This window comes from Candidatus Acididesulfobacter guangdongensis (genome assembly GCA_004195045.1).
Lineage (GTDB): Bacteria > SZUA-79 > SZUA-79 > Acidulodesulfobacterales > Acidulodesulfobacteraceae > Acididesulfobacter > Acididesulfobacter guangdongensis.
On sequence record SGBC01000004.1, the window covers coordinates 115,344 to 173,014 of the forward strand.

At 31.9% G+C, this 57,671-nt stretch carries 52 protein-coding genes, 2 tRNA genes, 2 rRNA genes, 1 other RNA gene and 2 pseudogenes (2 of these 59 cut by a window edge); 46 read left to right on the top strand and 13 right to left on the bottom strand.

Features of this window, described 5'->3' with window-relative positions:
* From EVJ46_09080 to EVJ46_09175, 20 genes and pseudogenes are all read left to right on the top strand, one after another.
* Positions 1-1,169, top strand: a 23S ribosomal RNA gene (locus EVJ46_09080); it begins 1,850 nt to the left of the window's first position.
* 85 nt (positions 1,170-1,254) lie between these two features.
* Positions 1,255-1,371: ribosomal RNA gene (rrf, locus tag EVJ46_09085) — 5S ribosomal RNA — on the top strand.
* Between the two features lie 359 nt (positions 1,372-1,730).
* The gene (locus EVJ46_09090) at positions 1,731-3,422 is read left to right on the top strand and encodes a hypothetical protein (GenBank protein ID RZD15674.1); all 1,692 of its coding nucleotides are present in this window, start codon (positions 1,731-1,733) and stop codon (positions 3,420-3,422) included.
* Between the two features lie 46 nt (positions 3,423-3,468).
* Positions 3,469-3,545: transfer RNA gene (locus EVJ46_09095), tRNA-Met, on the top strand.
* A 160-nt stretch (positions 3,546-3,705) separates the two neighbouring features.
* A complete protein-coding gene (locus EVJ46_09100; GenBank protein RZD15675.1) occupies positions 3,706-3,996 on the top strand; it encodes a DUF4258 domain-containing protein in 291 nt (96 codons plus the stop codon).
* A complete protein-coding gene (locus EVJ46_09105) occupies positions 3,977-4,249 on the top strand; it encodes a hypothetical protein (protein ID RZD15676.1) in 273 nt (90 codons plus the stop codon). The genes EVJ46_09100 and EVJ46_09105 overlap by 20 nt, the downstream gene beginning before the upstream one ends.
* 724 nt (positions 4,250-4,973) lie before the next feature.
* On the top strand, positions 4,974-5,606 hold the full coding sequence (locus tag EVJ46_09110) for a carbonic anhydrase (GenBank protein RZD15677.1): 633 nt from the start codon (positions 4,974-4,976) through the stop codon (positions 5,604-5,606).
* A 397-nt stretch (positions 5,607-6,003) separates the two neighbouring features.
* Positions 6,004-7,500: an aldehyde dehydrogenase gene (locus tag EVJ46_09115; GenBank protein ID RZD15678.1), complete on the top strand. Its 1,497-nt coding sequence runs from the start codon at positions 6,004-6,006 to the stop codon at positions 7,498-7,500.
* A 10-nt stretch (positions 7,501-7,510) separates the two neighbouring features.
* Positions 7,511-7,885 (top strand): DUF779 domain-containing protein, encoded by a 375-nt coding sequence (locus tag EVJ46_09120; GenBank protein RZD15679.1) that lies wholly within the window; start codon positions 7,511-7,513, stop codon positions 7,883-7,885.
* A gap of 89 nt (positions 7,886-7,974) precedes the next feature.
* Positions 7,975-9,057 (top strand): 3-dehydroquinate synthase, encoded by a 1,083-nt coding sequence (locus tag EVJ46_09125; protein RZD15680.1) that lies wholly within the window; start codon positions 7,975-7,977, stop codon positions 9,055-9,057.
* A gap of 206 nt (positions 9,058-9,263) precedes the next feature.
* A complete protein-coding gene (locus EVJ46_09130; protein RZD15681.1) occupies positions 9,264-9,512 on the top strand; it encodes a hypothetical protein in 249 nt (82 codons plus the stop codon).
* 139 nt (positions 9,513-9,651) lie between these two features.
* Positions 9,652-10,791 (top strand): aminopeptidase P family protein, encoded by a 1,140-nt coding sequence (locus tag EVJ46_09135; protein ID RZD15682.1) that lies wholly within the window; start codon positions 9,652-9,654, stop codon positions 10,789-10,791.
* 170 nt (positions 10,792-10,961) lie between these two features.
* The gene (gene efp / locus EVJ46_09140; GenBank protein ID RZD15683.1) at positions 10,962-11,525 is read left to right on the top strand and encodes an elongation factor P; all 564 of its coding nucleotides are present in this window, start codon (positions 10,962-10,964) and stop codon (positions 11,523-11,525) included.
* A gap of 188 nt (positions 11,526-11,713) precedes the next feature.
* Complete coding sequence (accB, locus tag EVJ46_09145) at positions 11,714-12,241, top strand: acetyl-CoA carboxylase biotin carboxyl carrier protein (protein RZD15684.1); 528 nt, start codon at positions 11,714-11,716, stop codon at positions 12,239-12,241.
* Positions 12,242-12,331: 90 nt separating this feature from the next.
* Positions 12,332-13,690, top strand: coding sequence for an acetyl-CoA carboxylase biotin carboxylase subunit (gene accC / locus EVJ46_09150; GenBank protein RZD15685.1), 1,359 nt, complete (start codon positions 12,332-12,334; stop codon positions 13,688-13,690).
* A gap of 54 nt (positions 13,691-13,744) precedes the next feature.
* A complete protein-coding gene (gcvH, locus tag EVJ46_09155) occupies positions 13,745-14,131 on the top strand; it encodes a glycine cleavage system protein GcvH (GenBank protein RZD15686.1) in 387 nt (128 codons plus the stop codon).
* A gap of 139 nt (positions 14,132-14,270) precedes the next feature.
* Positions 14,271-15,269 carry a hypothetical protein gene (locus tag EVJ46_09160; GenBank protein RZD15687.1) on the top strand — a complete coding sequence of 333 codons (999 nt, stop codon included), beginning with the start codon at positions 14,271-14,273 and terminating at the stop codon, positions 15,267-15,269.
* Positions 15,270-15,535: 266 nt separating this feature from the next.
* Positions 15,536-15,611: transfer RNA gene (locus EVJ46_09165), tRNA-Gly, on the top strand.
* A 171-nt stretch (positions 15,612-15,782) separates the two neighbouring features.
* Entirely contained in the window at positions 15,783-16,085 is a 303-nt protein-coding gene (locus tag EVJ46_09170; GenBank protein ID RZD15688.1) for an MTH1187 family thiamine-binding protein, read from the top strand.
* Positions 16,086-17,395: 1,310 nt separating this feature from the next.
* A pseudogene (locus EVJ46_09175) lies at positions 17,396-17,657 on the top strand (hypothetical protein).
* Between the two features lie 162 nt (positions 17,658-17,819).
* On the opposite strand, the gene EVJ46_09180 reads toward EVJ46_09175, so the two are convergent.
* Positions 17,820-18,425: a winged helix-turn-helix domain-containing protein gene (locus tag EVJ46_09180; protein RZD15689.1), complete on the bottom strand. Its 606-nt coding sequence runs from the start codon at positions 18,423-18,425 to the stop codon at positions 17,820-17,822.
* A 90-nt stretch (positions 18,426-18,515) separates the two neighbouring features.
* Positions 18,516-18,836: an ArsR family transcriptional regulator gene (locus EVJ46_09185; protein ID RZD15690.1), complete on the bottom strand. Its 321-nt coding sequence runs from the start codon at positions 18,834-18,836 to the stop codon at positions 18,516-18,518.
* A 522-nt stretch (positions 18,837-19,358) separates the two neighbouring features.
* On the opposite strand from EVJ46_09185, the gene EVJ46_09190 reads away from it, so the two are divergent.
* Complete coding sequence (locus EVJ46_09190; protein ID RZD15822.1) at positions 19,359-19,571, top strand: SHOCT domain-containing protein; 213 nt, start codon at positions 19,359-19,361, stop codon at positions 19,569-19,571.
* Between the two features lie 14 nt (positions 19,572-19,585).
* Complete coding sequence (locus EVJ46_09195; protein RZD15691.1) at positions 19,586-19,840, top strand: hypothetical protein; 255 nt, start codon at positions 19,586-19,588, stop codon at positions 19,838-19,840.
* Positions 19,841-20,115: 275 nt separating this feature from the next.
* Here EVJ46_09195 and EVJ46_09200 read toward each other — a convergent pair whose 3' ends face one another.
* Positions 20,116-20,508, bottom strand: a complete 393-nt coding sequence (locus EVJ46_09200) for a MerR family transcriptional regulator (protein RZD15692.1) — start codon at positions 20,506-20,508, stop codon at positions 20,116-20,118.
* A gap of 475 nt (positions 20,509-20,983) precedes the next feature.
* Between EVJ46_09200 and merA the strand changes: the two genes are divergently transcribed.
* From merA to EVJ46_09245, 9 genes are all read left to right on the top strand, one after another.
* A complete protein-coding gene (merA, locus tag EVJ46_09205; GenBank protein RZD15693.1) occupies positions 20,984-22,684 on the top strand; it encodes a mercury(II) reductase in 1,701 nt (566 codons plus the stop codon).
* A 100-nt stretch (positions 22,685-22,784) separates the two neighbouring features.
* The gene (locus tag EVJ46_09210) at positions 22,785-23,264 is read left to right on the top strand and encodes a hypothetical protein (GenBank protein ID RZD15694.1); all 480 of its coding nucleotides are present in this window, start codon (positions 22,785-22,787) and stop codon (positions 23,262-23,264) included.
* A gap of 76 nt (positions 23,265-23,340) precedes the next feature.
* On the top strand, positions 23,341-25,848 hold the full coding sequence (gene glgP / locus EVJ46_09215) for an alpha-glucan family phosphorylase (protein RZD15695.1): 2,508 nt from the start codon (positions 23,341-23,343) through the stop codon (positions 25,846-25,848).
* 44 nt (positions 25,849-25,892) lie between these two features.
* Positions 25,893-26,636: a Crp/Fnr family transcriptional regulator gene (locus tag EVJ46_09220; GenBank protein ID RZD15696.1), complete on the top strand. Its 744-nt coding sequence runs from the start codon at positions 25,893-25,895 to the stop codon at positions 26,634-26,636.
* Between the two features lie 153 nt (positions 26,637-26,789).
* On the top strand, positions 26,790-27,338 hold the full coding sequence (locus tag EVJ46_09225; GenBank protein RZD15697.1) for a hypothetical protein: 549 nt from the start codon (positions 26,790-26,792) through the stop codon (positions 27,336-27,338).
* A gap of 133 nt (positions 27,339-27,471) precedes the next feature.
* The gene (locus EVJ46_09230) at positions 27,472-27,801 is read left to right on the top strand and encodes a hypothetical protein (protein RZD15698.1); all 330 of its coding nucleotides are present in this window, start codon (positions 27,472-27,474) and stop codon (positions 27,799-27,801) included.
* Positions 27,802-28,163: 362 nt separating this feature from the next.
* Positions 28,164-29,207 carry a hypothetical protein gene (locus tag EVJ46_09235; GenBank protein RZD15823.1) on the top strand — a complete coding sequence of 348 codons (1,044 nt, stop codon included), beginning with the start codon at positions 28,164-28,166 and terminating at the stop codon, positions 29,205-29,207.
* Positions 29,208-29,430: 223 nt separating this feature from the next.
* Positions 29,431-29,802, top strand: a complete 372-nt coding sequence (locus tag EVJ46_09240) for a peroxiredoxin family protein (protein RZD15699.1) — start codon at positions 29,431-29,433, stop codon at positions 29,800-29,802.
* Positions 29,803-29,845: 43 nt separating this feature from the next.
* The gene (locus tag EVJ46_09245; protein RZD15700.1) at positions 29,846-30,079 is read left to right on the top strand and encodes a sulfurtransferase TusA family protein; all 234 of its coding nucleotides are present in this window, start codon (positions 29,846-29,848) and stop codon (positions 30,077-30,079) included.
* Positions 30,080-30,332: 253 nt separating this feature from the next.
* Here the strand turns inward: EVJ46_09245 and EVJ46_09250 are convergent, their stop codons facing one another.
* Complete coding sequence (locus tag EVJ46_09250; GenBank protein ID RZD15701.1) at positions 30,333-31,196, bottom strand: sigma-70 family RNA polymerase sigma factor; 864 nt, start codon at positions 31,194-31,196, stop codon at positions 30,333-30,335.
* 561 nt (positions 31,197-31,757) lie between these two features.
* On the opposite strand from EVJ46_09250, the gene EVJ46_09255 reads away from it, so the two are divergent.
* The 4 genes and pseudogenes from EVJ46_09255 to EVJ46_09270 all read left to right on the top strand — a co-directional run bounded on the left by EVJ46_09255 (position 31,758) and on the right by EVJ46_09270 (position 35,236).
* Entirely contained in the window at positions 31,758-32,186 is a 429-nt protein-coding gene (locus EVJ46_09255) for a ribonuclease HI (protein RZD15702.1), read from the top strand.
* Between the two features lie 43 nt (positions 32,187-32,229).
* Positions 32,230-32,541 (top strand): hypothetical protein, encoded by a 312-nt coding sequence (locus tag EVJ46_09260; GenBank protein ID RZD15703.1) that lies wholly within the window; start codon positions 32,230-32,232, stop codon positions 32,539-32,541.
* Between the two features lie 234 nt (positions 32,542-32,775).
* Positions 32,776-34,779 (top strand): excinuclease ABC subunit UvrB, encoded by a 2,004-nt coding sequence (gene uvrB / locus EVJ46_09265; GenBank protein RZD15704.1) that lies wholly within the window; start codon positions 32,776-32,778, stop codon positions 34,777-34,779.
* A 139-nt stretch (positions 34,780-34,918) separates the two neighbouring features.
* Positions 34,919-35,236, top strand: a pseudogene (locus tag EVJ46_09270) (excinuclease ABC subunit UvrC).
* Between the two features lie 1,857 nt (positions 35,237-37,093).
* Here EVJ46_09270 and EVJ46_09275 read toward each other — a convergent pair.
* The 5 genes from EVJ46_09275 to EVJ46_09295 form a co-directional block, all read right to left on the bottom strand.
* Entirely contained in the window at positions 37,094-38,323 is a 1,230-nt protein-coding gene (locus tag EVJ46_09275; protein RZD15705.1) for an aminotransferase class I/II-fold pyridoxal phosphate-dependent enzyme, read from the bottom strand.
* A gap of 17 nt (positions 38,324-38,340) precedes the next feature.
* Positions 38,341-39,093 carry a DUF116 domain-containing protein gene (locus EVJ46_09280; protein ID RZD15706.1) on the bottom strand — a complete coding sequence of 251 codons (753 nt, stop codon included), beginning with the start codon at positions 39,091-39,093 and terminating at the stop codon, positions 38,341-38,343.
* Between the two features lie 47 nt (positions 39,094-39,140).
* Positions 39,141-40,487 carry a hypothetical protein gene (locus EVJ46_09285; protein ID RZD15707.1) on the bottom strand — a complete coding sequence of 449 codons (1,347 nt, stop codon included), beginning with the start codon at positions 40,485-40,487 and terminating at the stop codon, positions 39,141-39,143.
* A 1-nt stretch (position 40,488) separates the two neighbouring features.
* Complete coding sequence (gene def, locus EVJ46_09290; protein ID RZD15708.1) at positions 40,489-41,052, bottom strand: peptide deformylase; 564 nt, start codon at positions 41,050-41,052, stop codon at positions 40,489-40,491.
* Positions 41,053-41,386: 334 nt separating this feature from the next.
* Complete coding sequence (locus EVJ46_09295; protein ID RZD15709.1) at positions 41,387-41,935, bottom strand: hypothetical protein; 549 nt, start codon at positions 41,933-41,935, stop codon at positions 41,387-41,389.
* A gap of 362 nt (positions 41,936-42,297) precedes the next feature.
* On the opposite strand from EVJ46_09295, the gene EVJ46_09300 reads away from it, so the two are divergent.
* The 3 genes from EVJ46_09300 to EVJ46_09310 all read left to right on the top strand — a co-directional run bounded on the left by EVJ46_09300 (position 42,298) and on the right by EVJ46_09310 (position 43,962).
* Complete coding sequence (locus tag EVJ46_09300) at positions 42,298-42,729, top strand: hypothetical protein (GenBank protein ID RZD15710.1); 432 nt, start codon at positions 42,298-42,300, stop codon at positions 42,727-42,729.
* 42 nt (positions 42,730-42,771) lie between these two features.
* Positions 42,772-42,948: a hypothetical protein gene (locus EVJ46_09305; protein ID RZD15711.1), complete on the top strand. Its 177-nt coding sequence runs from the start codon at positions 42,772-42,774 to the stop codon at positions 42,946-42,948.
* Between the two features lie 327 nt (positions 42,949-43,275).
* Positions 43,276-43,962, top strand: coding sequence for a hypothetical protein (locus EVJ46_09310; protein RZD15712.1), 687 nt, complete (start codon positions 43,276-43,278; stop codon positions 43,960-43,962).
* 265 nt (positions 43,963-44,227) lie between these two features.
* Here the strand turns inward: EVJ46_09310 and EVJ46_09315 are convergent, their stop codons facing one another.
* The 4 genes from EVJ46_09315 to ffs all read right to left on the bottom strand — a co-directional run bounded on the left by EVJ46_09315 (position 44,228) and on the right by ffs (position 48,562).
* Complete coding sequence (locus EVJ46_09315; protein ID RZD15824.1) at positions 44,228-45,532, bottom strand: phenylacetate--CoA ligase; 1,305 nt, start codon at positions 45,530-45,532, stop codon at positions 44,228-44,230.
* Positions 45,533-45,844: 312 nt separating this feature from the next.
* Complete coding sequence (locus tag EVJ46_09320) at positions 45,845-46,438, bottom strand: indolepyruvate oxidoreductase subunit beta (GenBank protein RZD15713.1); 594 nt, start codon at positions 46,436-46,438, stop codon at positions 45,845-45,847.
* A gap of 30 nt (positions 46,439-46,468) precedes the next feature.
* The gene (locus EVJ46_09325) at positions 46,469-48,403 is read right to left on the bottom strand and encodes an indolepyruvate ferredoxin oxidoreductase subunit alpha (GenBank protein ID RZD15714.1); all 1,935 of its coding nucleotides are present in this window, start codon (positions 48,401-48,403) and stop codon (positions 46,469-46,471) included.
* Positions 48,404-48,468: 65 nt separating this feature from the next.
* Positions 48,469-48,562: signal recognition particle sRNA small type (gene ffs / locus EVJ46_09330), an RNA gene on the bottom strand.
* A 268-nt stretch (positions 48,563-48,830) separates the two neighbouring features.
* On the opposite strand from ffs, the gene EVJ46_09335 reads away from it, so the two are divergent.
* From EVJ46_09335 to htpX, 8 genes are all read left to right on the top strand, one after another.
* Positions 48,831-49,082, top strand: coding sequence for a ferritin (locus tag EVJ46_09335; GenBank protein ID RZD15715.1), 252 nt, complete (start codon positions 48,831-48,833; stop codon positions 49,080-49,082).
* Between the two features lie 263 nt (positions 49,083-49,345).
* Positions 49,346-49,903: a universal stress protein gene (locus EVJ46_09340; GenBank protein RZD15716.1), complete on the top strand. Its 558-nt coding sequence runs from the start codon at positions 49,346-49,348 to the stop codon at positions 49,901-49,903.
* A 106-nt stretch (positions 49,904-50,009) separates the two neighbouring features.
* Positions 50,010-52,271 carry a hypothetical protein gene (locus tag EVJ46_09345; GenBank protein RZD15717.1) on the top strand — a complete coding sequence of 754 codons (2,262 nt, stop codon included), beginning with the start codon at positions 50,010-50,012 and terminating at the stop codon, positions 52,269-52,271.
* A 204-nt stretch (positions 52,272-52,475) separates the two neighbouring features.
* Positions 52,476-53,639 (top strand): sulfide:quinone reductase, encoded by a 1,164-nt coding sequence (locus EVJ46_09350; protein RZD15718.1) that lies wholly within the window; start codon positions 52,476-52,478, stop codon positions 53,637-53,639.
* A 563-nt stretch (positions 53,640-54,202) separates the two neighbouring features.
* Positions 54,203-54,916: a methyl-accepting chemotaxis protein gene (locus EVJ46_09355; protein RZD15719.1), complete on the top strand. Its 714-nt coding sequence runs from the start codon at positions 54,203-54,205 to the stop codon at positions 54,914-54,916.
* A gap of 298 nt (positions 54,917-55,214) precedes the next feature.
* Positions 55,215-55,973 carry an MBL fold metallo-hydrolase gene (locus tag EVJ46_09360; protein ID RZD15720.1) on the top strand — a complete coding sequence of 253 codons (759 nt, stop codon included), beginning with the start codon at positions 55,215-55,217 and terminating at the stop codon, positions 55,971-55,973.
* A 160-nt stretch (positions 55,974-56,133) separates the two neighbouring features.
* Positions 56,134-56,730 carry an SMC-Scp complex subunit ScpB gene (gene scpB, locus EVJ46_09365; GenBank protein RZD15721.1) on the top strand — a complete coding sequence of 199 codons (597 nt, stop codon included), beginning with the start codon at positions 56,134-56,136 and terminating at the stop codon, positions 56,728-56,730.
* A 131-nt stretch (positions 56,731-56,861) separates the two neighbouring features.
* On the top strand, positions 56,862-57,671 hold the 5' portion of the coding sequence (gene htpX / locus EVJ46_09370; protein ID RZD15722.1) for a zinc metalloprotease HtpX. 51 nt of this gene lie beyond the right edge of the window; only the first 810 of its 861 coding nucleotides appear in the window; its start codon is at positions 56,862-56,864; its stop codon lies beyond the right edge, outside the window.

The following is a 57,671-nucleotide window of genomic DNA, read 5'->3' on the forward strand; positions in this document are numbered from 1 at the left end:
TATACAGGTTTCAATAAAATGGCGGTAGCGACTGTTTACTAAAAACACAGGTCTCTGCAAAGTCGCAAGACGAAGTATAGGGACTGATGCCTGCCCGGTGCTGGAAGGTTAAAGGGAGGGGTTAGCACGCGAGTGCGAAGCTTCGAACTGAAGCCCCAGTAAACGGCGGCCGTAACTATAACGGTCCTAAGGTAGCGAAATTCCTTGTCGGGTAAGTTCCGACCTGCACGAATGGCATAACGACTTCCGCACTGTCTCAACCAGAGGCTCAGCGAAATTGAATTACCGGTGAAGATGCCGGTTACCCGCAACTAGACGGAAAGACCCCATGCACCTTTACTATAGCTTGACATTGGAGTATGGAATGATATGTGTAGGATAGGTGGGAGACTATGAAACCGGAGCGCTAGCTTCGGCGGAGTCACCCTTGAAATACCACCCTTATCATTCTGTGTTTCTAACTGCAATCCGTAATCCGGATTCAGGACAATGTCTGGTGGGTAGTTTGACTGGGGCGGTCGCCTCCCAAAGAGTAACGGAGGCGCGCGAAGGTTCCCTCAAGCTGATTGGAAACCAGCTTTAGAGTGCAAAGGCATAAGGGAGCTTAACTGCGAGACTGACGGGTCGAGCAGATACGAAAGTAGGTCTTAGTGATCCGGTGGTTCCTCATGAGAGGGCCATCGCTCAACGGATAAAAGGTACGCTGGGGATAACAGGCTGATCTCCTCCAAGAGCTCATATCGACGAGGAGGTTTGGCACCTCGATGTCGGCTCATCACATCCTGGGGCTGTAGCAGGTCCCAAGGGTTTGGCTGTTCGCCAATTAAAGTGGTACGCGAGCTGGGTTTAGAACGTCGTGAGACAGTTCGGTCCCTATCTGTTGTGGGCGTAGGATATTTGAAGGGAGCTGTCCTTAGTACGAGAGGACCGGGATGGACGAACCTCTAGTGTTCCAGTTATCACGCCAGTGGTAATGGCTGGGTAGCTATGTTCGGAAGGGATAACCGCTGAAAGCATCTAAGTGGGAAGCCCCCCCTGAGATAAGATATCCCCTGTAGCAATACAGCTAAAGATCCCTCATAGACCATGAGGTTGATAGGTCGGATGTGTAAGCATAGTGATATGTTTAGCTTACCGATACTAATAGATCGTGCGGCTTAATCTTTTTTTTAATATTTAAAATGCATTTTTCCTTTTTCTTAAATTGCTTAATTAACGTTTAATGGTTAATATTTTACGGAACAATATAAAGTTTTCGGTAACTATAGCATAGAGGGTCCACCCGTTCCCATCCCGAACACGGAAGTTAAGCTCTATTGCGCCGATGGTATTATGCGGGTAGCTGCATGAGAGAGTAGGTCGTTACCGAATTTTTTTTTATTATATATTTAATTGATATTTAAATATTAATTTTAAAAAGTTGTTAAAGCCTCTTTTAAATGCATGCTGAGTTAATGCACTTAAAAGAGGCTTTTTTTTAATTTAAATGATTTGACAAAATTATAATTATATGCCAATATTTAAATTAATTATTGTATTATATTTATGAAAATAAATAAGATATAATAGATAAAATAATAATAAATAAAATAAAATGATGGAATGGCGAACGTAAATACGCCGGTAATAAAAAATAAAAAATATATAAATAGTAAAGTTATTTAATTGTAAAGCATTGGTAAAATCTTATCTTATATCTAATTGTTAATTATTGCAGGGGAAAGTATAAAATGAATATGAATAATATATTATTAAGTAAAAATAACGTATCCAAAAGATTAATTTTTAATTTTATTTTAATTTCAGTTTTCTTTTTTTTGGTTGTTTTTGTGTTATTTTTAAAAAAATCATATTCGGCTGAAAGGGTTGCAGTAATGCCGTATAAAATCGTATCTACACATTATCAGCAGTATTCCTATATTACAAAAAGTATTCCTATATTGTTAGGTTCGGATATAAGCTCTAAAAATATATTTGTTGTAAGGCATACTGATATTAAAAATTTTATAAAAGCCAATAGGATAACCTCATTTTCAAATGTAAATTTATCAAAAATCGCAAAAAAATTTAATTTGCAATATATAATTTACGGGAGAATACTTAAAATCGGAAATGTTTTTGATATAACGACAAATCTTTTTAACACTTCCGATGATACAGTAATATATAGAAAACCTATAACTGCTCTAGGAACTAATTTTATTATAAATGATATAAACGGAATTTCAAAATCAATCAAAAATAAAATAGTTTCATATAAAAAAATTAATAATTCAGCCGTTAGCACATCTCCTCAAATTGCTGAAAAGCGTATTAATAAAACAAGCGCGTTCATCAAAAGGTATAGTACTAATATAAAGGGCATTATAAAAACAGCCTCTAAAGCTTATGTAATACAGGCGTTTGCCGCAGGCAGAATATTAGGCAAAGGTATACAGGCGGTAATAGCGACGCGGCATAGAATTATACTATATAATCTTCGATTAAACGGTTCTCTCGACAAAGTTGCATATTACAATCTTTCAGGGCGTTCTAATGTAATTTATCTGAATTTTTTTAAAATATCGAATAATAGAAATGCAATTGTTGTAACTAAAACTAAATTAGGTATGGTTATATCTTATTTATTAGTCTATAACGGCAAAGGAAAATTGTTAACTAAACTTACTTCTGATTACTCTATTTTCTTAAGAGTGATGCAGTTAAATAATGGTAAAAAAATATTAATTGGACAAAATCCTGTTCAAGTTGTTTCGTCTGGAAGGTTTTTTGATGTTTCTGTTATCGGGCAGAACAATTATCCGATAGGACAGTTTGGCGGAAGTACTTACATATATAATTTTAATAATTCAAACAATTCATTGTCGAAATTTAAGAAATTACCTTTTTACTCTGGAATAACTATTTACGGCAGTACTTATGGAAATATAAAAAACAACGGTAAGAACTATTTGCTGGCGTTGTCCAACTCAGGCAATTTAATGTTAATCAATAAAAAAGGACATACAATTTATACCGGCTCTAATGTTTACGGCGGTTCGCCGCTCCAGGTCAGAGTACCTTCTTTTGGCGGTTCACGCAGTGCAACTTATACCGGCGGTCTAATTTATAATGTGCCGCCTACATTGGTAAAATATTATAGTAATGGCAAATTTCATGTTATTGTTTTGAAAAATTTTGGACAGATGGGATTTGTTTCGCATTTAAATTATTACACTAAAAGCGCAGTCTATAATTTGATATGGAACAAAATAGGTTTTTCTCCTATATGGGAAATTAAACCTGTATCAGGTTACAGCGCCGGTTTTTCTATTATTAAAAACAATAATAAAGTATACGTTGCAGATGCCATTGTAGCGAATCCGGGGTCTATATTTACTAAGGCGCAGAGCTATATTGTTCTTTATAAAATTTCTAATTGAATTTCAACATAATATTTAGTACAATATTCAGACTATCCAATTTAAAGGCGGTGTAGCTCAGTCGGTTAGAGCATACGGCTCATATCCGTAGTGTCCGGGGTTCAAATCCCTGCACCGCCACCATTCTCAAATAAGTTTTATTGGCATGGGTTGCTATAAGCCTGAAAGCTTTTACCGCTCACTTCTGCCTGCTTTTGCAAAGATTATATTAAACATATCGGCATTAATTTTACGCAACAGATTTTACATTGTAAATACTTACAATTAAAGTTAAAATTAAAATATGAAAATTATTTTCGATGAAAATAAAAACAAAAAATTACTCAAAGAAAGGGGTGTCAATTTTGAAACGGTTATTGATAAGATGGCAGAGGGTGAAATCAAATTAGATTTCAAGCATCCTAACAGCGATAAATATCCAAATCAAAGAATAATGGTTATAGTAATAAACGACTATACATATTGCGTACCATATGTGCAGACTCAAAATGAAATTTTTCTAAAAACCGTTTATCCTGACAGAAGATTTAAAAAAATAATAGGAGGCAAAAAAAATGAGAAAAACAATAAGTAATAATTATATAGACGAGGAAGAAAAAGAAATTATAGAATCCTTAAAAGATTTAGATTTAAAATCTATAAAAAATGACACTAAAAATATAAACAAGCTTAAAAATGCTGGAGAAAATTATATAAAAAAACAAGATAAGACTATAACTCTCAGGATATCTTCTGACGATTTAGAGAAAATAAAAATTATAGCTTCAAAAAACGGACTAAGATATCAAACTTTTATCAAAAGTATTATACACAAGTTTTTAGTATAGAATTAAACGGGGAAGGCGAATTAAAGAATTAAAGGTGACGGATTTATTTATTTAACGGTTTGTTTGTTGTTTGTCAAGAGATTTGACCTCCTTTTTTCACCAATTTTGACCTACCTATAAAATGATTAAATTACTATTCTGTTTTAAACTAATTAAATTATTTTAAATAAAAAATCTCTTATTCCCCAACACTTTTTTAAGTTAAAATAATTAGATTTAAATGTGCAGTTCATCCGCAGCACTTTTTTTTATTTGAATCCTATTCAGTTCATTAAGTAATTTGGCTCACATGTGCAAATAAATTCACCTTATTTTTTTCATTCTCAGGCATAAACACCGAACCAAAATTGCAAATATCATAACGCAGGTTTATTTTTTAATTCAGATTGTATATTAATCAGAAATATTCTGGTCATTTTTATATAGTTGTTTTATTTGTAAGTGAATTATTGAGCTTGTAAATATCTTTAAATTTCTGATTGAAGATATAATGATATGAAATAATTTTTAGAATTTTAATTTTTTGCTTGATTTTAAAATGATGTTTTATTATAATTAAAAAAGATTTAAAAATTATGTAACTGATTCGTATTATAATTTTTTTATTACAAGTCTGAAGCAGTAAATCCAGTTTTATGATTTATGATTAAAAACTTAACAGCAGTATTATAATATCTCAATTAAACTGTAATTTTTAGCATAATAATAAATTGGAGGATTTTTTATGGATGATATTTTTGAAGGCGTCTTTAAATTTAAAAATGAGGACTATGAAAAGTATAAAAATCTTTTTGCAGAATTAGAGAATGGACAAAATCCTCATACATTATTCATCGGATGCTCTGACTCAAGGGTTGTGCCAAGCCTTATTACCAAAACGCTTCCAGGCGAGCTTTTTATGGTTAGAAATATTGCCAATATGGTGCCTCCGTACAGAGAAACAGAAGAATATGTATCTACCACGTCAGCGATAGAGTTTGCTATTGAAGTCCTTAATGTTAAAAATATCGTAGTGTGCGGACATTCCAACTGCGGCGGCTGCGCTTCATTGTATAAATCTGAAGAAGAGCTTAAAAATGTTCCTCATGTCAGAAAGTGGCTGGAATTGGCAAATCCTGTAAAAGAATATGTTTTAAATAATATAAATACAGAAGAAGGGAAAAATATTCAAAAATCGCTAATGACCGAACAGTTTAATATCGTACATCAGGTGAATAATCTATTTACTTACCCGTTTATAAAAGAAAAGTATATAAATAAAGAAATAAACATATACGGCTGGTATTATATGATTGCTACAGGTGAAGTGTATAATTACGATAAAAAAAACGGTTCTTTTACTGTTATTGCAAAATAAAAGTATATAAAAATATATCTATATAATATAATATAATCGGTGTATTTAATTAATAAATAATAACCAGATTTTACAAATTACTGCGATATATATAATAAATATTGCGCAAATTAATTTATTATAAATATAGTTGCTATTCTAAGCTATTTTACATAGTTAAGTTTGACATTTATAAATATAGTAATATACTGAAATAAATTATTATTCTATGCTATCTCGTTATTTAGGACTATAATATATGCAAATTAATTTATTATCAATATAGTATTAGCATAAAATATGCAATGAATAAAACATGTTAACGAAAATTAAATAATGCCGATTTAAAACTAACTTTTTTTAAAGTAAAATTTTAGATATCTAAACTAAAATTGATTTAATTTTAAAGGAGGCTGCCATGCTGTACAACAAACCAAAATTCAAAGAACAATATGAAAATTATATCGGTGGCAAATGGGTACAGCCGATAGACGGAGAATATTTTGACGACATTTCACCTGTTGACGGCAGTATAATTGCCAGAGTTCCCAGGTCAAACAGTAAAGACATTGATATTGCCGTTTCCGCCGCATGGAAAGCTTCAGCATTGTGGGAAAAAACATCTACTGCAGAAAGAAGCAGTCTGCTTTTTAAGATTGCCGATGTAATAGAAAAAAATTTAGAAGAACTTGCAATTATAGAAGCGTGGGACAACGGCAAGGCTATAAGAGAAACGCTGGTAGCCGATATTCCGCTGGCGGTTGACCATTTCAGATATTTTGGGAGTGTTATTCGTGCAGAGTCTGGAACCGTTGCCGACCTTGATGCTAATACCGTTTCAATGGAAATATATGAGCCTTTGGGAGTTGTCGGACAGATTATTCCGTGGAATTTTCCTATCCTTATGGCAGTGTGGAAGCTGGCGCCAGCCTTAGCGGCAGGTAATTGTGCCGTATTGAAACCTGCTGAACAAACCCCCGTTTCCATTCTTTGCCTTATGGAAATGATAGCCGGTATTTTACCTGATGGAGTTGTTAATATTGTAAACGGATTCGGACCCGAAGCTGGAAAGCCGCTTGCAAAACATCCGGATATTAAAAAGATTGCATTTACGGGCGAGACTACTACCGGTCGTCTAATCATGCAGTATGCATCCGAAAATATTATTCCTGTAACATTAGAGCTTGGCGGCAAATCACCCAATGTCTTTTTTGACAGCGTAATGGCAAAAGATGATAATTTCCTCAGTAAAGCTATTGAAGGGTTGGTATTGTTTGCTTTTAATCAAGGCGAAGTATGTACGTGTCCGTCTCGTGCCTTAATTCAAGAAAACATCTATGATGAATTTATGAAACGGGCTTTAAAGCGCGTTGATGCTATAAAAATAGGAGATCCGCTTGATTCTGCCACTATGATGGGAGCGCAGGCATCAATCGACCAGTACGAAAAAATAAAAAATTACATTGATATTGGAAAACAGGAGGGTGCTGAGGTTTTAACAGGCGGAGATGTTTACGCGAATAAGCTATACCCTGATGGATACTATATTAAGCCTACAGTATTTAAAGGCAATAATAAAATGCGTATTTTTCAAGAAGAAATATTCGGTCCTGTTTTAAGCGTCACTACCTTTAAAGATGAAGCTGAGGCAATGGAAATAGCTAACGATACTCTATATGGGCTTGGCGCAGGTGTGTGGTCGCGCGACGTTCATCAGGTAAACACAGTTGCCAGAGGCATTAAGGCAGGGCGCGTATGGGTGAATTGCTATCACTTATATCCAGCGCACGCTTCATTCGGCGGGTATAAAAAATCGGGTATCGGACGTGAAACGCATATGATGATGCTTAATCAATATCGCCATACTAAAAATATATTAACATCTTACAGTAAAGATCCTTTAGGTTTTTTTTAAATAGAATATTATGCATATAGAACGTATATCTATAACTGAAGAAGCCAAAGCAATAGTAGATAAGTTAAGAGAAAAACATGGAGAATTAATGTTTCACCAAAGCGGCGGATGCTGTGACGGTTCTGCTCCAATGTGCTTTTCAGTAGATGATTTTATTGTTGGGAGCAGAGATTTAATGCTTGGTGAAGTCTATGGTTGCAAGTTTTACATGGCAGCAGATCAATTTGAGTATTACAAGAACTTACATTTAACCATTGATGTAGTTAAAGGCAGAGGGTCGAGTTTTTCATTAGAAATCCCTCTTGGAATACGCTTTATAATAAGATCGAGATTATTCACCGATGAAGAATTTGAAAATATAATGGTTCCGGAAATATTAGATTAAAATTTAAAATTTATTTAATATCTAAATAGAATAACAATACTTATACTAATTTAATTATTTTTTTTATATTTTTGTTTATTAATTCAAACATGAAAATAAAAGTAGATTTGTCTCATTCGTTGAAAGATGCGAGTTATGATATATTAATAGATTCAAATATTTCCATAGGAGAAATTTTAAAATCTGCCGGAATTAGAAAAAGGGTGAGCATTGTAACGTGTAAGACTGTAAATGATTTATACGGTAATTCTATCGGCAATGCATTAAAAAGTGCAGAAATTGAACCGTTTTTTATATTACTTCCGGATGGCGAAAGTGCAAAAAGTATAAAATATCTATCGTATGTTTATGATGAGCTGATTAAAAACAGGTTTGAAAGGTCGGATTATATAATTGCTTTCGGCGGAGGCGTAATAGGGGACATTGCGGGGTATGCGTCAGCTTCATATTTGAGGGGGGTTAATTTTATACAAATTCCTACGACGCTTCTATCGGATGTAGATTCTTCCGTAGGCGGAAAAACCGGCATCGACCATCCTGCAGGAAAAAATCTTATAGGGGCTTTTTATCAACCTAAAATTGTAATTATTGACGTAGATTTTCTTAATTCTCTGGATAATAGGGAACTTATAAACGGTTTTGCGGAAGTTATTAAATATGGGGCTGTTCTTGATAGAGATTTATTCTTGTATCTGGAGAATAATCTTGATAAAATAATGTCAAAAGACAAACAATCTTTGATGCATATAATTGAAAGTTCTTGTCTTATAAAGGCGGATATAGTCAATAAAGATGAAAGAGAAGGCGGAGTCAGGTCTGTGTTAAATTTTGGACACAGTCTGGGGCATGCAATTGAGACGCTTTATAATTATAAAACAATAAAACACGGAGAAGCTATTTCCATAGGGATGGTATTCGCATCTAAGTTATCAAAGGAACTTAATCTTTGCAGTTCAGAAACGGTAAACAGATTAGAAAGACTTATTGAAAATTCAGGGCTTCCTACGGAAATTCCGAAATTTAGTCCGGAAGAATATATTAATGCCATGAAGCTTGATAAAAAAGTTGAAGACGAATCAATAAAATTTGTTCTGATTAACAATATAGGAAATTTTAAGTTTGAAAAACTTGATTTTGCATTTATCCGCAAATTTTTAGAAAATATAATATAATTAAATTTTTTTTATTTATTTTTTCGTTTTAATATATTATTAATAATAGATAGCGGTGATATAATATAATATATGTTGCAATATAATACATTGAATGCAGCACCGTTTTAATAAACGCTGAATAATTTTCAATAAATAATATGTTCACTATAATAGTGAATTAATTATCTGACTAATTTAAAAAATAACAAACAACAAATAAAATTATGGAACAAAAAACTAAGACATTTGCAGAGATTTATGAATCACAAGGGCATTATAATCAGGCGCTTGATATTTATATAGATTTGTTAAAGTCAAATCCTCTTGATTCTGAACTGATAGATAAAATTAAAAATACTCAGAATTTAATATTAAGCGAAAGAAATAAAAGGAAAGAGTCTGCCGCTGCTAAAATTAATTTATTTAATAATTTGTTGGCTAAAATTGAGATTTACAAACAAAAAACGGTCTAATATACAGATTATAATAGATTTTTTCAGCATCCTGTTTTATATCTCATAAGTTATAAATTTTGCAAAATAAACGTCTATATATCTGTTTATAAGCGTATCCTCTTTCGCAATCGTGATGCAATAAATTTCAACTAACTAAATGAGGGTTAAAACGGTGCATGAGGAAAAAACAAAAGGTATCTGTAATTTAATAAATTCTCGAAAAGCAGAAGGGATTTTAATAAAACATTCTTCTAACGTCTTTTATATTGCAGGATATTCAGGTGAAGAGTGCTATCTTTTTGTTTCAAAAAACGGGATTGTTAATTTATATGTCGATGGGCGTTATTATGAAAGAGCAGCAATTGAAACTGAAAATAAAAATATAAATGTAAAATGTTTTAAGGAATTATACAAAGATGTAGCTTTAAATTTGCAGACGGAATTTAAGTTAAAATCAGGCGATATTATTCTTTTTGAATCTGCTTATTTTACTTATGAAGAATACTTTGGATTTAATTCTGAATTAAAATGGTTATCGTTTATACCTGCCCGCGATATTCTATTAAAATTGAGATGCTTGAAAACAGCAGAAGAAATTAAAAATATAAAACAGGCTATATATATTGCAGAAAAATCGATGGCGGCGGCAATTAAAAATATTGCTGAAGATTTTAGTTCAGAAAATAAAATTTCAGAATTGGATATTGCTAATCAATACCGGATAAACCTTTTAAATATGGGCAGTTCTGAAAATGTAGCTTTTGAAACTATTGTGCTAAAAGCAGAGCGCTCAGCCATGCCTCACGGAATACCGATGAGCAATAATATTATAAACGACGGGAAAAATAATATATTATTATGCGATTTCGGCGCTAAATATAGTCATTATAATAGCGATGAAACCGTTACACTGTTTTACGGAACACCTGATATCAAATTTACAGATATATACGACATTGTTTATAGCGCCCAGCAATTAGCTATATCGGCTATAAAACCCGGGCTTAGATTTTGCGACTTAGATAAAATAGCCAGAGATTATATTGACAAAAAAGGATATGGAAAATATTTCACGCATTCGCTTGGTCACGGGGTAGGTTTAGATATACATGAATACCCTTTTATATCTTTTAGAAATGAAGACATAATAGAAGAAGGAATGGTTTTTACTGTAGAGCCGGGTGTTTACATAGAAGGATTCGGCGGCGTGAGGATTGAAGATATGTGCTTAGTTACTAAAAACGGTGCTGAAATTTTAACGACAATAACAAAGGATGGGATTAAGAATATTATCTAATAATTAAAAAATTAGATAATTAATTGATGAATTTTTTATAGGTATTATATTTAATTTTTTTAATTTTGTATTGATTTTTAATTTACTTTAATTTAAAGTATATGTAATGTATTTGTAATCGGAAAATAATAGTACGATGTATTACTAATTAATATTAACGGAGGATTTTTGTGTATTCAACAACAGATTTTAAAAAAGGACTTCGCATAGAATTTGAAAAGGAGCCTTTTGAAATTATTGATTTTCAGCATGTAAAACCGGGAAAAGGAGGTGCGTTTGTCAGAACAAAATTAAAAAATTTAATTAACGGAAGGGTTATAGACAGGACATTAAGAGCAGGCGAAAAAGTAGAAACACCTAATATTGAAGAAAAAAATATGCAATATCTGTATGCGGAGGGTGACGAATATATATTTATGGATAACGAAACATATGACCAGATAAAATTCAGCAAAGAAACTGTGGGAGATAATGCAGGTTTTCTTCTTGAAAATATTACGGTAAATGTTTTATATTATAACAATAAGCCAATTAATATTGACGTTCCCAACTTCTTAGATTTAAAAATTGTAAGTACCGAACCGGGCATAAGAGGAGATACCGTTTCCGGTGCTACTAAGCCTGCCGTGTTGGAGACAAAACTCGTAATAAATGTCCCATTATTTATAAATGAAGGCGATGTGATAAAAGTTGACACAAGAAATAAATCGTATATAGAGAGGGTTTCTAAATAAATGCAGCAATAAGACAACAACAAAATAAACGCAGTATAGCAATGTTATAATTATATAAAAAGTATAATTAACGGTTAGATGATACTTTATAAGTATAATATTTTAAAATCAGGTGCATTAATTAATCAAAAATCAACAACTTATTTAATTTATTATTAAATTATTAATCCAATTAATATAAAAATATTATGAATATTAAAGACATAAAAGACCTTGTAAAATTCATAAAGTCAAATAAAGTCGGCGAATTTTATTATAAAAAAGGCGATGAAGAGATAAAGATTAAATTAGATGAAGAACTTGATTTTCAGGATTGCAAAACAATAAAAAATAATAATCGGCAGGAAAGAATTCTGGATAAATTTGCCGAACAGATTTCAGAAGCTGAAGCTTCTGCGCTATCAAACATATCTAAAGGAGAGTCATTAGTTCAAGACATTAAAAAAATTGCCGAATTTAAAGAAGATACCTCCAGATATAAAGAAATTGTATCTCCTTTTGTAGGTGCGTTCTATAGAGCTTCGGCTCCAGACAAACCGCCTTTTGTGGAAATTGACTCAATAGTGGAAAAAAACAGCCCTGTATGCATAATAGAAGCTATGAAGCTTATGAATGAAATAGAAGCTGATATAAAATGCCGTATTGTGTCAATTCTTGCCGAAAACGGGCAGGTTGTCGAATACGGACAGCCGCTGTTTATAGTTGAGCCGGTTTAAATCTGTTTGATTTAGTTCGGTTTGTTTTGCTGTTCTACTAATACCACTAATACCAATATAATATAATACTAAAATTTAATATATAAATATATGTTCAGAAAAATTTTAATTGCCAATAGAGGTGAGATTGCTGTCAGAGTTATAAGGGCATGCAAGGAAATGGGAATTAAAACGGTGGCAGTTTATTCCACCGCAGATAAAAACAGTCTTCATGTTAAGTATGCCGACGAAGCCATATGTATTGGTCCTCCGCAATCTGCCAAGAGTTATTTAAATATATCTTCTATAATATCGGCAGCGGAGGTTACCGACAGTGAAGCAATCCATCCCGGATACGGTTTTCTGTCCGAAAATGCTAATTTTGCGGAAATAAGCGAGAATTGCGGCATAAAATTTATTGGACCGACCGCAGACAATATGAATGCATTAGGAAATAAGCGGAATGCTAGAAAACTTGTTTCAAGTTTAGGTATTCCGGTGCTTCCGGGAAGCGGCGATATAGGAGCTAATAACGACGATGAGGATGAGGAAAATTTAAAAAAAGCTGCGGAAGAAATTGGATACCCTTTAGTTTTAAAAGCATCAATGGGCGGCGGAGGCAAAGGAATAAGAATGGTTTTGTCGCCTGCTCATTTGATTCAGGCTTATCATCAGGCAAGACAGGAAGCTCTTACTTTTTTTGGTGACAAAGATGTTTATCTTGAAAAATATTGCGAAAATCCGAGACATATAGAATTTCAAGTTCTAGCCGATAAGTATGGAAATGCAATATATCTTGGGGAAAGAGACTGTTCAATACAGAGAAGGCATCAAAAAATAATAGAAGAAAGCCCTTCTGTCGCTATTAAAGCATCTATGAGAAAAAAAATGGGCGAAGCTATAACTAAAGTCTTAAAAGAAATAAAATACGTTAATGCGGCAACATTTGAGTTTCTTTTAGCAGGAGATAATGATTTTTATTTTATGGAAGTCAACACAAGAGTCCAGGTTGAACATCCTGTTACTGAATTTGTAACAGGTATTGATATTATCAAAGAGCAGATTAAAATAGCAAATGGAGATAAACTTAAAATAAAACAGGAAGATATTAAAATTAAAGGTCATAGCATTGAAGTCAGGATTAATGCCGAAAATCCCCGTGATTTCAAACCGTCACCGGGGCTTATAACTATGTATAATAAGCCTGGCGGGGTAAATGTCAGGGTTGACGATTTTGCATACTGCGGATATAGAGTTGAGCCATTTTACGATTCACTTCTCGGAAAATTAATTGTTTATGATAATTCAAGAACCGCCGCAATAAATAAATTAAAGAGCGCATTGAGTGAATTCTGGATAGAAGGAATTGAGACAAATATTCCGTTTATCAAACGAATTATCAATGACGGGGATTATATTTCAGGTAAGGTTGATATAGGTTATATTGCGAGACTTTTGGAAGGAAAATAAATTTACTTTAATAATTTTTATATATTATATTATTGGTACTAAAAGGGGGTTTTCATGGATGTTCCAAAAAATTTAAAATATAACTCAGAACATCTCTGGGTTAAAGTTAACGGAGATAAAGCGCTCATAGGTGTTACTGATTTTGCTCAGGATCAGCTTGGAGATATAATTTATGTAGATATTCCGGAAGCAGGATATGAACTGGAGCAGAATGAATCATTCGGCACAATAGAGTCTGCCAAGTCCGTTTCGGAGCTGTATGCTCCCGTAAGCGGGCAGGTTACAAGAATCAATGAATCGCTTAAAGATGAACCGGAACTAATAAATGAAGAGCCGTATGATACCGGATGGATATTGGAAGTTAAACTGAACAACGAAAATGAAGTTGAAGAGCTTTTATCCCCCGAACAATATGAAGAGCTATTAAATTCCGGCAATTGATTAATCAAACGATTAATTAATAAATAAGTTTAGTTAGTTGTAACTTAGTTAATTAATTAGTTTATTAATAAAGTAACTAAGCAAGTTAATTGACTAATTTTTTAATTAATTTATCAAATTTTTAAATTTAATTATTTAAATGAGCTGCAATGATAACTATGGCTATAATCTGATATTTTCCGGCGGAGAGCGCGGGGCAGTCAATATGGCTAAAGACCTGCATATTTTAAATAGATACAGGCATTTGGATGATTTTACGGCTCGTCCTACATTGCGTTTGTATTTTTTTTCACCGTCGGCGTTATCATTAGGTTTTTTTCAAAATAAATTAGACGTTGAATTAATAAAGAGAGCTAAATTGCAAGGATACGACATTGTCAGGAGACCAACCGGCGGCAGAGCAGTACTGCATGTAAATGAGATAACATATAGTGTAGCAGCGTCATACAAAAGCGGAATTTTTGCCGGTAGATTGATGGAAACCTATAGAATTATCAGTGATTTCCTTTATAATTTTTTTTTAAAAATAGGTCTAAATCCGGATAGCTGTTCGCAAAATGTTGTAAATAGCGTTGGTAATGCGGGTAATGCCGAGAATAATAATAAAAATTTTAACTGTTTTTTAAAAGCTCATTCTTACGAAATAACGTTTTCGGGAAAGAAAATATGCGGAAATTCTCAAAGACGAAACGACGCGGCTTTCCTTCAGCATGGATCTATATATATTGATTATAATCCTGAAGAACACTGTGAATTATTTGAAAATAATTACGGCAATAATAACAATGAAGAAGCAAATATTGATAAATACGACGAAGGTAGAAATAAATTAAATATTTGCTTGGAAAACAAAAAAGAATATAATAAAATTAAAGTTAAAGATTATAAGGATTATGCCGAAAAAATTACGGGCATAAAACAGGAATTGCTTAAAAAAGACCCAGGTGATTCAAAAGGAATAAATAAACAAATTGATTATGATTATGATTATAGTACATTGTTAGATAAAAACAAATTATTAAGTGTTTTAAAAACATCTTTTGAAGAGACTTATAATCTTAAATCTATAGATTATAAGTTTAAAGATACGGAAATTTCAGAAATAGACCGATTAGCCGAAACAGTTTTTATTGCATGATTGCAATATAATAAATCGGCATTGTTTATTTACGCCGGCATTTTGTCTATAGTCGACAATATTTATATTAATAACTATTGTATCAGTCTTAATTAAAGCAATAAGTTAGGAAAAGTCGCGAAATCTTTACTTTCTTGAAAGAGAGATGAAAGCAGATGTTGTTTATTAATAGGCAGCTAACAGATTTGCCTTGCTGCATTGCATTGGTCGTTCCGGTTATGTAAAGTATTTCATCATATATTTATATCGTTCTAATTTTATTCTTTGCGGGTGTAACTCAGCTGGTAGAGTGCAGGCTTCCCAAGCCTGATGTCGCGGGTTCGAACCCCGTCGCCCGCTCCATTAAAATAAATGCTTTGCGGTAGTTTTTAAAAATGATTTAAAATTGACTGTGCCCTTAATTGTGTAAAAAATTATTTTTCGGTAAGCAGGAAGTTTAAGGTCAAATACCAAAATTCGCTATTATGATATCCCGTAATAGTCTGAATATATAAAATTTATATAATATTTTCTATGAGTTATATATTGTCTATCAGCATGTTTCCTGTGGATAAAGGAGAGTCTTTGAGCCTGTATGTGTCTAAGGTTTCTAAGATAATCGACAACTCAGGTCTTGAATACGTGATAACACCTATGGCCACCATGATAGAAAGCGAAAACATAGACGACCTTCTCAATATTATAAAGATGGGTTTAGAGACCATTAAAGATGATTCAAACCGAGTATATGCAAACATGGCTATAGATTACAGAAAATCAGGACTTGGAAGATTAAAACAAAAAGTAGAATCCTTAAAATTAAAGATTGAAAAGTAGCCTTAGAATTATGCTTTATTCTGCAACAGGGATTTACTGATGGAAACCGATGATACTATCCTTATTAGAACACCCGAAATAAACTGGACACCAGCAAGCAATATTTACAGCGAAAGCGTAATGTGTGACGATAAAGATATAGTATTTGTTAAACAATTGACTAACAGGCTTGATAATATATATGAGATGAAATAATTTGTGGCTATATTGTTTTAATATTTTTAAAAGTCCATGCTTGTATAGATTTTAAGGCAACTTATCAAACCGTATCTTGCGAACTCGTGCACATTGTCTCTAAAAAATAAATGTTTTTTCCCGACTTGATTATCTTTCCGTACAGCGCTATATTTTACTATACGGAGTTATTAATTTACAATGAGAGGCTAACATAATACAAACTTTAATTAAAAATAACGACATTGCCGGAAAATACGTGGCAATGAAAAGCTTTGAAGACGCGACAGTAATCGGTTCCGGCAATAGCCTTAAAGAAGCTTACGATGAGGCGCAACGAGAAGGCTATAAAGACCTGTCATTACATTTATTCCAGTTAAGGATATGGTGCAGATATACTAATGGCCGCCACCGAAATTCCTTTTACTAGATTTAATGAAAACGATATACCGCGGCCATGGTTACCGGTTACTATTCACAATCCGCATACAAAACTATCTATCAAAGTATATAGCTTAATTGATACGGGGCGCCGATGAATGCGCAATTCCTGCAGAATACGCTCCATTACTGGTCATAATTTGCAGGCCGGAATTCGCAAAACAATTAGCACAGGCAATGGCATAACCGCGGCTTATGCGCATACATTATGCTTCAAAACAGACAACATAAAAATTGATAACGTGTTGATAGATTTCATGCCAAACTTACATGTTGTTTTATTAGGAGTTAAGAGTTTTCTAAGTAATTTTATTCTCACTATTAATTATAAAAATCCCACTTTTAATTTGACTAAGCCTTAAAAAATCCTTTCGTATTTGCCTTTTGTATATTCCGCAACCAACTGAACACAGTTTACGTTTTTAACTGGACCCTCTTTATTTGATTTATTTATTCTCAAAATTGATTATTTCCTTAAATAGTGGTATAACTATAGGAAAATATTAGCCCAACTTGCACCACTCTTATTATCTTAAAATTATAACACATTGATATTATTATATTGTATTTTTTATTTTGTAGTCCACATAGACATTTTTATTGCCCCATAAATATAGTATTATCAATATGCTGCTGATAATTATGGTGAAGTTGGGTTAAGAGTGCAATAATTTATTAGATAAAAAAGGTATTTAATGCTTACTATAACTAAAGAAGATATAAAAAATATATTTTATGCCAATTTATTTTATGAGATTCATAAAACAGAGGAAATCATTTCTCTTTTTAAAAAAATACGGGAAAAATTTTGAAGAATTTGAGAAGGACGCAAAAAACGGCAAAGAAAATTTTGAAATATGGGATGATTATATAGAGTGGAAGGCATATAAAAAAACATTGGAAAAACTCAAAAGAGATGAAAAGGATTTAACGAGTGGAAGTATTAGATTGTCTTAATAAATTTAGGCGTCATAGATACATTAATAAAAGAAAATCCTCTTGATAAAAAATACAGATTTGTGAATTATTTAATTATAACTCCCTGAATTTAGGGAGTTATAATTATTTTCCTGCCAGTCTTTTTTTCTGCTTCCGGCTAAGCAATATATCTGTGATTTTTTATTTATTTTCAGTATTACAATTGCAATTTTCGCCTGGACCGGTACCTGTGTCTGCGCCGGCATCCGATGAATTTGCCGATATGCTTTCCGCAGGTTCTACATTCACCTTTATTTTTTTATCGCGAACTAATTTGCCAACAAAGTACAATGCGCTGTCCTCTGTTATTTTTAATTTCTCTGCAATAGCTGAAGGATTTATTTGACCTTCCGCTTTAATGACATTTAATATCTCTTTTTCTACCTCCGATACCCAGTCTTCAAATAATGCCTGTACTTCGGGGGTGGCAAGACTTGCTATTTTTGCCGTGGCCGTAATAGACTCCCTCATTGTTTTGCACATTTCCATAGGATTGAAATTTTCATCTTTCATTTTGCCCATCATATTACTCATCATACCCATGCCCATTTTCATAGGATTGGCGTTGCTTCCTTGTTCTTTTCCATTGTCCGCTTCATTTGTCTGATGGGAATCCATCATCTTATTCATCATAGTTTTACCCATGTGATGCATTTTACCGCCCATGCCGTTATTGCCGCCGGACATTTTATCTTGCATCATATTTTCATTCGTATCGCTTTTACAGCCGCATCCGTTATTTTTCATAATAATGTCTCCTGTTTTTATTTATATGTTTAGTTAGTTCATAAATTGTAAATTCATATTGTATATATGCATTTTTTATTTTTTAGATAATTAATTACATTGACACTGGAATTTAGAAACCGTATTTTGTTTATTATCGCCTCCGTATTTTTCGAATTTGCTTATTAAATTAATTAATTCATCATCGCATAACTCGTTGAAAACAAATGTAGATTTGCGTGAAGTCTTAATTAAACCTGCTTCCCGCAATACTCTAAGATGAAATGACACTAAAGGCTGCGACATCCCTGTAGTTTCAATAATCTGCGAAACGGTGCGAGAGCCGCTTTCTAATGAAAATAATATTTTTACCCTGTTGGTATCGCTCAATAATTTAAAAATCTGCGATATTTTTTCCGTAATATCAGCCATCCTAAGTCTCCGATTGCATTAATTATTATATTTCAAAATTGTTAGTATAAATATTAATTTATATAAGTAATTATTTATATGATATATCATTGTTTTATATTATGTCAAGTAAAATTTATCATAAATATCAATATTTATTTATATAAATAAATATTGATAAAATGCGGACATATGATATTATATAAATATGAGAATTAAAAATAAAAATCGAAACTGTGATATACGGCATATATTGTATTATATTGTATAGATATTAATAAATTTAAAAAATTTAATTACAAAATTAAGGCTATCAATTAAGACTGCAATTAAGACTATAAAATTAAAAGCAGTTAGACAGAGAAACGGAGTGTATATAGATTATCTATGTGTTTTTATATAGATAATGGTAAATTTAAAAACAAGTTAAATAGCTATGTTCTAATATTTTAAACAAATAAACATAAGGAGAATTACAATATGGGACCATATTTTTTTTGGGGCAGCGGGATGTGGATATTTCCTATCGTTGGAATAATAGTAATGCTGTTTGTAGTATTTATGGTATTTGGCAGGGGAGGTTTTAACGGTGGATGCGGCAGATATAATGGGCACAATCATGACGACAGGCATTACACCCATCATAATATGCATAATAATTCAGAATCCGCATTGGACATTTTAAATAAAAGATATGCCAAAGGAGAAATAACAAAAGAAGAATTTGAACGTATGAAAAAAGATATAATAAACTAAAAGGAGAAATTAAAATGAGTAAAGTTATGGAAAAAATGATGTCGGCAATGGTTAAACCTGAAGATATGCCGCAAATGATGAATGCGATGATGGACAAAATGTTTCAAGGAATGACGCCCGAAGACCGCAGCGCATTTGTATCCAATATGATGCCTAAATGTTTAAATATGACATTTTCCGAATTGGATGCGGACGCAAAAGCAAAATTAGCGAAAGAGATGATGGAAAAAATGATGTCTATATTTGAAGAAGAGGGTAAAAACAAGTAGAAATAATAGGTGCATAGATAATACATATATATAAGTTCCGTATTTATTTTTGTTTATTGCATAATATAATTGATTATTTCGTATGCAAAGAAATAAAATCTGACGCATTTTCCTCTAATTTCCGAAAGTCTAATTTTAATAATTTCATCAATATAATCTTTTGTAAATATTAAAACGCCCGATAATTTCATTATTAAGAAATATTTTAGAATCTTTTTCGTCAGCTTTGTGTCTAAAAAAATGCTGCAATTCCAATTTTTATCTATCGCTGAATCTCAAATTTTAAATAAATTGTCTAAAATCGGACATTCTGAATTATTATTTTTTTCTTCACATAACGATATAAGGTTTAAAAGCTCATTACGCATCATATTTAAAGAATTAATCTTCTTATCTATTTCATAAACTTTTTCTTTGGCTAACTTCTTCACATTTGAGCAGGTATTATATTTATTGTTGTTGAGTGAGAAAAGTTCAGAAACCTGCTTTAAGGAAAAACCGATATATTTTGCATGTTTTATGAAACGCAAAATATCAACAGCCTTTTCAGAATATATTCTATAACCAGATTCACTTACGTCGGGTTTGTTAATTAATCCTATCCGCTCGTAATATCTGATAGTTTGGATGTTTAAATTAACTGCTTTAGCTAATTGTCCGATGGTCATATCTTTTATTTTCACCTCGTATAATACTATTATAAATTATAAATGCTTTAAGGCAAATTTTTTCTTTTCTTATGCCTCAATTTTTATTGTTAATCTTAACCTTAACAATATAAACATTATAGTTAAACGCGGCGTTAAGTTATTTTTTATTTTAAATCTTATCAATATTTTTAATAAATATTTTATATTAAAATTATGTTAAAAAAAAGCTTGACATTATACATAAGTATAAGGTGTAAACTATATATAAGTTTAAATTTTAGCGTAAAATCTAAGTTGTGTGCCGCTATAAAGACGGCGATGTTGTATTATCTTATGCATGACAGACGGCTTTTTATCTGCTTATTTAAAATAAAAATTATAAAAAATAAACAATTTGGAGGATTTTATGAGTGTAAAAAATTATTTAAAATGGAAAAATGTGAACTTGGTAGAAAATATTAATAAATAAAATAATTAAAAAGGAGGTTTTATTATGAAGAAAATAAAAATGAACGTTGAGGGCATGACTTGCGAGCACTGCGTTGTTTCGGTCAATAAAGCGATTAATAAAGTAAAAGGCGTAATAGAAGTAGATACCTCTTTATCAAAAGGCGAAAGTACTATTTTAGCGCTTGACGATATAAATGTAGAAGATATAAAGAAAAACATAGAAAACGCGGGCTATACGCCTTTAGCTCATGAAACATCTAATATTTCCGAAACCGAAGTTAGAAAAACGGCAAAATCTGAAGGCGGTCAAACAGGCAGCGGACATAATTACGATTATGATTTAATCGTCATAGGCGGAGGCTCTGCCGCTTTTTCATCGGCTATAAAATTTGCAGATGAAGGCAAAAAAGTGTGCGTTATCGAAAACTGGGTTATCGGCGGAACATGTTTAAACAGAGGCTGCGTCCCTTCGAAGCATCTTCTGGAAGCCGCAAGAATATATTATGAACCTTTAAGCAATAAATTTAAAGGCATAGAAACTAAGCAGGCGCATATTGACATAAAAGAACTCATAAAAAGAAAAACCGAACTTCTTAACAGCCTGCGGGAAATGAAATATTATAATGTATTAAGAGGTTATAACAATATTACTTTTATAGAAGCCGAAGGAAGATTTGCGTCAAAAAATTCCGTAGAGGTTATCCCTAACGATAAAGCGGTTGAATCTTATAAAATTACCTCGGATAAATTCATTATTGCAACCGGTTCTACAAATCTGATAATAGACATTAACGGATTAGGAGATGTCGGCTATCTTACAAACGAAGAAATATTAAATCTGGATTATCTGCCTGAAACTCTTTTAATACTTGGCACAAGGGCAGTATCGCTTGAATTTGCGCAGATGTTCAGAAGATTTGGCTCAAATGTAATAGTAATAGGTCGTTCCGGCAGGATTTTACTTAACGAAGAGCCTGAAATATCGGAATCGCTTTTGAATATTTTAAAAAACGAAGGTATCGAATTTTTACTGAATTCTTCAATAAAACGTCTTTATAAAGACGGCGGTAAAAAATATGCCGATATAGAGACCGAAGAGGGTTTAAGAACGGTTAATTTTAATGAGTTTTTGATGGCTACGGGCGTTGTAGGAAATACAGAAAACTTAAATTTGGAAGCAGTCGGAGTAGAAACTTACAAGCAGGGTTATATTAAAGTTGACGGCGAACTTAGAACTACCAATCACGATATTTACGCATGCGGAGACGTTACCGGTTTAACGAGGTTAGTTACGACGGCTGCGTATGACGGCAAAATAGCCGCCGACAATATACTTCGCGGCAGACATATTAAAGCCGACTATTCGGCAGTTGCGCATACTACATTTACCGACCCGGAAGTGTCTTCAGTCGGATTAACGGAAGAAGCTGCTATCAAAGAAGGCTATGATGTAATTAAAGTTGTTTTCCCCGTCGAATACGTTCCCAAAGCCCAGGCTATTTTTAAAATTGATGGTTTAATAAAGATGATAGCGGATAAAAAAACTAATAAAGTTCTCGGAATTCATATGCTGGCGCACAACTCATCGGAAACAATCCAGCAGGCAAGCGTCTATTTGCAAAATAGTTATACGATTCAGCAAATCGGCGAGGAAATCGGAGTTTATCCGACTATGGCGGAAGGGCTTAAATTAGCCGCTCAGAGTTTTACTAAAGACGTCAGCAAACTTAGCTGCTGCGCATAATTTTATTATTTATTGTGTAAAGAAGAGCATAAAATATAAACGAAGGCTATATATATCTGATTGCAATGTAAAAAGGATTTTATAAATTCCGAGGTTAATTATGAATAGCAATGAGAATATTCCTATAAAAGAAAAAACCAAAATTGCAGCTGTTATCCCGTCTATTTTTGCAATATTGGGCGGAACTTGCTGCTGGGCACCGTTAGTTTTAAGCGCATTAGGCGTAAGCGCCGCCGGCGCAGGTTCTTTTGGCGGATTTTCTTCTGCTTTAAAAGGACTTGCCCATTTCACAAATTATTTTATTATATTAAATATTTTAAGTCTGGCAATAAGTTTCTATTTCGTTTTTATACGACCAAAACTTAAAAGACAAAAATTACAGAAAGTTTCGTTAAACGCAAGCCGAAACAATCAAGATAATTTAGGTAATGAAATAGAATGTGAATGCGAACAGCCTGGCTCTAAAGCCGACAAAAGCAACAGGATTATGTTTTTTTCCTCTTTAGGTATCACTATTGTTATGTTTGCTTTTTTATATTTCTTAAAAGGGCATATTTTTATGAAATGGCCTAAAATTTGAACCGTAACACACAAAAATAAAAAATATAGAAGCATCTACATTTATATAGTATAATATAGATACAACCGGAGGAATTATGCTTGAACATTATTTGACTCGTAATTTACCTGCAGGACTTGAATTTCTTAACGATATTGTCTTTGACCTCCGCTGGACGTATAATCATGATGCCGATGAACTTTTTAAAACAATAGACCCTACTCTGTGGTATTTAACGCATAATCCATGGTTGATTCTGCAAACGGTATCTTTAGATGATTTAAAAAAATTATCTTCAAACGCTGATTTTATGAAAAATTTTAATCAGATAAAACACGACTGGGTAAAGACGGATAACGCCATTGGTTGGTTTAAAGAAAATTATAAAGAAAATCATCTTAAAACAGTTGCTTATTTCAGCATGGAATTTGGATTAGACGAATCTCTTCCGCTTTATGCCGGCGGTCTTGGAATACTTGCAGGCGACTATTTAAAAACTGCCGAAGATTTAGGAGTGCCCCTTGCAGGTATTGGTCTTATGTATCAAAGAGGGTATTTTCGCCAAATAATCAACAGCTCTTCCGAACAAATTGAAGTCTATCCCTATAATGACCCGCACTCCCTTCCCGTTATGCCATGCAGAAATAAATCAGGCGAATGGCTGCGCGTCTCTGTAACGTTGCCGGATAGAACCGTCATGCTAAGGGTATGGATAGCAAAAATAGGAAACACGCCTTTATATTTGCTTGATTCTAATGATCCTGTAAATCTTTCAATAGATAGAGGAATTACCGGAGATTTATACGAGGCAGGCAGAGAAATCAGATTGATTCAAGAAATTATTCTTGGAATCGGCGGTTTTAAAGTTCTCAGAGCACTCGGCGTTGATGTAAACATTTGTCATATGAATGAGGGACATGCGGCTTTTGTTGTGCTTGAACGCGCATATACTTGGATGCAGGATAATAATACTGCGGATTTCTGGCAAGCGCTGACTGTTACAAGAGCGGGTAATATTTTTACCACTCATACCCCTGTGCAGGCAGGTTTTGACACCTTTGAACCGGCGCTTATCCGCAATTATCTTTCATATTATATACAAAGATGCGGAATTACGGACGAAGAATTTATTAATATGGGTAAAGTTTCACCTGGAAATTCTTCTGAACCTTTTAATATGGCATATTTAGCCATACGGGGAAGCGGTTTTATTAACGGGGTAAGTAAAATCCACGGCGAAGTAAGCAGGAATTTATTTTCCGGATTATTTGAGAGGCAGCCGATAAAAGAGGTGCCGGTTACTTATATTACTAACGGGGTTCATACGCCTACATGGATTTCAAGCATATCCGAAAAATTATTGACTAAAAATGATACAAAGTCATTAATAGAAAAATGTTCCCAAAAATCGTTTGATGTCATTAATAAAATGACTGACGCGGAAATCTGGGAATTCAGAATGAATAATAAGATTAACATGCTCGACGATATTAAAAATCATATAACTAAAATGAAAGGCTGCTGTCATATTAATCAGGAGCCTTCATTTCTTGATCCTAATGCCTTGTATATCGGTTTAGCTCGCAGATTCACGGGATACAAAAGACCGACCCTTCTATTGTACGACAAAACAAGACTTAAAAATATTCTTAAAAGTCAAAATAGACCTGTGCGTATCTTGATCAGCGGAAAGGCTCATCCAGGCGATTTCACTGGAAAACTATTAATTAAAGAATGGGTACAGTTTGCTCAGGACCCCGAAATCCGTAATACGGTTTTTTTCTTGTCAGATTATGATATGGATATTGCGCAAAAAATAGTGGGTGGTATAGATTTATGGATTAATAACCCGAGGCGTCCGCTTGAAGCCAGCGGAACCAGCGGAATGAAAATAATTGCAAATGGAGGGCTTAACTGTTCCATTCTTGACGGCTGGTGGGCAGAAGCCTACTCTGAAGAACTGGGGTGGGCTATCGGTATACATTCTTCTTCCGATGAATATTATAATAATGACAAAGAGGATGCCGAATCACTGTATAAACTTTTAGAGGAGTCGATAGTCCCTGAATTTTTTGATAGAAATAAAGACGGTGTTCCGGTGGAATGGATTGAAAAGATAAGGCAGAGCATGTTTCTTCTTACGCCGAAATATTCTACATTCAGAATGATGAAAGAATATGTTGAAAAAGCTTACATTCCATTATCATCTTTATATGAGGAAAGAAATGCATCAGGCGGAGAACTTGCTCTGACTATCAATGAATGGAAGAAAAGACTTGAACAAAACTGGAACGAAATTCATATTGGAATACCTGTTTTTGAAAAACAAGGGGAATATTATAAAGTCAAGTGCGCTATACGGCTCGGAGCCGTTAAACCGCAGGATATTAAAGTAGAAATTTTTGCGTCTGGAGATGAAAACGATGAGCAGTTCAGGGCTGAAATGACGAATATCGGCACTGCTTCCGGATATATAAATGAATTTATTTATAAGACCGAGGTTCCGAATGATCGCCCTATTGATAACTATACCCTTCGCGTTATACCTTATCATCCTAAAGTTTTAACGCCGCTGGAATTTAATAAAATTATTTGGCAAAAATAAAATAAATAGACAATTTCCTAAATTTATATTACTTTATTGATAATATGAATAAACTCTGGTTATTGCAAAATTTGAAAATTTTTCAAAATCTTTCAAAAAGAGATATCGATTTGATAGATAAATTATCAAAAATGGAAATTTATAAAAAAAATGACATTATATACATAGAGGAATCAAAATCAAGCTATGTTTATGTTTTAAAAAAAGGTCATATAAAAATATCGCTGTCAACAGAACACGGCAGGGAATTTATAACAGAAATTTTAAAACCTGATGAAATTTTTGGTAATTTTGGCGATTTTTCATTTGACGGCATGGAGAGCTTTGATTTTTTAAATGCTGAAAATGCTCAGGCTTTGACAGATGCGGAAGTTTGTAAATTTAAAAAAGATGATTTTGACAAGATATTAAGTCTTTATCCTTCTATAGGCAATAAAATTTTAAAATTAATAGGATTGCGGTTTAAATATATATCTACAAAAATTACATCATTGGCATATAAAAGCATAGACGCAAGAATTGCGGAGACTCTAATCTATTTGGCAAATAATTTTGGAATTAAAAAAATTTCAGCGCTTTCTTCAGGATTAACATTTGAAGACTGCTATCAAATAAACATTAAATTAACCCATGAAGAAATTTCAAATCTTATCGGGGCATCAAGACAGAGAACTACAATAGCATTAGACAAATTAAAACATAACGGGATTATTAGTTTTGATAAAAAAAATATCGTTATAAAAGATTTGAGAAAACTAAAAAATATAGCTGAGTTAACAGCAAATTAACTTGCTCTTCTTATAATGAATTTTTTTTTAATTTTATTTAAAGAATATTTAATATGTCACTTAAGTGACATATTAAAATTTTTCATATGTGTTATACTTTACTAACGAGTTGCAATATAAATTAACAATAATTACTTTAACGGAGGTTCGACCATGATTAAAAAAGCTACATTATTTACATTGATAGCCCTAATATTTTTCTTAGGTCTTAATACTGCTAAATCAAACGCCATGATGATGAGTAAAGCTAAGATGATGAAGACCGAAATGTTTTTTATGCATCATTCTTTAGGATTTCCGTCCATTTTTTATAAATTCCATCCGGGTCCGCATTGGATTTTAATGCATGCTAAATCTTTTAATCTTAATTCTTCACAGCTTAAACAGGAAAAAATGCTTACTATGGGGATGATGCATAACACAATAAAAGGCGTAATGATGCTTAAAAAAGCCCTTAGACAATACAAAATGGATGCCATGCAGAATAATCCAAGTATAAGCAAATTGATTAGTGACGTTAAGGCTGTGGGTAACGCAGAAACATATCTTGGATATGAAATGATACCTTTTCATATAAAAGGCTACCGCGTTCTTTATCCTTCGCAGCAATCCTTATATCACAGACTTGCTAAAATGAACTGGATGAAAAAAATGCAGATGATGCGTAAGCAAATGATGAAAAAAATGCAGATGATGCACTGATATCCACTTTAACAAGTACTGCAATGTTGCACCTGCTATAAAATATTTATACGTAAACAAACTGCTGGATTTTCTTTATTCTTCGGCGGAGAAACTGTTTCTCCGCCGCAAGTTAATTTTATGGAGGTTTTTTATGAAATATGTTATTCAGGTTACAAACGGCACGATAATGCCTGCTCTTTCATTTATCGTAATTAAAAATTTGTCTGCAATAGAAGATACGGAAGAAATAAGCGTCGTATTTTTCGGACCTTCGGTAGTTTCGCTTCTTCATCACGCTCAGCTCAGAAATCAGCTTAGGGACAGTCTTAATGAAAAAACAAAAATATACGTTTGCAGAAATGCAATGAATATGTTTGACCTCAAAGACAGCGATGTACCGGATTATGCCACGATAGTGCCTGCCGGCGTTTATGAAATTGCAAAATTGGTTAAATCCGGAGCGGTATATATCGCTGTTTAGTCTAAAAAAATTTGTTATTTAATTATATAATATATCAAAAAATTTTAATATAATTTAATTATAATAATGGAAAACCTGAAGGTCTGCAGGCTGAATACTCCATATGGGGGGACGCTGCAATGGCAATTATACTGCGGCGGGGGCGATTCGGATAATCCTGACGACAGAAAAAAATAGTTGCTATAGAAACTGGTATAATTAATATACAATAAAAAACGTTATTCGATAAAAATAACTTTTAATTTATAGAATTTAAAGATATGGATACACAGGGTATTACAGAAACAGATGAAGTATATAATAAAATCAGGAGCGAACTTTCTAGGGCTATAAAATTAAAAAAATGTAAAAAATGCGGGTGCATGATTTATGGTTTAGACGATGTTATTGAAAATCTTAAGCTCACAGGAAACAATGCTTCGAACGATTTAATAAATGAGGTAGAAAAGTTAAAGTTAGAACTAAAACAAGTCGAGTATTCATGTCTTGGCTGTAAACACTGTTATCCTGCCGCGGCTGCTAATTATCTGACCGATGCGCTCATATTGCAAATTCAGAATCCTGCCAATCAGACTGGTTCCATAAATTCTGTAAATTCTTTAGAATTTTTAAATTCATGGCCTGTTTCTCCAGGCGAGTATAATAATTTTTGTGACGGAACAGGATGTCCAATCGCTGTATCTACTCTTGCCAGTTTAGATTTATACGACAATTTATCAAAGTTAAAACCGAAAGGACTTTGCATTATAGGAAAAACTGAAACTGAAAATATCGGAATAGATAAAATTATAAAAAATACAGTAACTAATCCAACGCTGCATTATTTAATAGTAGCGGGAAAAGAGTCGCAAGGCCATTACAGCGGTCAATCGCTTATATCTTTATATGAAAACGGCGTTGATAAAAATATGAGGATTGTCGGTTCAAACGGCAAAAAACCGATTCTTAAAAATGTAAGCTATGAAGAAGTAGAAAATTTTAGAAAACAGGTTAAGGTTATAAACATGATAGGCTGCGAAGATGCAGGTGAGATTGCGGTTAAAATAAGCGAATTTTTGAAAGACTTTGAAATTATAAAACCCTCTGAAATTGTTGATAAGACTTTTGCTTTGCCTTCTCTAAAAAAAATAATTGCAAAAAAACCGAAAAAGATAAAATTAGACAAAAAAGGATATTTCGTGATAATGCCCTCATTTGCAGACAAGCGGATAACAGTTGAGTTTTATAATTACCATAACGAATTATTAACTGTCATTGAAGGGGATGACGTTTATTCAATTTATTCAACAATAATAGAAAAAGAATTAATTTCCGAGATGACCCACGCCGCCTATATCGGTAAAGAATTAGAAAAAGCAAAATGGTGTATTAATTACGGCGTCAAATATATTCAGGGCGAAGCGTGATTTTAGACATGCGTTAAGTTTCTAATTCAAACCTGATTCCGCTGCTAAGCCTTATTGTTTTTTTATAACGCTAATTATTTTTTGTCAATTAAAATTAACTATAATAATAATATAATAATAATATAATAATAAAACGTCAGGCGGCGGTTTGCAATTAAATTAAAATTAACTTAGATATGGCTTATCCGCCGCTTATCTTGCTTCTACTGCTGCAACGCTTGATATTCCGACGACTATATTCTTTACATTTTATGGGTTAAACATTTTAAGAAAAGATGCCGCAACTTCTTTAAAAGTTGCTCCATTAGGCAACCCTGCAATGCCGATGCCTGTCCCTAATATTATAGGAGCAATCCCCGGCATGACTAATATGGCTACCTCTATGATGAAGTCAATGATTAAAAAACACGGAGTTGCGACCATTCCTGAATTGATTAGCTTATGTCAAGAAACAGGAGTTAAATTAATCGCATGTCAAATGACGGTTGATCTTTTTGGATTTAAAAGAGAAGACTTGATTGACGGTATTGAATACGGCGGAGCAGCTATGTATATGGAAGATGCTTCAACGTCCGATATAACTCTAGCTTTTTAATATTTATTGAATTAAAATTTTAATAAAAAAGGAGGTGATAGGTATGCCGTTAAATATTTCAAAAACCTTGGACGCTTCGGGATTATCCTGTCCTATGCCCATAGTTAAAACAAAAAAAGAAATTGACAGTTTAAGTTCGGGTCAGATTCTGGAAGTTATATCAACCGATCCTGGTTCAAAAAACGATATGACAGCATGGTGCAAAAGAACAGGTAATGAACTAGTAGAATCTGCAGAACAAGGCGGAAAGTTTCAATTTTATGTAAAAAAAAATTAATATTGTGCTACTAAGACTTTACTTTAATCCTGGAATAGAAAGTTATCTTTTGCTTAACCGAGCAAAGAAATGCATAAATATTTTCTATTGCAGGATTAAGGCTTTAAATAAAGATGCATAAAATCGTTTTGTACGTTAAATATTATCCGATTATTCAACCTGAACCTTAGCGTGAGAAATATTGCATCATCCTGCAATTATAATAATTATAATAAATAAATAGTTATTGCCGATATGTCAGCAATGCACCCGCCTAAATTTTATTATTCGCCATTTTTTTTAATTTTATCATTGCCTTCATTTCCAGCTGTCTTATACTTTCCGGCGTCAATTTAAATATTGCGGCTATGTTCTTAAGCGTCATAGGTTCGCCGTCTTCGTGGAGTCCGTATCTGAGGATTACGGCAAATCTTTCTTTTTCCTCTAAAGACGACAGCCATTTGTCTAACAGTTCCAAATTTTCTTTATTGCATATAATAGACAAGGGCGATGTTTTTTCTTCATCGTCTCCTATTATTTCGGAAAGCGCCAGATTATCGTTTTCGGTATTATCGGATACATAGGAATCTATGGACGATATGCGCGGTATCAGATTTATTATTTTTTCAACCCTTATTCTGTTTATGCCGGACTGTTCCGCTATCTCTTCGATATCCGCTTCTTTCTCATTGTCTGCCTCAAATGCGGCTTTAGATTTTATTATATCGCAATATATTTCATATTTATGCAGCGGTATTTTTATTAAATTATGTAAATTTAAAATTCCTCTTTGAATAGATTGTCTTATCCACCATACCGCGCAGGTAGAGAATCTATATCCTCTTTCCGGATTAAATTTCCCTATAGCTTTTATAAGCCCTATATTGCCTTCTTCAATTAAATCTTCCAGAGGAACGCCTCTTCCGGTGAATTTTTTTGCCACGCTTATGACAAGGCTTATATTTGATTTAATTATCAAATCCCTCGCTTCTTTATCTCCGCCGTTGCTTTTTTCTATCAGTTCGTATTCAAGTTCTTTAGCTAAAGGCGGATATTTGCGCAGATATGTTTTGTATAAATAAGGAATAGAGTAATATGTTGAAGACTGAGCATCTTCATTGTTTTCTGTATCGTTCATATCGCAATGGGGGGGGGGGTGATATTAATATTATATTTTATCATGGCAGTTTTGTATTATTTTTTTATTATTTAATTTTATTAAATTTAATAATATCGTGCATATTCTTATTTAATATTATACATTATTATTATTTTTTTAAAAAAATTATTCAAGCAAAATTTTATTTATAATTTGTAAAAATACTTTATTGCGATAATTGTTATTGCATAAAAATTCATTTAATAAAATAAATATAACGTCATATTGTTAAAATAAAGGTTTGAGATATACCTTAATCCTGCAATAGAAAATATTTATACATTTCTTTGCTCGGTTAAGCAAAATATAAGGAAAAGGTGTCATAAGGAAAAGGTGTAGGAAAAGGTGTCAGATTTGGTTTTGGTGTAGGAAAAGGTGTCAGATTTTATTTTTTTGCATATGGAGTAGTTCAATTAGCAAAGAAAATATTTGCAAAAAAATTAATCTGACACCTTTTCCGAAAGATATAATATATTGCTCCCATGCGGATAAAAATGTATAATTAGACTTAGCCGGTATATTAAATCTTAAAAAAATTAAATGGATATTATAAATATTTATACAGACGGAGCCTGTTCCAAAAATCCGGGTCCCGGAGCCTACGCCGCTATATTATTATACAAAGATAATGAAAAAATAATATCGGGATATAAAGAATGGACTACAAATCAGGAGATGGAAATATCCGCAGTTTTAAACGCTCTTAAATCAATTAAAAATAAGGAAATCGCTATAAATCTTTATTCTGATTCAAAATACGCATTAGACGGTATGATGTTCTGGATGCACGACTGGGCAAAAAAACAATGGAAAAAAGATATTAAACATAAGCAAATATGGCAGGAAATATATATTCTGTATAATACGTTAAAAATAAATTGCATATGGGTGAAAGGGCATTCTAATAATTTATATAATGAACAATGTGACAAAATAGCTAAAAACCTGATTAAAGATAACAAGCAATAAAAAAAATAAATAAAAAAATAAATATAGTCGATATATTATAAAAATGATTGCAAAAGAAACTTTTATAGACAGTCTCTTAAAAAAATTAAAAAGCATGCCGGTCGGGCATTATTATGATGTCAGAAGCTACAAAAGAGACAGAGGATTTTATATTATAAAATCTGAAGAAGATGAGTATTGCTTACTGGAAAGAGGTTTTTTTGAAGAAGAATATGTGGCTAATTTTGATGAATTAACCAATATTTTTAAAAAGCTCTTAAAAAGAGAATTTCCAAGGAGCCATAAGTTAAGAATATATAATATGGGCGAAGCTTCCGAATGCATATTTAAGAAACCTAAGCGTAAAAAAATATAGATATTAAAATATTTATATCGATATAATGTATAACGTAAATTTTGCTATTAATTATATTATCTAATTTATAAAAATAAATAAAAAATTTAATAAATATGAAAATATAATAAAAATTTAATAAATAATGCAATAAATGCAATAAATATAATAAAAAATTTAATAAATATAAAAAATTTAAGAAATATAATAAATATAAAAATATAAAAATATAAAAAATGCATAAAGACATAATATATGGGAATATTTAATCTTGTATCCGATTTTAAACCGACAGGAGACCAGCCGAAGGCTATAGAATCAATACTTGAAGGAATAAGAGATAAAAATTATAAGTATCAGACATTGCTCGGGGTTACAGGTTCAGGAAAAACATTTACTATGGCAAATGTTATTAAAGAACTCGATAGACCTGCGCTTATAATCGCTCCCAATAAAACACTCGCAGGGCAGCTTTATTCAGAATTTAAATCATTATTCCCCGAAAATGCAGTTGAGTTTTTCATAAGCTATTATGATTATTACCAGCCTGAGGCTTATGTTCCGTCAAAAGATTTATATATAGAAAAAGATTCTTCTATAAACGATCAGATAGACAAAATGAAACATTCTGCCACTAGGTCAATTTTATCGCGCAGAGATGTCATTGTTATAGCGAGCGTTTCGTGTATTTACGGTCTCGGTTCTCCTGAAACGTACGGCAGTATGCTCTTAGAAATTAAAAAAGGGCAGAAAATTGAAATGAAAGAAGTTTTAAGCAAGCTGACGGAAATAAGATATGACAGAAATGATATAGATTTTCATAGAGGTGTTTTTAGAGTTCGCGGCGATGTGATTGACGTTTTTCCGGCTTACGAAGAAGAAATTGCGATAAGAATCGAGTTTTTTGGAAGCGAAATTTCAATGATTGCCGAAATTGACCCGCTGAGAGGTAAAATAATAAGAAAATTAAATAAAACAGCTATTTATCCTGCGTCGCATTATGTTGCGGACGAATCAACTCTAAAACATGCTATTAAGTCAATTAGAGCAGAACTTGCAGACAGACTTTTAGAATTGAAATCTATGGGTAAACTTGTTGAGGCTCAGAGATTAGAACAAAGAACATTTTACGATATAGAGATGATTGAAGAAATGGGCTATTGTTCCGGTATAGAAAATTATTCAAGACATTTGACAGGCAGAAAAAAAGGCGAAGCGCCGCCGACGCTGTTAGATTATTTTCCTGAAGATTTTACTATATTTGTTGACGAATCTCATGTAAGTATACCCCAGATAAGAGGAATGTACAACGGAGATATATCAAGAAAAACTACATTAGTCGAATACGGCTTCAGGCTTCCGTGCGCTCTTGACAACAGACCGTTAAATTTTGACGAATTCAGTTCTCATATAAAAAATATGCTGTTTGTTTCAGCTACGCCCGCCGATTACGAACTTGGCGTAAGTTCTGAGGTTATTGAGCAGATAATCCGTCCTACCGGTCTTATAGACCCTGAGGTAGAGGTTAGACCCGTCGCTAATCAGGTTGACGATATAATAAGCGAAATTAAAAAGACGGTTAAAGGAGGCGGAAGGGTTTTAGTTACAACTTTAACTAAAAAAATATCTGAAGATCTATCGGAGTTTTTGCTTGACAGCGGAGTGAAGGCTAAATATTTGCATTCGGATATAGCCTCTTTAGAAAGATTTAAAATTATCAGAGAGTTAAGGCTCGGGGAATTTGACGTTCTTGTCGGTATCAATCTTTTAAGAGAGGGGCTTGATATTCCCGAAGTAGAGCTGATAGGTATACTTGATGCAGACAAAGAAGGATTTTTGCGCTCTAAAACCTCGCTTGTTCAGACGATAGGACGCGCTGCAAGAAATATTAAAGGACATGTTATACTATACGGCGATAAAATTACCGATTCTATGGCTTTTGCAATTTCAGAGACTGAACGCAGAAGAAAAATACAGGAAACTTACAATAATAAAAACAATATTACACCTCAATCGATTAAAAAAAATATAGCAGAACTTTTAACTACAATCTTTGAACAGGATTATATAGATTCTTCAGGCGGTGCAGGAGGAGAAAATATTGTTGTTTTAAGCGCAGCTGCGGCTGAAAAAAAAATAAAAAATTTATCAAGATTAATGAAAAAATATTCTAAAGAATTCAATTTTGAAGAAGCAGCCCGTGTAAGAGATGAAATAAATATTATTAAAAAACAGATGCTCCTTCTTGATGCCGTATAATTAATAAAAATGCAAGTTTGGTAATTAATATCGATAATTCTTAAATCGTTATAATCAGTTTTATTACCATATGCGTAATTAATAAAAATGCAAGTTCGCAAGTTCAGTATTAATATTTTTTTAAATTGATAATTAAACAATGACCGATGATTTAATCAGCAGACTAAAATCCTTATCTAATTCCCCGGGTGTTTATCTTATGAAAAACATAGAAGGGGATGTTATTTATGTCGGCAAAGCTAAAAATCTTAAAAAGAGGGTTTCTCAGTATTTTTCCAATAAGAAAACCGATATTAAAACAGAACATCTTGTATCTAAAATTAAAAGCTTTGAAACTATTGTCGTAAATAATGAAGTAGAAGCATTTTTGCTTGAAAATAATCTGATAAAAAATTATAAGCCTAAATACAATATAAATTTAAAAGACGACAAAACATACCCGTATTTAAAAATTACAAAAAATAATTCAAATTCAGCTCCTACATATAAATTAAACAATAAAAATAATGAAAACAAAAAAAACAATGAAAATAATAAAAATCTATGCCGCAAGCCGAACCCGTCAGATTTTCCTTATCTGACAAAAACCCGCTCTTACGATAAAACTTCAGGAGAATATTTTGGACCTTATTCAAACGTAAAAGCTGTAACTGATTTTATCAAAATGATAAATAAAATATTTAAGATAAGAACGTGCAATGATACTAAATTTAAATTATTTGCATCAAAGAATAAACCTTGCGTATATTATCAGATAGATAGATGTTTTGCTCCATGCTGCGGTTATATATCTTCAGAAGATTATAATAATTTAATAAAAGAAATAAAAATGCTGCTGCAGGGTAAAAATAATCAGATAATTAGAGATTTAAAGAATACGATGGATATGTACGTAAAAGAACAAAATTTTGAAGCCGCAATAAAAATAAGAGACAAAATAAACAGTTTGCATATCATCTCTGTAAGTCAGTCAACGGTTATATCAGGCGGAAAAAATATCGATGCTGTCGGTTGTTATTCAGAAAATAACGTATCGGTAATTGATTTGATAATGATAAGAAACGGAAAAATGATAGATTCAAAAAATTATTATTTTAAAAATGTTTATTTAACGGACGAAGAAATAATATCGTCATTTATTGACCAGTATTATGTTTCAAAAAGCAATAGCGACAATATAAATTTAATTCCGGATGAAATCTTGCTTCCTTTCGCGATAAACTCGGAAAACAGAAATATATTAATAGAATTTTTTAAAAAAACATTAGGAAAAAAAATTAAATTAAATATCCCTAATAATGAGAAAAATAAGAATCTCGTTATGATAGCCTCAAATAACGCAAAAAATAATTTTTACGAAAAAAATATTATCGGCGGCAATGGTAATAGTATATACAAATATGAAAGCATTAATCATAACAATAATGAAAAATTGCTTGAATCTCTGAAGCGGCATTTAAATCTTCAAAAAATACCGAAAGTTATCGAATGTTTCGATATATCCAACATTTCAGGAACTTATCCTGTTGCCTCTAAGGCTGTTTTTAAAGATGGTTTAAAAGAAACATCTTTATACAGAAAATATAAAATAAGGTCGAAAAACACTCCTGATGATTATGCGATGATGTACGAGGTTCTGACCAGAAGATTTAAAAATGCCGTTGACGGAAGCGATCCGCTGCCTGATTTGATTATGGCAGACGGCGGGAAGGGTCAGCTTAACGTGTTTACAGAAGTAAAAAAAGAATTTAAAGATTATATCAGCGAAGAACTCATGCCGGACATAATCTCTATTGCCAAAGTTAAAGAAAATGGCAGCAGGGCTCTTAATAAAAGAAGCGCTGATTTTGAAGCCGGCGGTATTCATAAGAAAAATTTCACAGATAAAATATATCTGCCTAATAGAAAAAATGAAGTCAATATTCCGCCTAATTTAATTTTATTTTTAATGTCTGTACGCGATGAAGCGCATAGATTTGCCGTAACATTTCACAGCTCTTTAAAAAGGAAAGCCGTTGTGACATCTGAACTTTTAAATATTAAAGGGATAGGTTTATCGTCGTATAAAAAACTTATAGATTCATTCGGAGACGTAAATAATATTAAACAGCTGCAAGCAGAAGATCTGTCAAAATGCGTCAATTCAAAAATCGCTAAAATAATTTATGAACATTTTCATCATTCAGTTTGATTATATATATTCCATATGTATTCTATATATATTTTATATATAATCTATACGCATTCTATATATTTTTTTAATTCACTTATCAAAATTTTATTATCTCCCCCTCCGTTTAATTCTTTATATCCTTTATATCTCTATTTTTTTTAATTCACTTATCAGAATTTTATTATCTTTCCTTGTTTTAACCGCTATCCTGAAAAAACTGCCGTCTAAACAGCGGTAATTGCCGGCGTATCTTATTAATATGCCTTTATTAAATAAATAATCTTTAATAGTTAATGCGCTGCTTAATTGATGTTGATGATGATTATTGTTATTATTATTATTGGTATTGTCAAGATGATAGCCGGTTTTGATTTTTAAAAGTAAAAAATTTGCTTCTCCGTTTATAATTTCAAAAATTTTCAATCTCATAATATCGTTATACATTTCTTTTTTTAATTTGTTAATATATTTCACTGAATTTTCAATATATCCTGTGTCAGATAGCGAAGAAACAGCCAAAGCCGAGGCGAGTCCGCCTATGCTCCACGGAGTGTTATTTTTTGACATATTTAAAATATTTTTTTCGCAGCTTACTATATAACCTAATCTTTCTCCGGGTATTGCAAAAAATTTTGTCAAAGAACGTAAAACAATTAAGTTGTCAAATTTTTCTATCAGATGTTTAGATGAATATTCTTCTTTAAAATCCATAAAGGATTCATCTAATATTAAATATATGTTTTTCTTTTTGCATATTTTTAGAATCTCTATGACGGTATTTACGGGCGTGATTACTCCTGCGGGATTTGACGGACTTGCTATAAATATTAAATCGCGCTCGTTTAACTTGTTTATTTTCTCAATAAATTCAGTCAAACTGCCGTTTATCAGTTTGAAACTATCTTCGAGAAGCGTACATTGATGCACTGTATTTATATTAAAGGCTCTGCAAGCTCGTTCGTACTCGGAAAACGACGGTTCTGCTATAAGCGCATTTTCGGGTTGAAATACGGATAATATTTTATAAATTAAGTCTGTTGCTCCGGCACCGATAAATATATTACCGCTTTGGACACAATGATAATCGCTGAGTTTGTTTATTAATCTTTCAGGATAAATTTCCGGATAATTTTCAATTAAAAATTTCAGTAATTTTGTATTTTTTAAAATACATAAGGCATTTTTACTTAAACCTAACGAATTTATATTTGCCGAAAAATCTATTTTTTTTTTAGCCTCATTAAAAATATTTAAAATGTCGTAATCATTTTGACCGAATCCTTCAAATAGATTTCCGCCATGCGCCCCATCATCACACTGCCTGTTTTCTGTTAACCTGTTACAATCGTCTTCTTCTATCATTAATGTCATATCTTCAACTTATAAAATTAAGCTGTTATTTTTTCTATTAAAATATTAAGCGCCGCTACATCCACCTGCGTATCTCTGCACGGTCCATTAGGTCTTATATTTATCAATCCGTAAACGTGTAATGGAAAAGCGTCCAGTATTCCGGACGACAGATCACGTTCGCAGGCGACGGCGATAACAATTTTCGGTCTTTTCTCTTCCAATACCCTTCTGGCTAATGTTCCTCCGGTTGCCACAGCTATATCAATTCCTTTTTTATCGCCTAAAACATTAAGCTCTTTAATATTACATTTGCCGCAATCAAGACAATGGTGAATATCTTCCGTAATTTTTGCCTTACAATTATGCAGCTGAAGACAATGGGGCAAAAGAATTAATATTCTGTTGTGCGGAACCTGCTTTCCGATAGAAAAGAGTAGCGAATTATTTATTGCGATAAACGAGCGCTGCATTTTATTTCTGTCTATGCGGAAAATTGACGATATTAGAACTGCGGCAGGATATAATATTTTTATTAATACATAACGTGTAAAATTAACGAAAAATAATTTATTTTTATTATCATTATATATTAAACTGATTATAAATATAGCTATAAATAGGAAAAATATAGAAATTATTAAGATAAAAATTAAGAACGGCAAATCTGGATTTAATTTTTCAAGTCCGCCAGAAATAAGCCAGAAAAGAATTGACGATAAAACAAGCAGCGCAATAGATGCTATTGCTATGGTTTTTATAAAATAAACATGTTCTTTTTTTATTGACATTTAAAGTGGTTAAACAAGTAGTTAAACAATATTTGTTATTTATTGCATTATTGCAGTGCGATGCCAGGAATAATCCTTGTTCCATTGATGAAATCGACATAATTCATTGATTTCTTGCTTTCAGGCTTTAATTCTAATAATTCTAAATAAACGCCTTTTTCTAATGTGCTTACAACTAAACCGGATTTATCGGCTATTACTACCGTGCCGGGTTTGTAAATTAAGTCATGTCCGCACCCGTTTTCTTGTTTTGACGATATATTTAATGGCATATTGTCTTTACTGTTGCCGCTGTTTTGAGTAAATATATTATTGCAATTATTTTTTTTGGCTGATATTTCATTTATTTTGTCAGGCAGTAATTCTGATGACAGTTTATTGTATATTATCTGTTGATTTGTATTTAAATCTTCGTTTAAAAATTCGCAATAATTGTGTTTTGGTTTAATATATATTATTTTTAAATTATCTTTATCTATATTTTCGTTATTTTCGCCGCACATTTTTAATTGTTCTTTTATTATTATAAGATTAGCTTTTATAATTTTTATCGTTTTTTTTTCAAAAATAAAATATGCGTTATCGGATTGAGAGAATGTTCTGATTTTAGAATAAATCAAATCTGGCTCGTCAAGTTTAAAATTAATTTTTTTAGTTTCGTTATCTATTTTATCTGTTACGGTTAAATATTGCCTGTAATCTTTTCGGTATAGTATTGAACCGGATTGGGGCGAAGCGTAGGTAAAAATTTTTTTATATTTTTTATTTAAATGGATATCATCTATAGCGTGAATGAAACTCAGCGTTTTTACTATATCAGACAAAATATACGCACCTTCCTTTGAAACTTTAGAGTACAATTCGTTAAAGTATTCATCTTTAGCAATCGGAATTTTCATCTGAGCCATAATCGGACCTGTATCCATTCTTTCGTCTAATGCCATTATAGAAATCCCTGTAAATTTAAGATTTTCAAGTATGGCGTAATGGATTGGACTGGGACCCCTCAGGTCAGGCAGAATAGAAGGGTGGAGATTTATAGCGCCGTATAATGGTATATTTAGAATCTTTTCAGGTAGAATCAGACCGTAAGCAACAACAATAATTAAATCCGGTTTGATATCCGCAAGATAATCTATTTCATCTCCATTATTCTTAAGGGTTTTAGGAGTTCTTACCGGTATATCGTATTTTTCGCTTATAATACTGACGGGAGATTTTATATATTGGGATTTTTTTGCGTTCCATGTTTCAGGTTTTGTATATACGCACTGTAATTCAATAATATTCTTTTTTGTTAATTCAATTATAGATATTAAGGAATTTGCTGCAATTTCAGGAGTTCCCATAAAAACAACCTTCATGGGCTTAATATTATTAATATTATAATCCATACTAATGCGCTTTTTCTTCAAATTTTAATTTTTTAAGTTTTGCGTTATACAATGTTCTTTTAAGAGGAGAGGCTTTATCAATAAAAAGAACGCCGTCAAGATGGTCAATTTCATGTTGAAAAGCTATGGATAATATACCTTCGGATTCTGTAATAAATTCTTTTCCGTCTAATCCTACGGCTCTTACTTTAATGTTTTTAGATCTTTCAATATCTGCATTGAATCCCGGTATAGACAGGCATCCCTCTTCGTGAATAATTTTACCTTCTCTGTATATTATTTCAGGATTAATTGCAATTATAAGATTTTTATTCAGAAAGAGAATATCTCTGTCTTTTAAAAAATTTTCGCAATTTGCATCAAGTTTTTTACCGACATCGATTGCAATTATCCTTTTGTTTATTCCTACCTGCGTTGCTGCAAGACCAACCCCTTCAGCTTTATACATCGTATATGCTATATCTTTTGCCAGTTCTTCTATGCTTTTGAGTTCGTCCTTGGTTACGTTCTGAGCCTTTATCCTGAGTTTCGGGTCGGGATATTGTAAAATATTAAAAAATTTCATAATTAAATTATTGTTTTTTTACTCGGCTATTTATTATTTCAGCTTTATTCTATCTAATTTTGCTTTATTTTTATCTATTTATCTATGTTTGTTTTTAGTGCTTGTTTTAAATTATTTCTATTTTTTTATTTTTATGTTCTATTTATAGCTATACTATTATTCTGGACAATTTTTGTGTTCTACGTTTTTGCAGTTTTACACAGTTCTAATATATAGCATTATTGCATTACATACCTATTGTATGTCTTATATTATTATTATATCATAATCTTAGAAAACTATATGCTTCGCTTTATATATTATTTACATTTCGTTTTATAGCATAAGTCTTAAGCTAATCGTTTAGATTAAACTTTTTTTGATAAATAACCAATCCGTGTAATGTCAGCGGAAAATTATATAAATGCTGAGTCGCAGCATTAGGCAATTTTTTAGAGACTGACTTAGGCGGCACTTTTAAAGCTGCAAATCCCGCCGGTATTTTTTTTCTTTTAACTCTAAGCAGCGGACCGTGTTTCAATGGTGCCGGTATTCTAGTCTGTCTTGTAATTTTAAAAATATTGTTTAAATGTTTAGAATTAAACCATATTCCTTCATTCCAATAATAATATTGTTTAGTTTTAGCGTAATAATAGTACACCTTTTGATTCTTTTTATCTATATAACCTTTAAGGTCAGATGAAAGATTTAAAATGACATATTTTTTGTTCTCGGCATAATACTTTTTGTTTAACTTACCGCCTATATTTTTAGTACCGTTGTTATTTTTAATAGAAGCGTAGGACAGAGCATATGCAGAATTAAATAATGCGAAAGAAAAAATAAATATAAAAGCTGTACCCGTTAAAAGCTGGAAAATTGAAAAACTTTTATTTTTAAGCATTATACACCTGTTTAAAGTTTTAATTAATTTTATTATCATCAATTTTGACTGTCGTTATTTGACTATATTATATTATAAATTATTAAAAATCAATTTTTAATTGAAATTTTTAGTATGATATATAAATGAAATATTTCGATTCAGAATTTATTTATTTTAATTTTTAATATTGTTTTTTTAAAGAAATAATGTTAACATATAGAAAAATGTATTATTTGTGACCATTACATCTGTTATTATTGGTTATTATGCTATTTGGTTAATGTTGTATGATATGATATGAGATAACATCGTATGATATATGTTATGGTTTTAAAATTAAAACAGTTAAATATAGTTTAAAATATTAATAAGGAGACAAAATGGCTCTTTTATCTAAAGAAGATGCTGCGTATCTTAAAAAAGATTTTTCTGAAAAATTAAAAGAAAACATTAAAATAATTTTTTTTAAATCTGAAGATGCCTGCTTGTATTGCAACGAAACAAGGGAGATACTTACTGAATTGTCGTCGCTCAGCGATAAAATTTCTCTCATCGAATATGATTTTGACAAAGATAAAGATGCAGTTAAGACATATGCGGTTAAAAGAACTCCTGCTATTATTATTGCAGGAGACGATAAAGATTACGGCATAAGATTTTACGGAATGCCGGCAGGTCATGAGTTTACGACCATAATAACGGCTATAAAAAACGTATCAAATAAAACTGCCAATCTGAGTGAAAATACTTTGACTAAGCTCAAGGAAATAATAAAGCCGTTTAACATACAAGTTTTTATAACACCTACCTGACCTCATTGTCCGCCGGCGGCGGTTCTCGCATACGCATTTGCAATGGTAAACGATTATATTACCGCAGAAGTAATAGAGGTTCAGGAGTTTGTTAATTTAGCAGACAAATATGAGGTCAGCAGCGTACCTAAGACGGTTATGAATGATAACGGAGAGGTTTTAGGGGCTGTTCCTGAAAGTATTTTTTTGAGTAAAGCTATGGAATCATATAACTCATAATGCAATATAATACAACGAAATATAAAATTAAATATAATATGTGCGGCAGGTCTGTGTTTGCTGCGTCTTATACCTTAATCCTGCAATAGAAAATATTTATGCATTTCTTTGCTCGGTTAAGCAAAATATAACTTTCTATTGCAGAAATATAAGGAAAAGGTGTCAGATTTTATTTTTTTGCATATGGAATAGTTCAATTAACAAAGAAAATATTTGCAAAAAAATTAATCTGACACCTTTTCCGAGCAGATAACTTTCTATTGCAGGATTAAGGTTATAGTGCCGTGCAGATTATATTTAATTTAATGTGGTATAATATATAATATTATGCAGCCAAAATTACACAGTTATTGTATTGATAAGACTATAAGCGTTTTATATAATGACTCGAAGTTTGATGTTATCAATAAACTATTCGATTGCAAGATATCTCCGCTGGGTTTTGACGAGCGTATCCTGCTAATGCAGAGGGGTTCTTATATAATTGACAGGCTTGCGATTAAAAAGTTCAGGGTTCACTGGTTTGGAGGACATTATCTTTATCCTCACTCTCATGCAGGCTATGTCAGGGGATTCTCAGACGCGGGGACAAAATGCGCGCAGCTTTTTAATATTGCCGTTTCTTCGTGGAAAAAAGGAAATATTAAAAGTTCATTTATTGCATTGGGCGGCGCTACTCATCTAGTGCAGGATTTGTGCATTCCGTTTCATACTACAAATCTCGCATTGAAAAAACATATTCATTTCGAAAGATGGATGTCGGCAAATTATCTTGATTTATCTATCGGGCTTGAGAACGGTACGTATAAATTTGAATCTTTAAAAGGACATTATAATGACCAGTCGGCTTTCGGATGGGTTGACTACAATGCTCATAATTCTTCAAAATATTTGCCAGAGCTGCTTTATGCATCAAAGTCGGCCGACTATTTTAAATCTTTAAATATAATTTTACCTCAGGCAATCAAAACATCTGCCGGTTTTCTTAAATTATTTGCCAAAAAAGTTTCGTGATCCGTAAACATTAGCGAACGCGGCGCTATTTATTTATTGCGCATACTATTATACACTGCGTTGCAAATATCTAACCCAACTTTACCGCTTTTATGATTCTAAAATTATAACCCATTAATATTGTTATATTTTATTTTTTATTCAGTAGCCCGTAGACATTTTTATTGCCCCATGAATATAGTAATATCAATGTGTTGTTGATAGCTGCTGATAATTATGATGAAGTTTGGCTAAAAATAAACTTTATTGTTTTAATTACTTAGGTTTATAATTTTTTTCTCAGGTCTTTGACTCTTTTAGATTTTCCCTGGCTTCTTTCCAATGTTTTTGGAGGAACTATTGTAACTTTTGATTTTACCCCGATAAGTTCATGAATTTTATACTGGAGCATAGCCGATATCTCTTCTAATTTTTTATCGCCCATATTGTATATTTCAGATTTGGCTTCGACAAGAATATTAATTTTATCCAACAGATTGTCCGTATACAGTTCAATCAGGTAAACAGGCTCTAAAAAATCAAAACTGAACACGGCTGATTCAATTTGCGACGGAAACACATTTACACCTTTGATTATAACCATATCGTCCGTTCTGCCTTTAATTTTTTTCATTCTTACAAAAGTTCTTCCGCATTTGCATTTTTCTCTGTTTAGACTCGTAATATCGCGGGTTCTGTATCTTATTAAAGGCATAGCTTCCTGATTTAAGTTTGTCAGAACCAACTCTCCAAGCTCTCCTTCGGGAAGAACGTCGCCTGTTTTGGGGTCTATTATTTCAGGATAAAAATTGTCTTCATTGATATGCAATCCGTTTTTGTATTCACATTCATAGGCAACACCGGGACCTAAAAGTTCACTTAAACCATAGATATCATATGCGTCAATATTAAGCATACCTTCAATTTTCAGTCTTAATTCATTAGACCACGGTTCAGCGCCGAATATACCTTTTTTTAATTTTAACTTTGAGGTATCTTTGATATATTTAGGGAGTTCTTCGGATAAAAAAAGTGCGTATGACGGTGTGCAAAATAAAACTGTAACGCCGAGATCGTTCATCATAGCAAATTGTCTTTCGGTAAATCCGCTTGACATCGGCACTAACGTCATTCCGATATTTTCGGCTCCGTAATGAAAGCCGAGTCCTCCGGTAAACAAACCGTAGCCGAAAGCATTTTGCGCAATATCGTTTTTATTTAATCCGCAGGCGTAAAAGACCCTTGACATTAAATCTGCCCATACTTTTATATCTTTTTTAGTATAAGATACAATAATCGGTTTTGCCGTAGTTCCTGAAGAAGCATGTATTCTTATTATTTTATCTAAATTGGACGAAAATAGTCCGAATGGATAATTATTTACAAGATCGCTTTTTAAAGTAAAAGGGATATTTTTTAGATCTTTAGTACTTCTAATTAAATCTATATTAACTCCTGCCTTATCAAATTGTTCTTTATAAAAAGGTACGTTTTTGTAAACATATTTTAATGTTTTGTTTAATCTTTCAAGTATTAGTACATTTAGATCGTCTGAAGGCATTGTTTCTAATTTTTCTTCAAAATAGTTTATCTGAATACTTTTTTTGTTCATAAATATACTGTCCTTTAAAAAATAATTATAATATTATGATTATGATGATATTACAGTTAATATTTAAACGGTTAATATACAAAAATAAATTGCGTATTAAAAAATATAATGTAAAATACTATATAATTTATTACAAATTTACTGACGATTCTCTATAATTTAATATAAACATACTTAAATGTTCTATGATATAGTATAAATTATAAATATAGCACAATTAAGCTAACATACTATATAGTTTAATACAAATTTAATATAAAATACAATAAAAATAAAATTATTATCAAACAGTCAGGCTGAAATTTTACGTCCGAGCAAAAATGCCTTTTCATTTATATCTATTGTGTTAGCCGGCACATTTTCCTTAAGAATATTAAGCCATGTCTGTTCCTGTATATAAGTAAATTGCGAAGATGCTCCGATAAGGATGGTATTGGCGACTTTTATATTCCCCAATTCCTGCGCAATTTTGCCTATATCTACCGTAATTAAATCTTTAAAATTAAAATCTATTGTAATTTTATCTATAATTGATTTAAAAGATGGCAGGCTCACAGGATTTGCAGAAGACCTTCTGATATATTTTCCGATTGAAGCAGTTATTATTTTTGTTTTTTCACTTGCATAATCTATATATCTAAGAGTTTCATATAAATCAAAAGATAATATTATATCTGCAGTGTGTAAAGGTATTAAAGGAGTAAAAATTTTATTGCCGTATCTTAAATGCGTTGATACTGAGCCTCCTCTCTGAGACATACCGTGCACTTCCGAGGTTTTAACGTCGTAGTTTTCATAAAAAGCGCTCAGACTTATTATTTTACCGGATAGGACGACGCCTTGCCCTCCTATTCCGCAAATCAAAATACTTTGATTAGTTTCCATACGTTATATTTTTATTTTTAAATATTATTTTTAATTATGTATAAATCCAAAGACGCAAATATCTCTGCATATTGAACATCCGGTACAGGAAGAGTCAATTGTCGGCACCGGTTTATTTTTGTCTGTTATTTTATCAGATATTACAATAGAAGGGCATCCAATCGAAATACACAAGTCACAGCCGATGCATCCGGCAGAATCTATTTTAAATTGATTTTCCGGCGCTAATTTTTTTGGATATAAAACGCAAGGTCTGTTTGTTATAATTACATTGAGAGTGTTTGTGCTTAAAGCATGTTTAAGGGTATTATACGTAGAATTGTAATTATAGGAATCGACATCGTAAATTTCGGTAATACCTATCCCTTCTACTATTTTTTTTATATCAATTTTATTGGCTATAATAGCATCATTAAGGTTTTTTCCGGTTCCGGGATGTTCCTGTCCGCCGGTCATAGCAGTCGTGGAATTATCTAAAATAATTGCGGTAAATATTGCGTCGTTGTATTTTGCATCTATTAGAGAAGTTATACCTGAATGAAAAAAAGTAGAGTCGCCCATAACGGCTGCAACTTTTTTATCGGAAGATTTTGACAGATACAAACCTTGGGCAGCACCGAAAGCCAGTCCCATAGATATACAGCTGTCCATTGCGCTAAGCGGCGGTAAAGCGCCAAGCGTATAGCATCCTATATCGCCCATTACAGGGACTCTTAATTTTTTTAAAGCGTAAAATACCGAAGTATGCGGACAGCCGCTGCATAATGCCGGAAGCCTTGGCGGAATATCTATTGCGTTATTTATTGCACTGTCTTTATTTTTATTGACGTTGGTATAATTATTATTATCAGAATTATCAGAATTATCAGAATTTTCGCAGGATAGCCGTTCAGGCGCAAAATTTTTTTGAAACCGTCCTTCTAAAAAACCGTTTTTTATAAGTCCTTCTCTTACAAGGTCAGGAGTCAGTTCGCCAAATTGTGGAAAAAAATCTTTGCCTTTGAGCATTATGCCGAGCGTACTGATTTCATTTTCAATAAAAGACTCGAGTTCTTCAATAACTACTACATTTTTAACTTTTGAGCAAAATTCATTAATTAGCGCATCAGGCAGCGGATAAGAAAACGAGAGCTTCAGAAAAGATGCTTCAGGCATAATTTCCTTTGCATATTGATACGATACCCCGCTTGTTATAATTCCGTAATTTAAATTGCTATATTCAATTTTATTTAATCCTGAAGTATTTGAAAATTCTCTTAATTTTTTAAGTCTGTCAATGGCTGTTTTATGTCTTTTTCTTGCATACACCGGCACCATAACAAATTTTTCTATATTTTTTGTATATTTTGTATTTCCGCTATCTGTCGCTTCCATAGCTTTTTGGCGCTCTGGAAATGCGATAGAGTTATATGTATTATTATTTAAATCTATTATGCTTCTTGAGTGCGATATTCTTGTGGTAGTTCTGACTAAAACAGGAGTATCAAAAATTTCGCTTATGTCGAAAGCTATTTTTGAAAAATAATAACATTCCTGACTGTCAGAAGGCTCAAGCAGCGGAACTTTTGCGAATTTAGCGTAATACCTGTTATCCTGCTCGTTTTGCGAACTATGCATGTTAGGGTCGTCGGCGGTTAATATTACAATGCCGCCTCTGACGCCTGTGAGCGATAATGTCATAAAAGGGTCTGACGCAACATTTAAACCGACGTGCTTAGTAGTAAAAAGACTTCTTTTCCAGCCTATAGACGCTCCTATAGCAATTTCAAGAGCGGTTTTTTCATTGATAGACCAGTTTACATAAATACCTTTGAATTTTGATAAAAAAGGAAGAATTTCTGAACTGGGCGTTCCGGGATAACCTACCGCAATTGACGTTTTACCATTATAACATCCAAAAGCGACAGCTTCGTTGCCTGTAAGCAATAACTTGTCGTTAAAAATTTTTAAAAAAGACAAATCCATGAAAATAATTTCGCAAATGGTTGATCCGGCTCAATTTGGTTTATTTATTGTTTACTTATTAATAAGGTAATCCAGGAGAACGCGCACAATCAGAATTAATACCGTTGCTTCCTTTCGGACCTGGCGGAGTTTTTAACCATCCTGCCGCATTTCTGGATTACCAGTAGAAAATATAGCATAATTTTTAATTTATTGAAAGTATTTTATTTATAAGATAAAATATATCGGTAATTAGAGAATATTTTAATTAGCTTAATTAGGCAATTAATGGCAGACCGTATTTATTTTATTAACTTTTTATTAACTTTATTTTTTTAATTAATGTAATTATTAATGTAATTTATTTATTAGTTATATTTTTTTCAAATCACTTAATTCTAATTTTATTTTACAACTAAACATTTATAATTAAAAAGGAGAAATTATTATGTGCGCAGGATATGAAGATTTAGACTTAACCGAGGAAACTAAAAATTTAGAAATGGCAAGGCAGTCTTTAATAGAGGAATTTCAGGCAATTAATTGGTATCAAGAAAGATTTGAGCTTACAGGCGATGATGAATTGAAAAAGATTTTGGCGCACAACAGAGACGAAGAAAAAGAACATGCAGCCATGTTAATGGAGTATATTAAAAAGCATGATGCCGTTCAGGCTGACAAATTTTTACATCATGATTAATATTGATAACATTTGCCGTTGTTAATATATTACTATTATTTTACGATTAGTATTGACAATATTCATCATTTGTTAATATACCTTAATCCTGCAATAGAAAATATTTATGCATTTCTTTGTTCGGTTAAGCAAAAGATAACTTTCTATTGCAGGATTAAAGATATATATTGCCATTATGTTCTTTTCTTATTATCTTAATTAGCGGTAAAGTTATATTAAATATTATCCGTCAAACTCTATAAAATGTTGTATAATATTAAATTATGAAAACAAAATTAGAGAATGAAGGTATTATTTCTTCAAAAAAGATTATAATAGGCATAAATTTAAATTTTGAAAGTTCGTACGTGCTCACTTCCGCTGTTTCTTTGTTTAGAGAAAGCGCCGCTCATTTTTATATCATGCATATAATTCCCGTTAATACGGCGGGCGCTTTTTCTTTTATTAATTCTAAAGAGAGACAGATAGAATCTGACAAGAAAAATGTTGTTAATAATATTGAAAATATAATAAAAGAAAGCGGTTTATATTTTTTAAATTATGAAATTATAGTGTCCAGAGGAATACCTCATATTGAAATTATAAATTTTTCAAAAAAAAATGCCGTTGATTTGATTGTTATAGGCACTCATCAAAAAATCGGTTTTAAAGAACTTGCTTTCGGTTCTGTATCATTTTCAATATCAAAAAATTCAATATGTCCGGTCATGCTTATCCCGCTTAAAAATGCCGTAAAATTATCCCAGAAAGAGTTAGCCGAAGAAGCTGTGCCTGCAGTCAATATTATGCCTAACAGCCAGTTAATAAGCAAAAAAAACTGATTTAATTAATTAATTAAATAAATAATTAAATAATTAAATAATTAAATAATAAATAAAACAATTAGTTAAATTAAGTATATCTATTTTGGAAATATTATAAAACTTTATGATAATAGTTCATGATTTTAAGATTGAAATGTCGAGATTAAATAAATATGGTAAGACTTGCACAGATAATAAAAATAAAGTTTATAATAATAACGGCAGCGGCAATGATACCGCCAATGGATTGGAATTAGAAGAAGATATTATTCGTACGGCTATTATAAAGAGGCTCTCTGAATATAACGCAAGTTTTATTAATGATTATTCAGATGCATTTAAGATAATAATAATTAAAAAGTCGTTAGATTTAAGGCAGAAAATTAGTAAATCTGTATTTTTATTTGCATTAGAAATTATAGAAAGTAAACCGGATGCGAAAGAATTAAGCATAAAAGGTAAAAAGATTGGCAGTATAGAGGATTATATACTTGATTTGTTATTTAAATCGGGGATTAAAGCAAGAATTGCATCTGAAAAGGAAAAAGAAATATATTATCTGAATTGCTTAACGCTGCATGAGAAGAAAGACGATAATAAATTTAACGCAACAAATTTATCCAATGAGCCTGCGCTTGACTCTGCACTGCCCACAGACGACATGTCATTATTGGAATCAGAAGCGGAATATAAACGTAAACATCAACATAAATCTGCATTTGATACATTAAAATTAAATGCCGATAATCACAATATATATAACATATCGGAAACGGAAGACGATAAAACAGATATAAAACCTTCTTCAAATAAGAATTTATATAAAATAAATCAAAGAAAACCGAATGTTGTTATTATAGGTATGGGTCCTGCAGGTATTTTTGCCGCAGTCGAATTATTAAAAAACGGCATAAAACCGGTTATTATAGAAAAAGGCAAAAAAGTTGAAGATAGACAAAAAGATGTAGAACAATTTTTTAATAGCGCACTGTTTAATCCGCAAAGCAATGTTGTTTCCGGCGAAGGAGGGGCGGGCACATTTTCTGACGGAAAACTTACTACAAGAAAAAAAGACTATTATGTAGGCTATTGTATGAATTTTCTGGTTCAGATGGGAGCGGATAAAAATATTTTAACTGCGAATAGACCGCATGTAGGAAGCGATATATTAATTGAAATACTTAAAAATATCAGAAAATATTTAATAAATAACGGAGCAGAATTGCGATTTGAAGAAGAATTGAAAGAGATTATTATTTCTGATAAAAACAATAGCGGAGGAAATAATATTGTTAATAAAAAATCATTGTATAAATTTCAAAATGAAAATGAAAATGAAAATCAATATGAATATGAATATACTAATCTAAAACTTGACGGCATTATAACAGATAAAGAAACCATAAATACCGATTATCTGATTTTAGCGGCAGGCGCAAATAATTTTAAACTTTACACAATGCTTTTTGATAAAGGTGTAAAAATGGAACAAAAGCCTTTTGCTATCGGGTTCAGAATAGAACATAAACGTGAATTTATAGATAGAATTTTGTTACGGGATAATCAAAAATTATCTGGCTTGTATTATAATTTAAGTTCAAAAAAATTCGGAGGATATTCTTTCTGTATGTGTCCGGGAGGCGTTGTTGTAGGTTCAAGTTCAGAAGAAGGACATCTTTGTATAAACGGGATGAGTTATTCCGGCAGAGATCTTGAAAATTCAAACAGCGCAATTGTTGCGACTGTTATGCCGGCAGATTTATCTAAGTTCTATAATTGCGGTTTACCTGACAATACGGCAGACAATATAAATGATAAAGATAATAGACAAAATAAAGAGAATAATGGGAACAAAGAGAATAAAAATAGCGGTTCTTTGGCTATGCTTAATTTTAGACGAGACTTGGAAAAAAAAGCATTTATCGCCGGCGGCGATTCATTTTCCGCTCCTTTTCAATATACGGCAGAATATATAGAGGATATTTCTAAGAATTATAATTATAAATATGAAAATTTTTTTAAAAATATTAAAACCTGCAGAACTGAATATAGTTCCGATATACCTGTTCCCTCCTATAGACCTGCCGTAACCAGCTATGAACTTTTTAAATTATTACCTGAATTTATAAATATCAAATTAGCAGGGACATTAACCGAATTTAATGAAAAATTTCACGGATTTATCGGTAATTCTGTTTTAACCGGAATTGAAGCCGGTACTTCTTCGCCAGTTCGTATTTTAAGAAATAAAGATTTTCAGTCGATAAATGTTGAAGGCATTTATCCTTGCGGGGAAGGTTCAGGGTATTCAGGAGGTATTATAACAAGTGCTATGGATGGGGTAAAATGCGCAATTTCAATAGTTGAAAAAATTACTAATAAATAAAAGAAGAAAAATTTTGTTTTGTTTTATTTTTCAAAATATAATATAATTATATATAAATTGATATATTCATATATAGAAATGTAATATTTAAAAGCAAAACAGTTATGTGATATGTAAAGTATATATAATATATTAAAAATGAAATAAAAAAGAATAAGATAATAATCAAATTAAATAATTTAAAAATTTTATGGAGATATTGTTATGAAAAAAGTTCTTATTATAGGCGGAGGTTTTGCCGGGGTTGAGGCAGCTATACAGCTTAAAAAATTTAATTTTGACGTAACTATGGTCAGCAACAGAGACTATATGTATATCTATCCTATTTCTATATGGATACCCACAGGCGGATTAAATTTTGAAGATGCTAAATTATCATTAAATAAATTAAGCGCCGTTCATAAGTTTAATTTTGTCATGGATGAAATTACAAAAATAGACCCTAAAAATAATAAAGTTATAGGGAAAAATGCTTCTTATAATTTTGATTATTTAGTTGTTGCCGTCGGAGCAGGAAAAGCTAAACCTAAAGGGATCGAAAATACATATTCAATTTGCGGGATTCCCGAAGAATCTCTCAAAATAAAACAGAAAATGGATGAATTAATTAAATCTAAAAAAGGGAAAATATCAATAGGCATAGGAGGAAATCCTAAAGACCCTTCCGCTATGAGAGGCGGCCCTGCTTTTGAACTCCTTTTTAATTTTGACAACCTATTAAGAAAAAAAGGAATTAGAGATAATTTTGAGTTAAATATTTTTGCTCCGATGGATACTCCGGGGAAAAGATTAGGTGACAAAGCTTATAATATGTTAAACGAATTTTATGAAAATCTTAAAATAAAAAAATATTTTGGAAAAAAGATAAAAGAATTTGTTAAAGACGGAATTATTTTTGAAGATGATTCTAAATTAAACAGCGACTTGACGGTTTTTGTGCCTGCAGGGAGCATTCATGAAATATTTTCATCATCGGAATTGCCGTTGACCGAAGCCGGTTTTATAAAAATTGACGATAATTTAAAAGCAGAAGGTTACGAAAATGTTTATGCTATTGGAGATTCTGCCAATCTAGCAGGGCCTGCGTTTAAAGCAAAGCAGGGGCATGTTGCAGAATTAATGGCTAAGATAGCTGCATATAATATAAATGAAAAAGAAACAGGCAGTAATAATTATAAAGGATATGAAGAACATGTCCATGTTCTCTGCGTTATGGATAACGGTAAAGGAGCGGCTTATGTTTATAGAGACGCTAAAAAAGAAAAAGTAATTATGCTGCCAGTAATAGGTCATATGCTTAAAAAATTCTGGGGATGGTATTATAAAAATTCAAAATTGAATAAAATTCCCAGATTTCCGGGTTTTTAACCTGAGCGCCTCTAATTTATCCCGTCCGTAAGGGCGGGTAATTTTCCATTTAGTTAGAAATTGAGTCGGAATTATCCAAATAAATTAAGCAAGAAGTTTTTAATTTGCCAATTAGTATTAAAATAAACAATATATTATTTGTTATTTATGATTTAATTGTAAAATAAATAATTGTTGCAATAAATCTTAAATTTTTTTATAATATATAAAAAAAATATTTGATTTTTATTATTATTTTAATCTGATTATTCTTTTATATTATTTATTGCTTTTTATATATATTTGTCGTATTTTTTATTTTTTTGCTTGTTTTTATAGACATAATAATAGAAAAAAATTAATTTTAACTATTATTTTTATTATTTTCAATTATTTTAACGGTTATTTTATTTTAATTTAATTTAATAAATAATAAATTAGATCTCTGTATTATTTTTCTAATCAGCTAAGATTGCTATTTCTATCTGCTATTAAATTGAAGGCAAAAAGCTTCATTTAAAAATATTTTATAATATATTTCTATTTTGAAAAATTATTTAAATAAATATTAAGGTGAGAGTGTTATGAAAATATTATCAACAAGTTCTTATCAAAATTTAGTTTCGCAAATTGATGAACTTAGAAAAAAAAATGAAGCATTAAGTCAAGATTTATCTAATAAAGAGAGTGAAACAAATTCATTAAGAGACAATTCCAAAAATCAAATTAACGAATTAACTTCAAAAATAAAAAAATTAGAATCGGATATGGTTTCTAAAGATAATCTCTTAAATTCATGCGCATCTGATTCAGATGAACTGGCAAAAATAAAAGAAACTATGCATAATATTTTAAAATCATGTCAGGATGGAACCGGTCATACGAAAAATTATATAGAGTCGTTATCGGAAGTATATTCAAGCTCATTTGCAACGCTTCAAAAAACATATCAGGATTCGGTTGAACTATATAAATTAACTTTATTTACCGATGAAATATTAAACGTTATAGTTTCGATAACCGACCAGATTAATTTATTGGCTTTAAACGCAGCCATTGAAGCGGCAAGGGCAGGAGAGGCGGGAAGAGGTTTTGCAGTTGTTGCGGACGAAGTCAGAAAACTTTCCGAGAAATCTTCCAGTTCTACTAAAGAAATTTCAAATGTTCTATTCGGTATAAGAAAAGTCAGCGCCAAACTCAATAATACGCTGCGTATTGATGATAAGCTTAATGAAACGTTAATGAAAACTATTAAAAATATAGAAGAGGAACTGAAGAAGATTTGTCAAAAAAATTAAATTAAAAAAATAACTTAAAACTATTTATATAACATTTGAATAAGTTACAAAACTTTTGTAATGTCATATAGGATCGTATAGGATAATATATGATCATATATGATATAGATATATAAAATAACATACACAATAGCATATATATAATAACATATATAGTGCTAATATCCAAAATTGCCGATAGAAATTTTAAAAGCAAATAAAACATGGAAACGACAACGGAAGGCAATAAAAAAATGATATTAATTTTACATTATAATATTAAGAATTATAATACTGATTATAATTTAGGAGATTTCTGATGATCACTGAAACATTATACGAAGATGATAATCACAGGTTTTTATATTTTGGCAAAGATACTGACAGACCGGAATATATAATTGATACAAATCAATATTTAATCGTTCATGATAAAGTCGGATGCGTGCTGGATCCGGGCGGAATAGAGATGTTTTCCGCCGTTTCTTCCTCTTTAGCCGGCGAAATAAGAATGTCAGATGTTAAATATTTTTTTTGTTCTCATCAGGACCCCGACGTTAATTCATCGTTAGCTTTATGGGTTTCTATTACTGAAGCCAAAGTAATTATTGACAGGATATGGTCGACATTTATAACGCATTACGGTGTTCAGCCGAGCAATATGATAATGATCGAGGATAACGGCATGAAATTTAACATGACCAAAGATTATTCTTTTGAAATTATTCCGGCCCATTATCTTCATTCCCCAGGTCATTTAAATCTTTACGATCCTATTTCAAAAATTTTATTTACGGGAGATATCGGCGCAGGATTAATGCCTAAGGAAGATTTAAAAACAAAAAAAGGCAGAAATATTTTCGTTAACAATTTTAACGACCATATAAAATATATGGAGTGGTTTCATCAAAGATTTATGGGTTCAATGGAAGCAAAAAAGGCATGGATAGAAAGGGTGTCAAAATTAGATATCGAGACTATCGCTCCTCAGCATGGTTTAATTTTTAAAGGCAAAGATATGGTTAATAATTTTTTAAACTGGTTCGACTCATTGAAAGTAGGTCTTTATTCCAAGTAAAGTTAATGCGTCGGCATTTTATTATAATGTAATAATAATGTAATATACACCATATTGATTTATTTATAGAATTATATAAAAGCGTATAGAATTATATAAAATTGATTATATAAAAGTATATAAATAGCGAAAGCTGAACGGAAAGCGTTGATTCTCAATTATGACAGAATATTTATCCGACATAAATGAACTTCAATCGGCGGTAGAAGCTATAATTTTTACGTCAGGAGAGCCGGTTCCCTATTCTAAGCTTTTTGAAATTTTAATAACAAAACAATTTGCCGAGCAGCAAGATCCTTTAATAATTAAAAAAAAGATTAAAGAGGCGGTAGGTTTTATTAAAATTGAATTTAACGAAAAAAGAAGTCACGGAATATATCTGTCTGAAAACGGCGGATATCTGAGTTTTAAAACTAAAGCAGAACATTATATGGTTATTTCTGATTTTTTGGCTGTAAAACTTCAAAAATTCACAAAAGTTCAGCTGGAAACTTTAGCCGTAATTGCATACAAACAGCCTGTTATACGAAGTGAAATAGAACAGATAAGAGGCGTTGATTCAAGCAATGTTATCAGATTTCTGCTGGATAAAAATCTAATAAGGATTGCAGGAAAAAAAGATGTAATAGGAAAACCGCTGATGTATAAAACGACTAACTTTTTTTTAGAGATGTTTAATCTTAAAAGTTTGGACGAACTTCCCGCCGAGACAGATATGAACGATTTGTTTGCGTTAACGAATAATCAAATAAGCTAAAAAATTACCGCTTAAAAAAAATTTGTGATATAATATTGCAATAGAATGTTTATTGTATAGAATAAAGATAAATAAATTTTATAACTTTATTAAATTTATAAATATTTTTATATAAGGCGGTGGTTTTAGAGATGAATTATTTTAAAACTTTTATTTTAATGCTTTTATTGACCGTTCTCCTAATTGTTGCCGGCGGACTTCTCGGTGGCGAGGCTGGGATGATTATAGCTCTTATCTTTGCGGCGGTTATGAATATGGGCACATATTGGTTCAGCGATAAAATGGTATTATCCATGTATCATGCTACTCCGGTTACTGAAAGCGAGCAGCCCGAATTATACTCAATTGTAAGAAATTTATCGCAAAAAGGAAATCTGCCTATGCCAAAGGTCTATATTGTGGAGGAAGATACTCCAAATGCTTTTGCAACCGGAAGAAATCCTAAACATGCGGCGGTTTGCGTTACTTCTGGTATCATGAAAATTTTAAACAGAGATGAATTATCCGGAGTTTTAGGGCATGAACTAACGCACGTGAAAAATAGAGATATATTGATAGGTTCAGTTGCAGCAACTGTCGCTGGAGCAATAAGTATGCTGGCTATGATGGCTGAGTGGGGAGCAATGTTTTCAGGATTCGGCGGCAGAGGGGAAGATAAAGACGATAATTTTATAGCATTAATAGCTATGGCAATTATAGCTCCTTTAGTCGCAGGTTTAATTCAATTGGCAATCTCAAGGCAAAGAGAGTATGCTGCCGATAAGGGAGGAGCTAATTTAAGCGGAAACCCGCTTTCTCTTGCCAGCGCGCTAAATAAACTTGAGGCAGGGAATAATGCGGAACCCATGCCTGACAGCAAAATGGCGAATATTACGGCTCATATGTTTATTGTTAATCCGCTGAGAGGAGGAGGTTTTAAGAAACTTTTCAGCACTCATCCT

Excerpts from the sequence above, each read along its gene's own strand:
- EVJ46_09250 (RZD15701.1), bottom strand. The coding sequence starts at position 31,196 with ATGAACGATACAGAAAACAATGAAGATGCTCAGTCTTCAACATATTAC.
- EVJ46_09120 (RZD15679.1), top strand. The coding sequence starts at position 7,511 with ATGCATATAGAACGTATATCTATAACTGAAGAAGCCAAAGCAATAGTA.
- EVJ46_09320 (RZD15713.1), bottom strand. The coding sequence starts at position 46,438 with ATGGAAACTAATCAAAGTATTTTGATTTGCGGAATAGGAGGGCAAGGC.
- EVJ46_09190 (RZD15822.1), top strand. The coding sequence starts at position 19,359 with ATGCTGTTTGTAGTATTTATGGTATTTGGCAGGGGAGGTTTTAACGGT.
- EVJ46_09305 (RZD15711.1), top strand. The coding sequence starts at position 42,772 with ATGGTAAACGATTATATTACCGCAGAAGTAATAGAGGTTCAGGAGTTT.
- EVJ46_09135 (RZD15682.1), top strand. The coding sequence starts at position 9,652 with ATGAGGGTTAAAACGGTGCATGAGGAAAAAACAAAAGGTATCTGTAAT.
- EVJ46_09275 (RZD15705.1), bottom strand. The coding sequence starts at position 38,323 with ATGACATTAATGATAGAAGAAGACGATTGTAACAGGTTAACAGAAAAC.
- EVJ46_09235 (RZD15823.1), top strand. The coding sequence starts at position 28,164 with ATGATTTATGGTTTAGACGATGTTATTGAAAATCTTAAGCTCACAGGA.
- EVJ46_09195 (RZD15691.1), top strand. The coding sequence starts at position 19,586 with ATGAGTAAAGTTATGGAAAAAATGATGTCGGCAATGGTTAAACCTGAA.
- EVJ46_09130 (RZD15681.1), top strand. The coding sequence starts at position 9,264 with ATGGAACAAAAAACTAAGACATTTGCAGAGATTTATGAATCACAAGGG.
- EVJ46_09350 (RZD15718.1), top strand. The coding sequence starts at position 52,476 with ATGAAAAAAGTTCTTATTATAGGCGGAGGTTTTGCCGGGGTTGAGGCA.
- EVJ46_09355 (RZD15719.1), top strand. The coding sequence starts at position 54,203 with ATGAAAATATTATCAACAAGTTCTTATCAAAATTTAGTTTCGCAAATT.
- EVJ46_09200 (RZD15692.1), bottom strand. The coding sequence starts at position 20,508 with ATGACCATCGGACAATTAGCTAAAGCAGTTAATTTAAACATCCAAACT.
- EVJ46_09285 (RZD15707.1), bottom strand. The coding sequence starts at position 40,487 with ATGGATTATAATATTAATAATATTAAGCCCATGAAGGTTGTTTTTATG.
- EVJ46_09310 (RZD15712.1), top strand. The coding sequence starts at position 43,276 with ATGCAGCCAAAATTACACAGTTATTGTATTGATAAGACTATAAGCGTT.
- gcvH (RZD15686.1), top strand. The coding sequence starts at position 13,745 with ATGGATGTTCCAAAAAATTTAAAATATAACTCAGAACATCTCTGGGTT.
- EVJ46_09280 (RZD15706.1), bottom strand. The coding sequence starts at position 39,093 with ATGTCAATAAAAAAAGAACATGTTTATTTTATAAAAACCATAGCAATA.
- EVJ46_09230 (RZD15698.1), top strand. The coding sequence starts at position 27,472 with ATGAAATATGTTATTCAGGTTACAAACGGCACGATAATGCCTGCTCTT.
- accB (RZD15684.1), top strand. The coding sequence starts at position 11,714 with ATGAATATTAAAGACATAAAAGACCTTGTAAAATTCATAAAGTCAAAT.
- EVJ46_09360 (RZD15720.1), top strand. The coding sequence starts at position 55,215 with ATGATCACTGAAACATTATACGAAGATGATAATCACAGGTTTTTATAT.
- EVJ46_09245 (RZD15700.1), top strand. The coding sequence starts at position 29,846 with ATGCCGTTAAATATTTCAAAAACCTTGGACGCTTCGGGATTATCCTGT.
- EVJ46_09115 (RZD15678.1), top strand. The coding sequence starts at position 6,004 with ATGCTGTACAACAAACCAAAATTCAAAGAACAATATGAAAATTATATC.
- EVJ46_09170 (RZD15688.1), top strand. The coding sequence starts at position 15,783 with ATGAGTTATATATTGTCTATCAGCATGTTTCCTGTGGATAAAGGAGAG.
- EVJ46_09295 (RZD15709.1), bottom strand. The coding sequence starts at position 41,935 with ATGCTTAAAAATAAAAGTTTTTCAATTTTCCAGCTTTTAACGGGTACA.
- EVJ46_09180 (RZD15689.1), bottom strand. The coding sequence starts at position 18,425 with ATGAAAAATAACGGATGCGGCTGTAAAAGCGATACGAATGAAAATATG.
- EVJ46_09225 (RZD15697.1), top strand. The coding sequence starts at position 26,790 with ATGATTAAAAAAGCTACATTATTTACATTGATAGCCCTAATATTTTTC.
- EVJ46_09220 (RZD15696.1), top strand. The coding sequence starts at position 25,893 with ATGAATAAACTCTGGTTATTGCAAAATTTGAAAATTTTTCAAAATCTT.
- EVJ46_09340 (RZD15716.1), top strand. The coding sequence starts at position 49,346 with ATGAAAACAAAATTAGAGAATGAAGGTATTATTTCTTCAAAAAAGATT.
- accC (RZD15685.1), top strand. The coding sequence starts at position 12,332 with ATGTTCAGAAAAATTTTAATTGCCAATAGAGGTGAGATTGCTGTCAGA.
- EVJ46_09255 (RZD15702.1), top strand. The coding sequence starts at position 31,758 with ATGGATATTATAAATATTTATACAGACGGAGCCTGTTCCAAAAATCCG.
- EVJ46_09335 (RZD15715.1), top strand. The coding sequence starts at position 48,831 with ATGTGCGCAGGATATGAAGATTTAGACTTAACCGAGGAAACTAAAAAT.
- EVJ46_09345 (RZD15717.1), top strand. The coding sequence starts at position 50,010 with ATGATAATAGTTCATGATTTTAAGATTGAAATGTCGAGATTAAATAAA.
- EVJ46_09260 (RZD15703.1), top strand. The coding sequence starts at position 32,230 with ATGATTGCAAAAGAAACTTTTATAGACAGTCTCTTAAAAAAATTAAAA.
- EVJ46_09300 (RZD15710.1), top strand. The coding sequence starts at position 42,298 with ATGGCTCTTTTATCTAAAGAAGATGCTGCGTATCTTAAAAAAGATTTT.
- scpB (RZD15721.1), top strand. The coding sequence starts at position 56,134 with ATGACAGAATATTTATCCGACATAAATGAACTTCAATCGGCGGTAGAA.
- def (RZD15708.1), bottom strand. The coding sequence starts at position 41,052 with ATGAAATTTTTTAATATTTTACAATATCCCGACCCGAAACTCAGGATA.
- merA (RZD15693.1), top strand. The coding sequence starts at position 20,984 with ATGAAGAAAATAAAAATGAACGTTGAGGGCATGACTTGCGAGCACTGC.
- EVJ46_09100 (RZD15675.1), top strand. The coding sequence starts at position 3,706 with ATGAAAATTATTTTCGATGAAAATAAAAACAAAAAATTACTCAAAGAA.
- EVJ46_09185 (RZD15690.1), bottom strand. The coding sequence starts at position 18,836 with ATGGCTGATATTACGGAAAAAATATCGCAGATTTTTAAATTATTGAGC.
- EVJ46_09125 (RZD15680.1), top strand. The coding sequence starts at position 7,975 with ATGAAAATAAAAGTAGATTTGTCTCATTCGTTGAAAGATGCGAGTTAT.
- glgP (RZD15695.1), top strand. The coding sequence starts at position 23,341 with ATGCTTGAACATTATTTGACTCGTAATTTACCTGCAGGACTTGAATTT.
- EVJ46_09160 (RZD15687.1), top strand. The coding sequence starts at position 14,271 with ATGAGCTGCAATGATAACTATGGCTATAATCTGATATTTTCCGGCGGA.
- EVJ46_09325 (RZD15714.1), bottom strand. The coding sequence starts at position 48,403 with ATGGATTTGTCTTTTTTAAAAATTTTTAACGACAAGTTATTGCTTACA.
- uvrB (RZD15704.1), top strand. The coding sequence starts at position 32,776 with ATGGGAATATTTAATCTTGTATCCGATTTTAAACCGACAGGAGACCAG.
- EVJ46_09110 (RZD15677.1), top strand. The coding sequence starts at position 4,974 with ATGGATGATATTTTTGAAGGCGTCTTTAAATTTAAAAATGAGGACTAT.
- EVJ46_09210 (RZD15694.1), top strand. The coding sequence starts at position 22,785 with ATGAATAGCAATGAGAATATTCCTATAAAAGAAAAAACCAAAATTGCA.
- EVJ46_09105 (RZD15676.1), top strand. The coding sequence starts at position 3,977 with ATGAGAAAAACAATAAGTAATAATTATATAGACGAGGAAGAAAAAGAA.
- EVJ46_09090 (RZD15674.1), top strand. The coding sequence starts at position 1,731 with ATGAATATGAATAATATATTATTAAGTAAAAATAACGTATCCAAAAGA.